Source organism: Methylobacterium sp. B4 (genome assembly GCF_003201865.1).
GTDB lineage: Bacteria > Pseudomonadota > Alphaproteobacteria > Rhizobiales > Beijerinckiaceae > Methylobacterium.
This window is the reverse complement of sequence record NZ_QJJJ01000011.1, coordinates 1-57,671: the sequence shown is the minus strand read 5'-3', so window position 1 is coordinate 57,671 and position 57,671 is coordinate 1. Positions and strand designations below refer to the sequence as shown.

At 69.5% G+C, this 57,671-nt stretch carries 39 protein-coding genes, 2 tRNA genes and 1 pseudogene (1 of these 42 running past the window's edge); 12 read left to right on the top strand and 30 right to left on the bottom strand.

Translation table 11 applies throughout. The annotated features are described in order from the left end of the window. A protein-coding gene (locus BY998_RS14900) for an HlyD family secretion protein (RefSeq protein ID WP_110352397.1) crosses the window boundary here: on the bottom strand, window positions 1-68 show its 5' end (the start). Its footprint begins 1,135 nt before the window's first position; 68 of the gene's 1,203 nt are visible here — the first part of the coding sequence; it begins with the start codon at window positions 66-68; the stop codon falls past the left edge of the window. Between the two features lie 134 nt (window positions 69-202). Here BY998_RS14900 and BY998_RS14895 point away from each other — a divergent pair, with 134 nt between their 5' ends. After that, window positions 203-865, top strand: coding sequence for a TetR/AcrR family transcriptional regulator (locus tag BY998_RS14895; RefSeq protein ID WP_110352396.1), 663 nt, complete (start codon window positions 203-205; stop codon window positions 863-865). A gap of 4 nt (window positions 866-869) precedes the next feature. On the opposite strand, the gene BY998_RS14890 is transcribed toward BY998_RS14895, so the two are convergent. Then, window positions 870-2,633 (bottom strand): acyl-CoA dehydrogenase, encoded by a 1,764-nt coding sequence (locus BY998_RS14890; protein WP_110352395.1) that lies wholly within the window; start codon window positions 2,631-2,633, stop codon window positions 870-872. A 107-nt stretch (window positions 2,634-2,740) separates the two neighbouring features. On the opposite strand from BY998_RS14890, the gene BY998_RS14885 reads away from it, so the two are divergent. Further along, window positions 2,741-3,730, top strand: coding sequence for an L-threonylcarbamoyladenylate synthase (locus BY998_RS14885; RefSeq protein ID WP_110352465.1), 990 nt, complete (start codon window positions 2,741-2,743; stop codon window positions 3,728-3,730). 61 nt (window positions 3,731-3,791) lie between these two features. Here BY998_RS14885 and BY998_RS14880 read toward each other — a convergent pair whose 3' ends face one another. The 5 genes from BY998_RS14880 to kaiC all read right to left on the bottom strand — a co-directional run bounded on the left by BY998_RS14880 (window position 3,792) and on the right by kaiC (window position 8,808). Next, a complete protein-coding gene (locus BY998_RS14880) occupies window positions 3,792-4,388 on the bottom strand; it encodes a hypothetical protein (protein WP_110352464.1) in 597 nt (198 codons plus the stop codon). Between the two features lie 280 nt (window positions 4,389-4,668). After that, the gene (locus tag BY998_RS14875) at window positions 4,669-6,432 is read right to left on the bottom strand and encodes a PAS domain-containing sensor histidine kinase (protein WP_110352394.1); all 1,764 of its coding nucleotides are present in this window, start codon (window positions 6,430-6,432) and stop codon (window positions 4,669-4,671) included. Next, window positions 6,429-6,752, bottom strand: coding sequence for a circadian clock KaiB family protein (locus BY998_RS14870; RefSeq protein WP_110352393.1), 324 nt, complete (start codon window positions 6,750-6,752; stop codon window positions 6,429-6,431). Before BY998_RS14870 ends, BY998_RS14875 begins: the two co-directional genes overlap by 4 nt. Then, window positions 6,749-7,093, bottom strand: a complete 345-nt coding sequence (locus BY998_RS14865) for a circadian clock KaiB family protein (protein ID WP_110352392.1) — start codon at window positions 7,091-7,093, stop codon at window positions 6,749-6,751. The genes BY998_RS14870 and BY998_RS14865 overlap by 4 nt, the downstream gene beginning before the upstream one ends. After that, window positions 7,090-8,808: a circadian clock protein KaiC gene (gene kaiC, locus BY998_RS14860; protein ID WP_110352391.1), complete on the bottom strand. Its 1,719-nt coding sequence runs from the start codon at window positions 8,806-8,808 to the stop codon at window positions 7,090-7,092. Before kaiC ends, BY998_RS14865 begins: the two co-directional genes overlap by 4 nt. 372 nt (window positions 8,809-9,180) lie before the next feature. On the opposite strand from kaiC, the gene BY998_RS14855 reads away from it, so the two are divergent. Beyond that, a complete protein-coding gene (locus BY998_RS14855; RefSeq protein ID WP_110352390.1) occupies window positions 9,181-9,570 on the top strand; it encodes a response regulator in 390 nt (129 codons plus the stop codon). 26 nt (window positions 9,571-9,596) lie between these two features. Here BY998_RS14855 and BY998_RS14850 read toward each other — a convergent pair whose 3' ends face one another. The 3 genes from BY998_RS14850 to BY998_RS14840 all read right to left on the bottom strand — a co-directional run bounded on the left by BY998_RS14850 (window position 9,597) and on the right by BY998_RS14840 (window position 12,010). Continuing rightward, window positions 9,597-10,952 (bottom strand): sensor histidine kinase, encoded by a 1,356-nt coding sequence (locus tag BY998_RS14850; protein WP_110352389.1) that lies wholly within the window; start codon window positions 10,950-10,952, stop codon window positions 9,597-9,599. After that, window positions 10,949-11,623, bottom strand: coding sequence for a response regulator transcription factor (locus tag BY998_RS14845; RefSeq protein WP_110352388.1), 675 nt, complete (start codon window positions 11,621-11,623; stop codon window positions 10,949-10,951). Before BY998_RS14845 ends, BY998_RS14850 begins: the two co-directional genes overlap by 4 nt. Window positions 11,624-11,689: 66 nt before the next feature. Next, window positions 11,690-12,010 (bottom strand): PepSY domain-containing protein, encoded by a 321-nt coding sequence (locus BY998_RS14840; protein ID WP_110352387.1) that lies wholly within the window; start codon window positions 12,008-12,010, stop codon window positions 11,690-11,692. Between the two features lie 151 nt (window positions 12,011-12,161). Here BY998_RS14840 and BY998_RS14835 point away from each other — a divergent pair, with 151 nt between their 5' ends. Beyond that, window positions 12,162-12,800 (top strand): thermonuclease family protein, encoded by a 639-nt coding sequence (locus BY998_RS14835; protein WP_110352386.1) that lies wholly within the window; start codon window positions 12,162-12,164, stop codon window positions 12,798-12,800. Window positions 12,801-13,029: 229 nt separating this feature from the next. On the opposite strand, the gene BY998_RS14830 is transcribed toward BY998_RS14835, so the two are convergent. Genes BY998_RS14830 through BY998_RS14810 form a run of 5 tightly spaced genes read right to left on the bottom strand, consistent with a single transcriptional unit; the run spans window position 13,030 to window position 17,962 of the window. Next, window positions 13,030-13,323: a hypothetical protein gene (locus BY998_RS14830; RefSeq protein ID WP_110352385.1), complete on the bottom strand. Its 294-nt coding sequence runs from the start codon at window positions 13,321-13,323 to the stop codon at window positions 13,030-13,032. Between the two features lie 9 nt (window positions 13,324-13,332). Continuing rightward, on the bottom strand, window positions 13,333-13,683 hold the full coding sequence (locus tag BY998_RS14825) for a DUF3325 domain-containing protein (RefSeq protein WP_110352384.1): 351 nt from the start codon (window positions 13,681-13,683) through the stop codon (window positions 13,333-13,335). Continuing rightward, window positions 13,680-15,293 carry a PepSY-associated TM helix domain-containing protein gene (locus tag BY998_RS14820; RefSeq protein WP_110352383.1) on the bottom strand — a complete coding sequence of 538 codons (1,614 nt, stop codon included), beginning with the start codon at window positions 15,291-15,293 and terminating at the stop codon, window positions 13,680-13,682. Before BY998_RS14820 ends, BY998_RS14825 begins: the two co-directional genes overlap by 4 nt. After that, window positions 15,290-15,595: an iron transporter gene (locus BY998_RS14815; protein ID WP_110352382.1), complete on the bottom strand. Its 306-nt coding sequence runs from the start codon at window positions 15,593-15,595 to the stop codon at window positions 15,290-15,292. The genes BY998_RS14820 and BY998_RS14815 overlap by 4 nt, the downstream gene beginning before the upstream one ends. A gap of 9 nt (window positions 15,596-15,604) precedes the next feature. Continuing rightward, window positions 15,605-17,962, bottom strand: coding sequence for a TonB-dependent siderophore receptor (locus BY998_RS14810; RefSeq protein ID WP_110352381.1), 2,358 nt, complete (start codon window positions 17,960-17,962; stop codon window positions 15,605-15,607). A gap of 717 nt (window positions 17,963-18,679) precedes the next feature. Between BY998_RS14810 and BY998_RS14805 the strand changes: the two genes are divergently transcribed. Further along, window positions 18,680-18,958, top strand: coding sequence for a hypothetical protein (locus tag BY998_RS14805; protein WP_110352380.1), 279 nt, complete (start codon window positions 18,680-18,682; stop codon window positions 18,956-18,958). Between the two features lie 9 nt (window positions 18,959-18,967). Here BY998_RS14805 and BY998_RS25065 read toward each other — a convergent pair whose 3' ends face one another. Beyond that, window positions 18,968-19,093, bottom strand: a complete 126-nt coding sequence (locus tag BY998_RS25065) for a hypothetical protein (protein WP_280952912.1) — start codon at window positions 19,091-19,093, stop codon at window positions 18,968-18,970. A 350-nt stretch (window positions 19,094-19,443) separates the two neighbouring features. Here BY998_RS25065 and BY998_RS14800 point away from each other — a divergent pair, with 350 nt between their 5' ends. Then, a complete protein-coding gene (locus BY998_RS14800; protein WP_110352379.1) occupies window positions 19,444-19,818 on the top strand; it encodes a DUF4440 domain-containing protein in 375 nt (124 codons plus the stop codon). A 343-nt stretch (window positions 19,819-20,161) separates the two neighbouring features. Here the strand turns inward: BY998_RS14800 and BY998_RS14795 are convergent. Together BY998_RS14795 and BY998_RS14790 are read right to left on the bottom strand one after the other, a co-directional pair. Further along, window positions 20,162-21,118, bottom strand: a pseudogene (locus tag BY998_RS14795) (IS630 family transposase). A 404-nt stretch (window positions 21,119-21,522) separates the two neighbouring features. Next, a tRNA-Gln gene (locus BY998_RS14790) sits at window positions 21,523-21,597 on the bottom strand. A gap of 199 nt (window positions 21,598-21,796) precedes the next feature. On the opposite strand from BY998_RS14790, the gene BY998_RS14785 reads away from it, so the two are divergent. After that, window positions 21,797-22,540 (top strand): SDR family oxidoreductase, encoded by a 744-nt coding sequence (locus tag BY998_RS14785; RefSeq protein ID WP_110352378.1) that lies wholly within the window; start codon window positions 21,797-21,799, stop codon window positions 22,538-22,540. A 104-nt stretch (window positions 22,541-22,644) separates the two neighbouring features. After that, on the top strand, window positions 22,645-24,264 hold the full coding sequence (locus tag BY998_RS14780; RefSeq protein ID WP_110352377.1) for a peptide chain release factor 3: 1,620 nt from the start codon (window positions 22,645-22,647) through the stop codon (window positions 24,262-24,264). A 57-nt stretch (window positions 24,265-24,321) separates the two neighbouring features. Here BY998_RS14780 and BY998_RS14775 read toward each other — a convergent pair whose 3' ends face one another. The 5 genes from BY998_RS14775 to BY998_RS14755 form a co-directional block, all read right to left on the bottom strand. Next, window positions 24,322-24,513, bottom strand: coding sequence for a hypothetical protein (locus BY998_RS14775; protein ID WP_110352376.1), 192 nt, complete (start codon window positions 24,511-24,513; stop codon window positions 24,322-24,324). Window positions 24,514-24,581: 68 nt separating this feature from the next. Next, a complete protein-coding gene (locus tag BY998_RS14770) occupies window positions 24,582-25,016 on the bottom strand; it encodes a tellurite resistance TerB family protein (protein WP_110352375.1) in 435 nt (144 codons plus the stop codon). 93 nt (window positions 25,017-25,109) lie between these two features. After that, complete coding sequence (locus BY998_RS14765) at window positions 25,110-25,892, bottom strand: ABC transporter ATP-binding protein (protein ID WP_110352463.1); 783 nt, start codon at window positions 25,890-25,892, stop codon at window positions 25,110-25,112. Next, window positions 25,889-26,641 (bottom strand): ABC transporter permease subunit, encoded by a 753-nt coding sequence (locus BY998_RS14760; RefSeq protein ID WP_110352374.1) that lies wholly within the window; start codon window positions 26,639-26,641, stop codon window positions 25,889-25,891. Before BY998_RS14760 ends, BY998_RS14765 begins: the two co-directional genes overlap by 4 nt. A 25-nt stretch (window positions 26,642-26,666) precedes the next feature. Continuing rightward, complete coding sequence (locus tag BY998_RS14755) at window positions 26,667-27,680, bottom strand: ABC transporter substrate-binding protein (RefSeq protein WP_110352373.1); 1,014 nt, start codon at window positions 27,678-27,680, stop codon at window positions 26,667-26,669. A gap of 201 nt (window positions 27,681-27,881) precedes the next feature. Between BY998_RS14755 and BY998_RS14750 the strand changes: the two genes are divergently transcribed. The 3 genes from BY998_RS14750 to BY998_RS14740 all read left to right on the top strand — a co-directional run bounded on the left by BY998_RS14750 (window position 27,882) and on the right by BY998_RS14740 (window position 29,219). Beyond that, a complete protein-coding gene (locus BY998_RS14750; RefSeq protein WP_110352372.1) occupies window positions 27,882-28,325 on the top strand; it encodes a DUF3597 domain-containing protein in 444 nt (147 codons plus the stop codon). Window positions 28,326-28,562: 237 nt separating this feature from the next. After that, window positions 28,563-29,036, top strand: coding sequence for an NUDIX domain-containing protein (locus BY998_RS14745; RefSeq protein WP_181425535.1), 474 nt, complete (start codon window positions 28,563-28,565; stop codon window positions 29,034-29,036). 108 nt (window positions 29,037-29,144) lie between these two features. Next, window positions 29,145-29,219: transfer RNA gene (locus BY998_RS14740), tRNA-Gly, on the top strand. A 740-nt stretch (window positions 29,220-29,959) separates the two neighbouring features. Here BY998_RS14740 and BY998_RS14735 read toward each other — a convergent pair. From BY998_RS14735 to BY998_RS14710, 5 genes are all read right to left on the bottom strand, one after another. Then, window positions 29,960-30,532: a hypothetical protein gene (locus BY998_RS14735; RefSeq protein WP_146221785.1), complete on the bottom strand. Its 573-nt coding sequence runs from the start codon at window positions 30,530-30,532 to the stop codon at window positions 29,960-29,962. A gap of 29 nt (window positions 30,533-30,561) precedes the next feature. Next, on the bottom strand, window positions 30,562-31,527 hold the full coding sequence (locus BY998_RS14730) for a zincin-like metallopeptidase domain-containing protein (RefSeq protein WP_110352369.1): 966 nt from the start codon (window positions 31,525-31,527) through the stop codon (window positions 30,562-30,564). An 898-nt stretch (window positions 31,528-32,425) separates the two neighbouring features. Continuing rightward, a complete protein-coding gene (locus BY998_RS14725) occupies window positions 32,426-33,031 on the bottom strand; it encodes an invasion associated locus B family protein (RefSeq protein WP_181425533.1) in 606 nt (201 codons plus the stop codon). An 11-nt stretch (window positions 33,032-33,042) separates the two neighbouring features. Then, on the bottom strand, window positions 33,043-48,387 hold the full coding sequence (locus BY998_RS14720) for an autotransporter-associated beta strand repeat-containing protein (protein ID WP_181425532.1): 15,345 nt from the start codon (window positions 48,385-48,387) through the stop codon (window positions 33,043-33,045). Between the two features lie 492 nt (window positions 48,388-48,879). Next, the gene (locus tag BY998_RS14710) at window positions 48,880-54,513 is read right to left on the bottom strand and encodes a DUF3320 domain-containing protein (protein WP_110352366.1); all 5,634 of its coding nucleotides are present in this window, start codon (window positions 54,511-54,513) and stop codon (window positions 48,880-48,882) included. A 540-nt stretch (window positions 54,514-55,053) separates the two neighbouring features. Here BY998_RS14710 and BY998_RS24425 point away from each other — a divergent pair. Then, on the top strand, window positions 55,054-55,332 hold the full coding sequence (locus BY998_RS24425) for a hypothetical protein (protein ID WP_181425531.1): 279 nt from the start codon (window positions 55,054-55,056) through the stop codon (window positions 55,330-55,332). A gap of 268 nt (window positions 55,333-55,600) precedes the next feature. On the opposite strand, the gene BY998_RS14700 is transcribed toward BY998_RS24425, so the two are convergent. Together BY998_RS14700 and BY998_RS14695 are read right to left on the bottom strand one after the other, a co-directional pair. Next, entirely contained in the window at window positions 55,601-55,834 is a 234-nt protein-coding gene (locus BY998_RS14700; RefSeq protein WP_015824439.1) for a hypothetical protein, read from the bottom strand. Between the two features lie 122 nt (window positions 55,835-55,956). Continuing rightward, complete coding sequence (locus BY998_RS14695) at window positions 55,957-57,531, bottom strand: DUF262 domain-containing protein (RefSeq protein WP_245421602.1); 1,575 nt, start codon at window positions 57,529-57,531, stop codon at window positions 55,957-55,959. Between the last annotated feature and the right edge of the window lie 140 nt (window positions 57,532-57,671).

Genomic DNA, 57,671 nt, shown 5'->3' with positions numbered 1-57,671 from the left:
TCGGTCCGCTCCTCCTCGACGCTGTCCAGGGCCGTCTCCGACCGGCCGGAATCCTCACGAAGCGACATGGCTGAAGCCCCAGACATCCATTGACCGAACCGTTCGGTCACTCGGCGGGTCAGGTTGACGCCGTCGGTAGTCGAAGGCTAATTACCACTGACTGAACGGTTCGGTCAACGCGATTGAGCGGCGAGTGGGTGCGATGGCGGGCGCGGCGACACAGGAGCGGGGGCAGACGGCCCCGCAAGCAGCCTCATCGGGCGAGAGCGACAAGCGCCGGCAGATCCTGGAGGGCGCGCGCCAAGTTTTCATGGCCTCCGGCTTCGACGGCGCCAGCATGGGCGAGATCGCCAAGACCGCGAACGTCTCGAAAGGCACGCTCTACGTCTACTTCGACAGCAAGGAGGCGTTGTTCGAGGCGCTGACCACCGAGGCGAAAGCGGGTTTGGCGGAGAACCTGTTCCGGCTCGACGCCGACGACCCCGACGTGCGCACGGTGCTGACGCGGCTCGGCACCAGCTACCTTACGATGATGGCGCGGCCGGAGCACGTCTCGATCATCCGCATGGTGATCGGTGCCTGCGAGAAATTCCCCCGGTTCGGGCAGGCCTTCTACGAGGCCGGCCCGGCCTGCGGGGTCGGGCGGCTCAAGGCCTATCTCGATGCCCAGGTCTCGGCCGGACGCCTGCGCACCGGGGATACGGACCTTGCCGCCAAGCATTTCCTGCAGCTCTGCCAGGCCGGGATGCTGACGCGCCTGCTGTTCAATGCCGGCGCGGCGCCGGACGAGGCCGAGATCCGTCACCGGGTCGCGGAAGCGGTGCGGGTCTTCTACGCGGGTTACGGACCGTCCGCGGTCGCGTGACCCGTCACCCCGCGAGCGCGAAGGCGGGGTCGTCGGCGAAGTCGCCTCCAGACAGAACCGCCTGCTCCAGGCCGCCGGCCGCCGGCAGAAGGTTCTCGGCGAAGAAGCGGGCGAGCGCGATGCGCGCGGCATGGGCCGGATCGGTCTCGCCGGCCTTGAGCGCGGCGCTCGCGGCGAGCCCCGCGGTCGCGAGGCAGGCCGCGCCCTGCACCAGCCCGAACAGGCGCAGGTAGGGCGTCGCGCCGGGTAGCGCCGCCTGCGGGCGGTTGGAGGCCGACGCCTTCAGCAGGAAACTCGTCGCCCGGTCGAGGCTGCCGATGCCCTCGCGCAGGCGCGCCGCCGCGTGGCCGAAGCCGGGGGCGCCGTCCTTGAGCAGCGCTTCCGCCACCCGCCGCAGCGAGGCGATCTGAGCGCCCACCGTCGCCCCGCCATTCAGCGGCAGCTTGCGGGTGACGAGATCGATCGCCTGGATGCCGTTGGTGCCCTCGTAGATGCCGAGAATCCGCGCGTCGCGCATGAGCTGCGCCGCGCCCGTCTCCTCCACGAAGCCCATGCCGCCATGCACCTGCACGCCGAGCGAGGTCACCTCGTTGGCAATGTCGGTCGAGAAGGCCTTCGCCACCGGCGTCAGCAGCGAGGCGCGGTCATGCGCCGGCTTGCCCTCGGGGCCGTGCGCCGCGTCGAGTCCTTGGGCGGTGAGGTAGCAGATGCCGCGGGCCGCCGCCGTATAGGCCTTCATGGTCAGCAGCATGCGCTGCACGTCCGCATGAGCGACGATGGCGCTGACCGGCTCGGTCGCGCCGGGAGCACGGCCCTGGCGGCGCTCGCGGGCATAGTCGAGCGCCTTCTGGAACGCGGCCTCGGCCACGCCCACGCCCTGCAGGCCGACATTGAGCCGGGCCGAGTTCATCATCGTGAACATGCAGGCCAGCCCCCGGTTCTCCTCGCCGATGAGCCAACCGGTGGCTCCGCCGCCATCGCCGAAGGCCATGGAGCAGGTGGGCGAGGCATGAATGCCGAGCTTGTGCTCGATCCCCGAGCAGCGCAGGTCGTTGCGGGTTCCGTCCGGCAGCACCTTCGGCACGAGGAAGAGCGAGATGCCGCGGGTGCCCGCGGGCGCATCCTTGAGTCGGGCGAGCACGAGGTGGCAGATGTTGTCGGCAAGATCGTGCTCGCCGTAGGTGATGTAGATCTTGGCCCCGGTGATCCGGTAGCTGCCGTCGCCCTGGGCTTCCGCGCGCGTGCGCAGGGCGGAGAGGTCCGAGCCTGCCTGCGGCTCGGTCAGGTTCATGGTCGCGGTCCACTCGCCCGAGACGAGCTTTGCGAGGTAGCGCTCCTTCAGTTCGTCGGAGCCGTGGGCGGCCAGCGCCTCGATGCCGCCGGCGGTGAGCAGCGGGCAGAGGCCGAAGGCGAGGTTCGCTCCGTTCCACATTTCGGTGCAGGCGGCCGCGATGAGGTGGGGCAGGCCTTGGCCGCCATGTTCGGGCGCGGCGAGCACGCCGTTCCAGCCACCCTCGACGAAGGCGCGGTAGGCCGAGGCCCAGCCCGGCGCGGTGGTGACGACGCCGTCGGCGAAGGGGGTGCCGTGGCGGTCGCCCGAGCGATTCAGGGGCGCGATCACGTCGCCGGCGAGCCGGCCCGCCTCTTCGAGGATGGCGGCCACGTCCTCGGGTGCGAGTTCCGCGCTGCTTCGCGCCAGCACGGCATCGAGCCCCGCCACGTGGCGCAGCGTGAAGGCCATCTCCTCGACCGGCGCGCGATAGCTCATGGTCTCCTCACCGCTCCTCCCACCGCCCGCGACGGCGGCGATCCCGTTTGACGGCCTGCGGCCCGAGGGTCTACGGCCGGCCCTTCTTTTTCCATCTCCACTCCGACATGGACGCCAGACCGTCAACTACCACGACGCTGCGCCTGAGCCCCGACGCCGACGGGCTCGCGCGGGCGGCCGACCTGCTTCGGGCGGGGCGCCTCGTCGCGCTGCCGACGGAGACCGTCTACGGACTCGGAGCCGACGCCACGGACCCGGAAGCCGTGGCCGCGATCTACGCCGCCAAGGGCCGCCCGCGCTTCAACCCGCTCATCGCCCACGTCGCGTCGCTCGAGGCCGCCCTGACCCAGGGCCTGTTCGACGCCGCCGCCCTTCGGCTGGCCGAAGCTTTCTGGCCCGGCCCGCTGACCCTGGTGGTGCCGGCGGCACCCACCGGAACGGTCTGCGATCTCGCCCGGGCCGGGCTCGACAGCGTGGCCCTGCGCGTCCCCGCCCACGCCGTCGCCCGCGACCTCCTGGCGGCCACCGGCCGGCCGGTCGCGGCGCCCTCGGCGAACCGCTCGGGACGGGTGAGCCCCACCTCCGCCTCCCACGTCCTGGCCGATCTCGATCACTGCATCGACGCGGTGCTCGACGGGGGCGAGTGCCCGGTCGGCGTGGAATCGAGCGTGGTCGCCTGCCTCGGCGGCCGGCCCCGGCTGCTGCGCCCCGGCGGCGTCACGCGAGCGGCCCTCGCGGGGGTGCTCGGCTTCGATCCGGAGGCGGCCGGCGATCCGGGATCACGCCCGGCGGGACCGGGCCTGCTGGCCTCGCACTACGCCCCCCGGGCGGGGGTGCGGCTCGAGGCGCGAACCGTCGAACCCGGCGAGGCTGTGTTGCTGTTCGGCTCCTCTCGTCCGGCCGGTCTGGAGCGGGCGGCGGCGGTCGAGTCCTTGAGCGAGCGCGGCGATCCGGCGGAGGCCGCCGCCCGCCTGTTCGAAGCCCTGCGCCGCCTCGACGCCTCCGGCGCGCCCGTGATCGCCGTGGTGCCGGTGCCGGAAGACGGGCTCGGCGAGGCGATCAACGACCGCCTGCGCCGGGCCGCCGCGCCGCGCTAGAGCCTTCTACCGCTGGCCGCGGCAGGGCTCCTCGACTTTCCGAAAAGCCCTGCCGCGGAAATCATCCCAAGTAGGTCAGAACCAGAAGGCGCAGACGCGGGATGATCACCATCTCGCTCTCACGCCCCGTAGTGAAGTAGGCGCCCGGCTCGCGAACGGCTTTGTAGACCGCATCGGCGTCGAAATGGCGGGCACCTTCCTTCAAACATCCAAATCCCGATGCCCACTTGCCATCACCGATCCATGTGCTCGGTACAGGTGTTTCCTGCCAGGGCTGGTAGGTCCAGTATGGCTCCTCGGGTCCACCCACGTAGCCGCGTCCGGTGCGGGCCGATCCGAGATGCGCTAAGCCGCGAAATTCGAGTTGAGCAGCAGCCTCGTCGGAGAGCTGAAAGGCGGCCCCGCCACAGGCTTCCCGTCTGATCGGAATGAGCGGATCGAACAGCGTCATGTCCGATCCTTGAGCGATCATCGACGTGAGCTCAATCTCTGCGGGAATTGCCCGAAGGTAGTGGGATGCAGCTTGCTCCGCGAACGGATCGGCAAAGGTCATGCTGCGCACGACGACCCACACGCCCAGCGAGATCGCTCCGTTCAGCGTCAGGAGAACGGTGATGTTGGTCAGTGTCCACAGCACCCAGCGGGTTGGCCTGTTCATCCTGCGGGACTCCGAGTCGGCGCAATACGCCTGAGTCACCCGACCATACTTTTCGTACAGCTTCTGCGTGCCGTCGCACCTCGCGGCGGCGCGTATCATTCGCCCACGAATTTTTTGAACTTTTTCGCGGAACCGCTTGGGCGTTCGCGCATTATCCGATCACGAAGGCCAGTTCAGCCCCCAATGGCCTTTTCCCTTCAAGGCTCGGAGCAATCCGAGCCTTTTTTCTTGTCCGCTGGCCAAGCCGTTGCGGGAGAAGGGGAAACGCTCGCAGCGGCCTCTATTTCGCCCGCGTGTGGCGCCGCTGGATCGCCCGGCGCAGGATGCGCGAGAGATCCTCCACCGAGTACGGCTTGTGCAGCAGCGGGAAGCCGTGGCGTCCGTCCTCGGCCAGCACGTGGCTGTAGCCGGAGGAGAGCACGATCGGCATTTCGGGCCGGCTCTCGAGAATCGTCCGGGCGAGGTCCACGCCGTTCATGCCGGGCATCACCACGTCGGTGAACACCACGTCGAAGCGCTCCGGCGTGCGGGCGAGTTCGGCGAGCGCCTGATCCGCATCCATGGCCCAGACGGTGCCGTAGCCGAGTTCGGCCAGAGCCTGGGTGGCGAAGGCGCCGACCTCGCGGTTGTCCTCGACCAAGAGCACGCAGGTGCCGTGACCGGGGGCCAGCGGCTCCGGCTCGTCGGCGCTCTCGGGAACCGTCGGCGCGATCTTGGCTCGGGGCAGGAACAGGGTGAAGCGGGTGCCCTGGCCGAGCACGCTCTCCACGGCGATGTCGCCGCCCGACTGCTTGGCGAAGCCGAACACCTGGGAGAGCCCCAGGCCGGTGCCCTGGCCGACGCCCTTGGTGGTGAAGAACGGCTCGAAGATCCGCGGCAAGTCGGCGGGCGCGATGCCCGAGCCCGTATCGGAGATCGAGACCGCCACGTAGTCGCCGGGCACCGGCGGATGGGTGCGCAGCGCCGGGATCTGGCCGGCATGGCCGACCCGGATCGTCAGCGTGCCCTCGCCGTCCATGGCGTCGCGGGCGTTGACGACCATGTTGACGAGCGCGGTGTCGAACTGGCTCGGATCGGCCTCCACGAGGCAGGCGAAGGGCTCGCCCGCCGCGTCGAAGCAGGGCTCGATCAGGGTTTTGACCTGGATGCGCGCCCCGGTCAGCGTGCCGACCATGTCGGCCACCGAGGCGACGCCGCGGCCGACATCGAACACCTCGGGCTTGAGCGCCTGGCGCCGGGCGAAGGCGAGGAGCTGGCCGGTGAGTTTGGCCGCGCGCCCCACGGTGTCGGAGATCGCCTCGACGTAGCGGCGGCGGCGCTCCTCGGCGAGGTCGGGGCGCTTGAGCAGGTCGGTGGAGGATTTGATGACGGTGAGCAAGTTGTTGAAGTCGTGGGCCACGCCCCCGGTGAGCTGGCCCACCGCCTCCATCTTCTGACTCTGGCGCAGGGCCTCCTCGATCCGCTCCCGTTCGGCCACCTCCGTCCGCAGGCGCTCGTTGGTCTCGGCGAGTTCGCTGAGGCGCCGCCGCTCCGCCGTCAGGTCGGTGAGCACGCCGCAGAGCAGCAGCGTGTCGCCGCTGCCGTCCAGCCGGTTGAGGGACAGGTAGGCCGGGCGCTCGATGCCGGCCTCGTCGCGCAGCGCGATTTCGCCCCGGGCCGGCCCCTGCGCGGCCTGCTCCACCAGGGCAGCCAGCGCCGCGCCCTGGCCCTCGGCGGCGAAGCTTGCCAGCTTCTGGCCGATCAGCCGCTCCTGGCGCAGCCCCAGCGCCTCGGCCAGCCGCCGGTTGCAGTAGAGCAGCGCCCCGTCCGGCCCGAGGGTGAAGGCGCCCTCCTGGATCTGCTCGATCAGCACCCGGTAGGGCCGGTCGGCATTCTCCAGGGTGTAGACCAGCCGCTCGCCGGACGGGCCCTCGACCACGATGGCGTCGAAATCGCCCCGGCGGATCGCCGAGAGGGTTTCCTCGACCTCCTCCAGCCGCGTCTCCAGTTCGCGGATGCGCGCCTCGGCCCCGGCGAGGTCGGTGGAGGCGGATTCGGCGCTCATCGGTGCTCCCGCACGAAATCCTGCAATCCCAGCCCCTCGAGGATGCGGCGCTCGTCGCTGAGGTCGCCCGCGAGGCGCCGGGCGGGCAGGGGGCTCAGCCGCACCAGGGTCGGCGCCGCCACGACGCCGTCGCCGCCCGCGAGCTGCGATTGCTGGTAGATATCGACGACTTCGAGGTCACCCAGCCCGCCGAGCCGCTGCTCGCACAGGCGGCGCACGCTGTCGATGGTGCGCGTCGAGCGCAACGAGGTGCCGGCCACGTAGAGGCGCAGGCGGAGTGGGCCGGCAGGCCCGTTCTCTGAAGCAGCGGCCGCGCTCAAGGCTGATCCGCCCTCGGCCGGATGTCGAGGCCGACGAGCACCTTCTCGGTGTTGGAGAGGTCGCCGATGATGCGCTTGAGCGGGGAGGGCAGGCGGCGCACCAGGGTCGGGATCGCCAGGATCTGATCACCCGCGGCGAGCTGCGGGTTCTTCATCAGGTCGATCACCTCAATGTCGTAGCGGCCGGCGAGGTGCTCCTCGCAGAAGCGCTTCAGGTTCGACATCGCCGCCAGCGACTTGGCGGTCTGCCCGGCCACGTAGAGCCGCAGGCGGTACAGCCCCTCGTCCGCGGTGTCCGCGCCGGCCTCGGATTCGTCGCCCGTCGGTTCGAGCCCGCTCATTTCACGCCTCCCCGGCGGGCGACGAGAGTGTCCCGCTCGCCCGCCCGCATCGTCTCACGCAGCTCGTCCTCGTTCAGGAGCACCGCCTCTTCCTCCTCCGTAGCCTCCAGGGTGGCCCGCAGTTCCTCGATCTGGCGCTCCAGCGCGTGGCGCCGCCGCACCGCCTCGCGCCTGCGGCGGCGGTTCTCCTGTTCCCGGCGCAGGGCGGCAGCGGCCTCCTCGGCCTCCTGCACCACCCGCGCGGTGCCGGTGAGCACGCCCGCCGGACCGATATACGCATCGATGAGCGCGATCCCGTCGCCCGACATCACGAATTCGCGCACTTGGTTCGAATGGCGCATGCCCCGCGCCTTGATGACGTAGAGCGTGCGCGTGCGCTCGCCGTTGGCCTCGACGTTGAGGAGGCGGATCCAGGCATCCATCAGCGAGGAGACGCCGATGCTGCTGCTCGCGTCGAGCTCACCGTCCTCGCGCAGGCTGGTGAACAGGGCGGTGATGCCGCGGCTCTTGAGCATGTCCACCATGCGCAGCATCGTCGCCTGAAGCTCGACCGCGGGCCCCCTCAGCGCGGAGAGCGGATCGATCACCACGAGGGAGGGCGCGAAGCGGTCGATGTCCCGGTGCATGCGCGCGAGGTGCATCTCCAGGCCGTAGAGGCTCGGGCGCGCCGCCTCGAACCGCAGCAGGCCCGAAGCGACGTGGCGGGCAAGGTCGAGGCCGATCGAGCGGGCGTTGCGGCAGATCTGGTCGCCGCTCTCCTCGAACACGAAGGCCATGCAGCGCTCGCCCCGGAGGCAGGCCGCATCGATCACGCTCGCGGTGATCATCGTCTTGCCGGTGCCGGCCTCGCCCGAGACCAGGATGCTGCTGCCGCGGTGGAAGCCGCCGGGGTCGAGCATCGCGTCGAGGCCCGCGATGCCGGTGGGCACCACGCCCTCGGGAATCGCGTAGTCGAGATCCGTCGAGGTGACCGGAAGGACGCTGATGCCGTCGGCATCGATCAGGAACGGGTACTCGTTGGTGCCGTGGGCCGAACCGCGATACTTCACGACCCGCAGGCGCCGGGTGGTGATCTGGTCCTCGACGCGGTTGTCGAGCAGCACCACGCAGTCGGAGACGTATTCCTCCAGCCCCTGGCGCGTGAGCTGGCCGTCGCCGCGCTCGCCGGTGATGATCGCGGTCAGCCCGCGGTCCTTGATCCAGCCGAACAGGCGGCGCAGCTCGGCGCGCAGCACGCTCTCGTCCTTGAAGCCGGTGAACAGCGTCTCGATGGTGTCGAGCACGATGCGCTTGGCGCCGATCGAATCCACCGCGAAGCCGAGGCGGATGAACAGGCCCTCTAGGTCGTACTCGCCGGTCTCCTCGATCTCGCTGCGCTCGACCCGCACGTGGTCGATGGCGAGCTTGCCCTGCGCCAGGAGGCCGTCGAGGTCGTAGCCGAGGGAGGCGACGTTGGCGACGAGATCCTCGGCACGCTCCTCGAAGCTCATGAACACGCCGGGCTCGTCGAAGAGGGTGGCGCCGTTGACGAGGAAGGTGGTGGCGAACAGGGTCTTGCCGCAGCCCGCCGAGCCGCAGACCAGCGAGGGACGCCCCCTCGGCAGGCCGCCGAAGGTGATGGCGTCGAAGCCCGCGATGCCGGTGGGGACCTTCGGCAGGGTCGCCGGGGCCGCCTCGGATGAAGGCCTGCGCGGGCTCTCGAGCTCAGACGCCAAGACGGGACTCCAGGGCGATAATCATCACGGCGCGGACCTACGGGGACGGTCGGGCGCAGCGGCGGGCCTTCGAAGCGGCGATACGGCGGCCGGGCCCTCGCGCCCGGCGCGAGCGGGAAGGCCGGGGCGTGATCGTCTCGAGGCCGCATCGCGGCGGGCCATCTGCGCCCGTTTAGCCGGGCTCCCCTAATGCAAAGCCCCCGGAGTGGCAATGCGAAGCGGGCGACAGGGGCGCGGCACCTGACTCGGCGTATCCGACCATCGACACGGCCGCGTGCATTTTCCTGAAAACTTCTACGGCGCCGCTGAAACCAAATCCGAACCGGCCCCTTAAGAAAGGCAACGACGTTCTCACCCCTTCAAGCCCGACCGATGACCAGCAAGCCCCAGATCTCCGACGCCTCCGACACGCCGCGCATCCTCGTCGTCGAAGACGAATGCTTCGTGCGCATGGTGGCCGTGGACATGCTCGAGGATGCCGGCCTGCCCGTGGCGGAGGCATCCGACGCGGACGCGGCCCTGCGACTCCTCGAGGGGACGGCGCAGGCCTTCGATACCCTTTTTACCGACATCGACATGCCGGGCTCGATGAACGGCCTCGCCTTGGCCCAGCGGGTGCGGGCGCGCTGGCCGCATATCCGGCTCGTCGTCACCTCGGGCCGGGTCCGGCCGGCCGGCCGGGACCTGCCCGATGCCGGCTGCTTCCTGCAGAAGCCCTATTGCCGCTCCGACCTGCTCGGCGCCCTCGCCCGGGCCGCCTGAATCCTCGATCGCACACGGGGATCGCGTCACGGCGGCGGGAGGCGCCAGCGCAATTCCACCCGCAGGCCGCCGAGTTCGGAGCGTCCGAAGCGCATCGACACACCCGCCGCCTCCACGAGGTCGCGGGCGATCGCGATGCCGAAGCCGGTGCCGGGCCGGCTCTCGTCCCAGCGGCGCCCACGGGCGATGCCGGCGATGGCCGCCTCGCTCATGCCCGGCCCGTCATCCTCCAGCACGAGGCACGCCTCTCCCGCCGCCGCCCGCCCCGAGACGCGGACGCGGCGGTGGGCCCATTTGCGGGCATTGTCGAGAAGGTTGCCGAGAATCTCCGTGAGATCCCCCTCGTCGGCGGGAAAGCCGAGGCCGTCCGGAGCCGCGATCTCCCAGCGCAGGGCCTCGCCCTCGGGCAGGCGCTTCAGGGCACCGACGATCCGCTCGATCACCGGCGCGACCGGGCAGGTGCGCCGCCGCAGGCCGCCCGCGGCCGCCCGGGCGCGGGCGAGCGTGCGCTCCACCTGCCGGCCCATGGCGTGGGCCTGCTCGGCGATCTCCGCCGAGAGTGCCGGATCGGCGGCGGCCGTGCGGCGAGCCAGCGCGTCGAGCACCGCGAGCGGCGTCTTGAGGCCGTGGGCCATATCGCCCGCGCCCGTGCGCGCCCGTTCCAGATCCCGCTCCTGGGCGTCGAGCAGGCGGTTGAGATCCGCCACCAGCGGGCGCACCTCCTCGGGGAAGGTTTCGGGCAGCCGCGCCCGCGTCCCGGCATGGACCGCGGCGAGATCCGCCCGCAGGGTCCGGAAGGGGCTGAGCGCCCGGCGGACGAAGAGCGACATGGCCAGCGTCAGCGCCCCGAACAGGGCGACGAGCGAGGGCACCAGCAGCCGCAGGAAGGTGGCGCGGCTCTCGGCGAGATCCCGGCGGTCCTCGGCCACCGTGACGGTCAGCGCCACCGTGCCGCCGTTCGTCGGGATCGAGACCCGGCGGGTCACCGCGATGAGCCGGCCGCCGTCCGGCCCCGGAAGGTCGCCGATGGCGGGCTCCGCGGCTGCGTCGGGAACGGTGCCGAGGCCGCGATCCCAGAGCGAGCGCGAGCGCAGGGCGCCGCCGGTTCCCCTGTCGGCCCGCTCCACCTGCCAGTAGAGGCCGCCATAGGGGGCCGAGAAGCGAGAATCGGGCGGCTCACGCGGCAGGTTCAAGGCCCCGTCCGGGGCGAGGGCGACCTGCCCCGCGATCAGCTTCGCCGTGCGGTCGAGGCCGTCGGCGGTGCGGGCATCGAGCACCCGGTCGAAGATCAGCGTCAGCCCGATACCGGCCAGCGCGAGCGCCAGGGCGATCAGCCCGGCGGCGGCAAGCCCGAGCCGCAGGCGCAGCGAGTCGCGCTTCACGGAGAGCCGGACACGTCGGCCGGTACGAGGTAGCCGTGGCCGCGGCGGGTCTCGACGATGCCGGGCCCGAGCTTGCGCCGCAGCCGGGTCAGCAGCGCCTCCAGCGCGTTGGCCTCCCGGTCGCTGTCGCTGCCATGGAGATGGTCGAGCAGTTCGCCCGCCGGCACGACCTGCCCCTGACGGTGCAGCAGGAAGGCGAGCAGGCGGTATTCCAGCGCCGTGAGGTCGATCTCGCGGCCCGCCACCGAGACGGCGCGGGTGCGGGTGTCGAGTTCGACCGCGCCAGCCCGCAGCAGGGGGGAGGCGTGGCCGGCGGTACGGCGCAGGATGGCCCGCAGCCGCGCCACCAGCTCCTCCATCCGGAACGGCTTCTGGAGATAGTCGTCGGCACCGGCATCGATCCCCTCGACGCGCTCGCGCCAGCCGTCGCGGGCTGTGAGGATCAGCACCGGCAGGGCCACGTCCGCCGCGCGCAGGCGGCGCAGCACGCCGAGGCCGTCGAGTCGCGGCAGACCGAGGTCGAGCACCATGGCATCGTAGGTCTCGGTCTCGGCCCGGAACCACGCCGCCTCGCCGTCGCCGACGACCTCCGCGACGTAGCCGGCCCGCTCCAACCCCTCCCGCACGTCCGCGGCGATGCGCGGCTCGTCCTCTACGACGAGGATGCGCATGGGGCTGCCTCCCGCTCCGCGCCCGGCTCCGCCCGGAAGCCAGCGATCGCCCCCCGGGTCGAGGCCTCAATCATCGTCGTCCACGTCGAGAACCTTCAGCGAGCTGGCATCGATCTTCACGTCCCGGCGCCGGCCGTCGGGGCTCAGGATGCGCAGCTTGTAGAGCCAGCGCCCGTCGTCACGCTTGAGGTCGAGCGCCACCACGTCGCCGGGCACCGCGGCGCGGGCGGCGGCGAGCACGGCGTCGAGGGGCCGGATCTCGCCCCGCTCCAGGGCGCGGCGCGCCCGCTCGCCGTCGTCGTCGGCGCGGACCGGCCCGGCCGCGCCGAGGGCCGGCGGCAGGGCCGAGAGGGCGAGGAGGAGGAGGCGGGGGGCGAGGCGTGACATGCGAGGCGACGGGTCTGCGCGCGTCCCGCTGACAGGACACTGACGGGCGGCGTCAGGCCGGTGCGGGGAGGCCTCGGCGACAAGGCGGCATCGACGACGCAGCGGCCACGGCCGGCGCGCCGCCCGCTCCCCTCCCGCGAGGTTCCCTTCGATGTCGCTCACCGCCACCATCCTCCTGATCTACGCCGCCTGCCTCGTCGGCACCATCGCCAGCTCGCGTTCTTCCCAGGACAACCCCTCGGAAGGGCAGGGCCCCCGGCGCCTCCTCGGGGCGCTCCTCGTCCCCACCCTGGCCCTCGTGGGGGCAGGGATAGCGGCAGGCAGCCCGGCCCACGCGGCCGAACCCGTGTCGCATTCCGTGTCGCAAGGGGTCGACGGCCCCGCCCACGTGATCGACGGGGCCACCCTCGAGATCGGCGGCCGGCGCCTGCGGCTGCACGGCATCGACGCGCCGGAGATCGACCAGACCTGCTACGACGGCCACGAGCGCAGCTATGCCTGCGGACGCGTCGCGGCGGCGGCCCTGGCGGCGCGGATCGGAGCCGCGTCCCTCGCCTGCGAGCCGCGCGGCGGCGCGGACGGCACCGCCACCGTCCTGTGCCGGCTCGGGGAGGAGGATCTCGCCGCCTGGATGGTCGCCAACGGATACGCCGTGGCCGACCGCAGCGTCTCGGCCGACTACACCGACCAGGACCGCCGCGCCTGGGGCCGCCGCCTCGGCCTGTGGTCGGGCGTGTTCGAGCTGCCCTCGGAGCGTCGGCGACTGCGCGGGGCGAGTGCGGGTCTGTGATCGAGAACCTGTGCAACTCGACCGAGTGCGCGTCTCTCACAAGACGCGGCCGCGCGCTCAGCACGAGAGCGCAGGCAGTCCGCCCCCAGGCGCTGTGTCAGACGCCGTGACGCGATCCCACTCGCGCCCTCATCCTGAGGTGCCGGAGCAAAACGGAAGCCTCGAAGGAGGTCGCGGACGAGGGTGGACAAAACCTCGTGCGGTTCTGCCATCGCACATCGAACGGGTCCTAAGCCCGCCGGGCCAGCCCGGCCGCGAAGTCGCGCAGGGCCGCCTCGACCATCGCGGCGACCTGCGCTTCGGTCTTCGGCGTGCGGATCACCAGACTCGCCATCACTTCCGGATGGATCCGCCGCTGCTTCGGGGTGCGGGCGTGGTTGGAGAGCCGCAGCCGCTCCGGCCCCTCGCCTCGGGCGAGATAGAGGCTGTCGCCGCGCTCGTTGCGGGCGACCTCGCAGAACCCTTTCTCCACGAGAAGACGGCTCGCGAGGGTCAGCGCCCGAGCCGGCGCGAGCGCAACCATCGGGGGCGATCAGGACGCGGCGGCGAGGACGGCCAGGGGCACGGCCGCGACGAGGAGCGCGGTCAGCGCCGCGGGCGCGACGTAGCGCGGCCGGTAGGACAGGAGCAGCACCAGCCCGACCGCCGCCCCGGTCAGCGCGCCGAACCACTGCACGGGTCCGAAGGCCCAGCCCTCCCAGGCGCCGGCCACGAACAGGGAGACGGCGAGGGCGGCCCAGCCGAAGGCGCGCAGCCGGAGCACCGCCCTGCGCTCCGCCCGCCGGTCGAAGATCTCGGAATGGTGCCGGTTCAGGCTGAGGCAGAGCGCGGTCAGGCCCGCGAAGCTGAGGCCCAGATTCACGGCGAGGACGAGGGGCGTCATGCGTGCGTCGGCTCCGTGTGCCGCGCGGGCGAGCGGGCAGGGGAGGGGACCGAGGAGGGGGCCGGCGCCCGCTCCGACCGCGCGCTTCGCTCGCGCCGGGGCGCCTCGTAGCGCCGGACTTTTCGCGACGCGACCGCGAACAGGGCCGCCAGCACCAGCATAGACCCGTCGAACCACAGGAACAGCGGGTCGCCGCCGGAGGCGCGCAGCGGATGTCCGGGGATCGTCAGGATGTCGGCCGCGACCACCGCGAGGCACAGAACCGCCACCGCCGCCAAGCCCTCGCACCAGGCCCGGCGCTGCGGGCGGGCGAGCGGCACCAGGGCGGCGAGGATCCAGGCGCCGAAGAAGGCGCGGATCTCCCAATCCTCGCGGCCCGCGAGATCCACCGGCAGGAGCCGGTTGGCGAGGAAGTAGACCGCTACCGCCGCGGGCAGGCCGGCGATGCTGCCGACGTTGAGCGCCTGGACGAGGCGCAGGCCGGGGAAGGAGCGCTCGCCGGGTTTCGGCAGGCGCGCGAGCGACCACAGCACGATGCCCGTCGCGACCATGGCGCAGCCCATCAACCCGCACAGGAAGAACAGGATGCGCAGGGCCGGGCCGGCGAAGTGGGCCTCGTGCAGGCCGGTCATGGTGGTGAAGGTCTTGGCCGCGGGCTTCAAGCCGCCGTTGCGCGTCTCCAGGATCTCGCCGCTGACCCCGTCGAAGGCGATCTGGGGATGCTCGTGCGAGAGGCCGTGCGGTTCCTCGAACACCGCGACCACGGTCGCGTTGGCGTCCCCGTGGTTCGAGATGGTCAGCCGCTCCAGCGGCTCGGACCAAGTCGCGACCGCGCGCTCGACGATGGGCCCGATCGGCGCCATCTCGGCCGTCCGCCCCGCGGGCTTGCGCGGCGTGGTGATCCAGTTCGCCTCGACGAAGAAGGCTTGGGAGTCGCCCTTGTAGGCGGTCGTCACGCCCCACGGCATGTAGAGCGTCGCGAGCGTGATGATGCCCGTGTAGGTGATCATCAGGTGGAACGGCAGCGCCAGCACGCCGGTCACGTTGTGCGCGTCGAGGAAGCTGCGCCGGGGCGCCTTGTCCCGCCGGAAGGTGAAGAAGTCGGCGAAGATCCGCTTGTGGATGACGATGCCGGAGATCAACGCCACCAGCATGATCATCGCGCAGATGCCGACGACCCAGCGCCCCCAGAGCGGGGGCATGTGCAGCTCGAAATGGAAGCGGTAGAGGAAGTCGCCGCCCTTGGTGTCCCGCACCGCGGCCTCGGCGCCGGTCTTCGGATCGAGGGTGACGTGGCCCGGCGGCTCGCCCGGCCGGGTGCGCCAGAACAGGTCGAGCACCGGATGATCGGGCTGGGGCAGGCCTATGAACCAGGTCCGGGCCTTGGGCGCGTGCTCCTTGAGGTAGGTCACGGCGCGCTCGGCGGAGGCCGCGAGGCCCGCGCCGTCCGTCGGCTCGACGCGGACGAGTTCGGGCCGCATCCAGCGGGAGATGTCGGCCCGATAGTAGCTCGCGGTGCCGGTGACGAAGATGGCGAACAGCACCCAGCCGACGATGAGGCCGGACCACATGTGCAGCCACGCCATGGACTGGCGGAAACTTCCCTTCATGGTGCGATTCCCCGCATCACGAGCCAGAGACCGCCGGCAAGGGCCAGAGCCGTGGCGGCAAGCGTCACGGTCGCCCGCAGCAGCGTGCGCATCGCGAAGACGAGCACCACGATCCCGGCCATCAGCGCGAAGCTGACGAGCGTCGCCGCCGCGACCGCCTCCGAGCGCGGCAGCGGCAGCGTCAGCGACAGGAGCGCGGTGGCGAGCGCGGCGATCCCGTAGCCGCCCCCGGCCGCCAGAACGACCCGGGCGGCCACGGCGGCCCGTTCCTTCAGCGGCGTCGTCCCGACATGCGAAGCCATGCCGGCCTCCTACCAGCGGTAGCGCAGGGTTGCATAGACGGTCTGAGGCAGGCCGTAATAGCAGCTGGTGTAGCCGTTGCAGCCGCTGACGTATTTTTCGTCGAGGAGGTTGGTGGCGTTCAGCTGCATCGAGAAGCCCTGAAGCGTCGCATCGAGGTACTTCAGGTCGTAGTTCAGCGTGGCATCGACGAGCACGCTCGCCGGCACCTTGAAGGTGTTGGCCGCATCACCCCAGGACGGTCCGAGGTAGCGAACACCGCCGCCGATTTCGAGACCCAGAAGCGGTCCCTCGTTGAAGCGATAGGTCGCGAGCAGCGAAGCGGTGGAGTCCGGCACCAGAACCGGGCTGCGGCCCTGGAGCGGCACCGTCTGACCGGGGGTCAGGTCGTTGGCGGTTCGGCCGTCGTCCCGGACGTTGCGGATGTCGAGGAGCGAGAAGCCGCCGATCAGGGTGACCCCCTCGGTGAGGTTCGCCCGCGCCTCGAACTCGACGCCCTGCACGCCGACCTGACCGGTCTGCACGACGAAGCCCTGGCGCGCCGGGTCCGCGGTCGTGCGGTTCGACTGTCGGATGTCGAAGAAGGCGGCGGTGAGCAGGATATCGGTACCGGGCGGCTGGTACTTGATGCCGGCCTCGTACTGGTCGCTCGATTGCGGATCGGGCACGCGGCCGACGGTGCCGAAGGCCGTGTCGAATACGCGGCCCGCCACGATCGGCTCGAAGGCCTGACTGTAGGACACGTACGGCGCCACGCCCGAATCGAACAGGTAGAGCAGGCTCGCCCGGCCGGTGAAGGCATCGGCCGGCGCGTTCTGGAGCGTCAGGGTGCTGGTGCCGTTGGTGGCGAAGGAGCGGGTCGGCCCGGTCTGGCGTGCGACGTCGTAGCGCCCGCCCAGCGTCAGCACGAGGCGGTCGAACTTCATCTGGTCCTGGAAGTAGACGCCCGTCTGCTGCGCATCGACCCGCGAGACGGTGTTGAAGGCCGGGAACGCGATGTTCATGTCGTAGTTCGGCGCCAGCACGTTCAGGTCCGGCGCGTCCGGGAACGGGGAGCCGGTCGTCCCGGTGCTGAAGGTGCGGTGATCGACGCCGAGCAGGGCGGTGTGGGCGATGAAGCCGGTATCGAAGTTGGCGACGAAGTTGCTGTCCATCGTGTAGGCTTCCGCCGCCACGTTGGTGCCGATGACCGCACGCGGGATCAGCGGGCCGGTGGCGAAGGGGCCATTGCGGGGATTGAAGGCACTGTAGACGCTGCGGTAGTCGCCCTGCGTGCGCAGGTAGCGTCCGGCCGAGTGGAAGCGCAGATTCTCGCTGAAGCGGTGATCGAACAGGTACTCGATCGAGGCCTGGGTCCGATCCGAGCGCTCGATGCCGCGGTCGCCATCGTAGAAGTTCACCGGCAGGCGGCCGATGATGCCGTTGCCGAAGTTGCGCGGGAACACCGTGCCTACCGCCGGGAAGCCGCCGTAGAAGCCCGAGAACGGGTCGCGCTGGTAATTGCCGATGATGGTGAGCTGCGTGTCGGCGGAGGGCCGCCAGGTCAGGCTCGGGTTGATCAGCGCACGCTCGACCCGCGTCGTGTCGACGGGACCGTCGCCGTTCCAGCCGAAGCCGACGATGCGGTAGGCGAACTGGTCGGCAAGCCAGGGCACGTCGGAATGGATCGGACCGCCGACATCGACGCCGCCGCGCACCTCGCTGAAACCGCCGCCCTGAACAAAAACCTCACCGTGCTGGACGAATTGCGGCACCTTCGACACGAGGTTGACGATGCCGCCCGGACCCGACTGCCCGTAGAGCACCGAGGCCGGGCCCTTGATGACGTCGATGCGCTCCAGCCGATAGGGATCGACCGTGGCGTTGGCGTCGCGCCCGCCGAGTAGCGCCATGCCGTCGAGGAAGACCGGCGCGGAGAAGCCGCGGATCAGGAACTGCTCCAGCCGGGTCGATCCCGCACCGCCTCGCTGCTCGGTGGTGACGCTCGGGGTGTAGCGCAGGGCCTGGTTGATGCTGAGCGCGTTCTGATCCTCGATCTGCTTGCGGCCGATGACGGAGATCGACTGGGCCGTCTCCAGGATCGGTGTGTCGGTCTTGGTCGCGACGATGCTGCGGCTGGCGACGTAGCCCGGAACCGCGCCCTGGGCGCCGCCGGGACCGTAGAGCGCGCCGCCGAGCGTCAAGCCGCGGCCTTCGCCGGTCACGCTCAGTTCGGACAGCTCGACGGCGGTGTCGGCGACAGGCTGCGCCGAGACCGGCAGGGCGGCGCCGCACAGGACCGTGCCGGACAGGATCGTCGAAGTCAGCAGACGGGAGAACCGAGCCGCAGACGGAGCCGGCTGAGTGGAGACGGCACGATCTTCAAACATAGCACCCAAGACTTTATCTTGTTTTATGATGTAAAAGCAGGCGTATCACGACGATACTCCGCCAGCCGTATGGCAAAAATCGAATGATGCATGCAAGAACTATGTTTTATAACGATTATAATTCAAACTAAGATAGATCTATCAAAAGATAGATTACGCAAGACCCAAGCGCTGGCTGAACTTTCGAACAGAATTTCTTGATGCGATCGCTTGGCGGCGGGAAGATGCACCGCGAGGCGGCGTCGGTCCCCAGTCCGCTCGATCTCTCGAAGCGTCTTGGAAGGCGGGGTGATGAGCCCATTCATCGGCCCACCCTCCGCCTTACCGCCGTGCTTGCGGTCGAGCCCGAGGTGGCCGAATTTTCCTTGGTTTGCAGGACGTTCGAGCTTATGCGCCGACGAAGCCGCTATGGGCTTCGTCTTGCCGATCCGTGCGGAAGGCGGATGCCGGAGGGGCAAAGAGCGAAGCGCGCTCGCCCGCCTCCGGCGCTTAAGAAACACCCTGAATCCAAGCCGCCAATATCGGCGTTGATCGTTAGAATTGGCGATGCGAGGACGCTGATCGGACAGCCTTCAACAGATCATCATCGGCTGTGGATAGATTTTCCCGAAATCCGGCGAGGTGTTTTCGCGCGAGGACGCTTTCCTCAGCAGCCGTGCGATCTAAGTTCTATGCTGGAGCAACCTGTCATTGCGCTGACGGCCAAGGAGATCCGCAGTGCTCGACGACGAAGGAAGGGGGGCTGCCCGCCTCGTCAAGGACCGTATCATGCTGACACTCTGCGTTCTGATCTTGGCGGGCTTCGCCGTCGGATGCTTCCTCCGGCTCGCCGCCGTGACGGCCGCCAGCTTCCTCGTCTCGCTGATCTGGCTGGCGACGAAGATCACCCATCAGGAGATCACCGCGGTCGATCTCCTCATGCTGTTCGCCTATCTCTCGGCCCTGCAGGGCGGTTTCCTCATCGGTGCCTACGCCGCCGCCCGACGCAGTGGATAGAGGCCGTCTTCACCACCAGAGAACCCGCTCGGCCCGCAGACAGGCCGCGGCCCAAAGCCCGTACGACAGAACGACGAAGCCGATGCCGGCAAAGAGGCGCGCGTGCTTGGTGAGCATGGAGATCGGGACGTCCATAGAATGATTGCGCGCCACCGACTTGTGCGCAATTGCGGCAACAACATGGCACCTGGACCAAGAAGTTTGCCTCTGCCCTCACAGTCCTAGACGGGCATGGCTGCCCTGCGGCCGGCGCGGAGAACGCAGGCGGAACGGCCGCGTTACCGTTGCCCGGCGCAGTAGCCGACAGGGCTGAGAGTCCCTGTCGATTCGCGGCCTTTCCTTTCGATCCCGCCGCGCTTCCGTTGCGGTGCCGGCAAGCCTGTCCGCCCGGCGGCAATGGCGCACGGTCGATCCCGCCGCAGGTCAGGAACGATCCCGCCTGTGCAATCTTCTCTCGACACGACGAAAAATGGAGGAGAAGCGCCGTGGACGATGATCGCGTTTGGTCGTTCGAGAAAAGCCTTTGGGTTGGTGATGCGGACCACTACCGCACCCTGGTCGACGACGAGTGCCTGATGGCCCTGCCGCAGCCGCCCTACGTCTACGGCGGACGGCAGGCGATCGAGGCGGTGGCGAATACGCCGCGCTGGACGGAGGCCAGCCTGGAAGACGGACGGATCGCGCGGCCGCAGGAGGGCCTGATCGTCATTGCCTACACGGTGAAGGCCAGCCGCAACGACGAGACCTACGAGGCCCACTGCACCTCGACCTATCGCCGGCTGGCGCATGAGGAGTGGCGCGTCGTGCAGCATCAGCAGACCCCACGCATCCTGGCGCCCGCCGTCGACGGAAAGGCGTGACGCGTCTCGCCGGTAATCGTCCGCAAGCCGTGGGGTTGCCGAACGGGGAGGGAGCCGTCGCGCCCAGCGATCTGCAAGGTGGGGGCAGGGCGACTCGGGCGTCCGCCCCTTACAATGGCGATCTAAAATGCGCCACGCGAACCCAATTATTTCGGCCCGATGGATCTTCGGCCGTCGTTCAGCGTTACAGCTACAGGTTTTAACGCCGATCTGACAGAGAGAGATCAGAGGCTGGCATGCCAACTGCCTCTCTTGAAGCAATACCGGAGCTCTGGTCGACTAGTCCGCGTGAGGCCGAAGATCAAGTCTGACCGCTCCTTGCCGTCCTTAAAGCGATTGTCGATCATGTCGGATCACAGGTATCGTATTCAGTGGCTGCGGAGCAGTTGCGGCAGGCCTGTGGGGTGATCTTAGCAAAGGTGGATCGGATCGCCGCCTTCAGATCCGACAGAGCGCGGGTGGCGGCTCTACGCGGGTCGGCCTTCAGTTTGACGAAGACCTGTTCGATCGGGTTGAAGTCGGGCGAGGAGGGTGGAAGGTAGAGCACCTTGGCGTCCACTGCCTGGATCGCCTCGCGCGCACTCGGCCACCTTGTGAGCGCCGAGGTTGTCTATTACCACCGTATCGCCTCGCTTCAGCACCGGGACCAGAGTGTCGGTGACACAGGCGCGGACGCGCTCACCGTTGGCGGCTCCGTCGAACAGGGCCGTGGCGGCCGCGCCGCTCAAGCGCAAGGCCGCCGTGACGGTGATCGTCTTCCAGTGGCCGTGCGGGACGGCGACCCGGCAGCGCTCGCCGCGCGGCGCCCAGCCATAGCATCGCACCATGTGCTGGTCGCGGGCGCCGTCTCGTCGAGGAAGACGAGCCTGTCGGGATCGCGTTCGTCCTGGGCCTCGAACCAGTCCTCGCGCTCGGCTCTTACGTCCGGCCGCTATTGCTGGCGGCGTGCAGCATGTTTTTTGTGCGTGATGCGGTGGCGCTTGAAGAAGCGCGACAAGCCGCTCCGGCTGATGGCGATGCCGCGCTCGGCCAGCCGGGCGCGCAGTTCTGAGAGGATCAGCGTTGGCTGCTCCTCGCGCAGGTTCAGAATCAGATCCGCATGGGCTTCGACGTGCTGCGAACGCCGGTCGTCGCCCTGCGACTTGGCCGCCACTCGGCCTTCCCGCTCGAAACTTTCCTGCCAACGGATGGCGCTGGCGGGCCTCACCCCAAACCGCTCGGCCGCCTGACGGCGCGAGGCGCCCTCGGACACGACCTTCACGACACGCTCGCGTAGATCCGATGACAACGGTGAGACCATTCATCCTGTTGGTGGCCGACAGGGAATCAGATCAGGCCGCGAGAGAAAACCCTAACCAACTCACAGCGGTCGGCGGCAGCTCTCGATCGGTCATCTCCCCCTGGATACTGGTTTAGCGGCGGTTGTCGGCCACAGCTCGAACCCGCGCGAACTCGACGCCAATTCGCGGCTGGCGCGGCGCCTCGTGGAGGATCGGAATGCCGACCCGCATTTCCCCTGGTGGAGGAGATCTGCGACGAGGCGATCCACATCATCATTGCTCCCGAGCGGGAGTTCCACACGCTGCGCCAAGAAGGGATAGGCAATCTATCCAGCCGCAGTACTCGGCAGACTATTACGTCTGCGCGCATCGCGACCGGCTCGATTCTCGGCTAAGTCATTGCCTGGAAATGGCCTTGGGGGATTGGCTGGGGCGCCAGGATTCGAACCTGGGAATGGCGGTACCAAAAACCGCTGCCTTACCACTTGGCGACGCCCCATCGGCTTCGAGCCGCCGGTTCTCTAGACGGGCCGCGCGGGGCTGGCAACCGGGTCGGAGGCGTCCGCTCCCGTGTCCGGCGGTGTTTTTGCCACGAGGGCTCGGGCTCCTGCCGCAGGCCTCGCTCTCAAAAGCCCCTGCACGGGGTGCGCGCGAGGCCCTATGCTCGGGCGGATCGGGGACGCGGGAGCGTGAGGGCGATGGCGGATCGGGTGGCGGTGGTGACGGGGGCGGGGTCCGGCATCGGGCGCGCGGTCGCGCTCGGACTCGGGCAGGCCGGATGGCGGCTGGTGCTGGCGGGGCGGCGGGGGGAGGCGCTGGCGCGGGTCGCCGCCGAACTGCCGGACGGCGCGGCTTGCGTGCCCACCGACGTGGCCGACCCGAAGGCCGTCGAGGCTCTGTTCGCGACGGTCGCGGAGCGGTTCGGACGGCTCGACCTGCTGTTCAACAATGCCGGAATCTTCACTCCGGCCGCGACCGTCGACGAGGTCGCGGTCGAGGATTGGCTGGCCAGCGTCAACGTCAACCTCACCGGCGCCTTCCTCTGCACCCGCGCCGCCTTCGGCTTGATGCGCCGACAGGAGCCCCAGGGCGGGCGCATCATCAACAACGGCTCCATCGCGGCCTACGCGCCGCGGCCGATGTCGGCGCCCTACAGCGCCACCAAACACGCCATCACCGGGTTGACCCGCGCCACGGCGCTGGACGGACGCCCCTTCGCGATCGCCTGCGGCCAGATCGATGTCGGCAACGCCGAGACCGAGATGACGCAGAGTTTCGGGCAGGGTGCGCGGCAGGCCGACGGCTCGATCCGGCCCGAGCCGTACATGGAGGCGGCCCACGTCGCGGAAGCGGTCGTCTACATGGCCGGGCTGCCGCTCTCGGCCAACGTGTTGTTCATGACCGTGATGGCCACCGGCATGCCCTTCGTCGGGCGAGGCTAGGGGAGCGGCTTTGCGTCGGAGGCGCGGAGCGCGTAGAGAGCAGGCCACCGCCCGACCCCCTTCGAGACGAGCGGCCGCCCGCATTGCGGCGGCCGGTGCCCGCCATGCTGATGCAGACCGATCCCAAGCCCGCAGACCCGAAAGCCGACCCGGTCGCGCGGCGGCGCACCTTCGCGATCATCTCGCACCCGGATGCGGGCAAGACCACGCTGACCGAGAAGCTGCTGCTGTTCGGCGGCGCGATCCAGCTCGCGGGCGAGGTGAAGGCCAAGCGCAACCGGGTCTCGACCCGCTCCGACTGGATGGGAATCGAGAAGGAGCGCGGCATCTCGGTCGTCACCTCGGTGATGACGTTCGAGTATGGCGATTGTGTCTTCAACCTGCTCGACACGCCGGGCCACGAGGACTTCTCCGAGGACACCTACCGCACGCTGACGGCGGTCGACTCGGCCGTGATGGTGATCGACGCCGCCAAGGGCATCGAGGCCAGAACGCGCAAGCTGTTCGAGGTGTGCCGGCTGCGGGATATTCCGATCGTCACCTTCGTGAACAAGCTCGACCGCGAGGCGCGCGACCCCTTCGAGACGCTCGACGAGATCGAGAAGACGCTGGCCCTCGACGTGGCGCCCGTGACCTGGCCGATCGGCCTCGGGCGCAACTTCGCGGGCACCTACGAGCTCGGCGGCAACCGGGTCCGCCGGCTCGATGCCGCGGACGATGCCGGCACGATCGCCGTCTCGGGCTTTGGCGATCCGCTCTTCGACACGCTGCTGACGGAGAACGGCGCGGCCGATGCGTGGCGCGAGGAGGTGGAGCTGGCCGAGGGCGGTCTCAAGAGCTTCGATCTCGCCGCCTTCCGCGAGGGCCACCTCACGCCGGTCTTCTTCGGCTCCGCCCTGCGGAATTTCGGGGTGCGCGACCTGATCGACGGGCTCACCCGCTTCGCCCCGCCGCCGCGCGGCCAGGAGGCCGACAAGCGCGCCGTGGAGCCGACCGAGCCGAAGATGACGGGCTTCGTGTTCAAGATCCAGGCGAACATGGACCCGAACCACCGCGACCGCATCGCCTTCATGCGGGTCTGTTCGGGCCAGTTGCGGCGCGGCATGAAGGCCAAGCTCGTGCGCACGGGCAAGCCGATGTCGCTCTCGGCGCCGCAATTCTTCTTCGCGCAGGACCGGGCGATCGCCGACGAAGCCTATGCCGGCGACGTGGTCGGCATCCCCAACCACGGCACGCTGCGCATCGGCGACACGCTCACCGAGGGCGAGGAACTCGTCTTCCGCGGCGTGCCGAGCTTCGCCCCCGAGATCATGCGGCGGATCAAGCTCACCGACGCGATGAAGGCCAAGAAGCTGCGGGAAGCCCTCCAGCAGATGGGCGAGGAGGGCGTGGTGCAGGTGTTCATCCCGCAGGACGGCTCGCCGGCCATCGTCGGCGTTGTCGGCGCGCTCCAGCTCGACGTGCTGAAGGAGCGGCTGCAGGCGGAATACGGCCTGCCGATCGACTACGAGACCACGCGTTTCTCCGTCTGCCGCTGGATCGAGGCGGAATCGGAGGCCGAGATCGACAAGTTCGTGAACGCCCACGGCTCGGCCATGGCGAGCGACCTCGACGGTGCCCCGGTCTTCATGGCCTCGACCGCCTTCTCGCTGCGCTACGAAGAAGAACGCTGGGAGAAGATCCGCTTCACGGACGTGAAGGATTATCAGAAGCGAGCGGCCTGAGCGGCGGGCGCCCGCCGCGACGCGGGCTCGACGGGGCCGCCCCGACCGGAGGCGGCCTCAATCGTATTCGAGGTCGAGGGAGCGCTCGAACGCCATCGCGCTCATCTGCCGGCCGCTCGGATCGGCAACGGAGACGTCGCGAAAACCGCGCCGCGCCAGCTCCCAGGTCTTCTCCAGGGCCTGCTCGTCGGTCCCGCAGGCGAACGCCATGGTCCGCCCGGACGGATCGGTCCCAGTCACCTTGTACATCGGTCGCACTCCCGGCCTGCGCGGGTGATCCTACGCCCGCCGCCGCGGGATCGCGAGGGGGCCGGTCCTCAGCCGAGCAGAGCGGCCTTGTCGACGTCGAGCGCCGCGGCCAGTTCGTCGAGCACCCGGTGCTCGCTCTGCGTGATGCCGCCCTTGTCGGCGGCGTCCGCCGCGATGAGGAAGACGTGCTGGCGCTGCTCCAGGGATCGGTCGGCGATGGCTGCGACCTGCTGCAGGTTCTCCAGCCGCCCGGCGCGCAGCTCGGCCCGGGCCAGCGCCTCGAACAGCGCCGCCTCCAGGGCGAGCGTGTCGTAGGATTTCTCCAGGATCGGGTTCGCCCGCATGCTGACGAGGGCCGCCTCGATCTCCTCGTCGTCGGTGTCGCCGTCGGCGACGATGACGTTGGCCGCCGCCGAAACCGCCGCCTGCATGAAGACGGTATCGCCCGCGTAGGACATCACCACCCGGTTGAAACGGACCAGGGCGTCCTGGAAAAACCCCATCTTGCACTCCCCCAGCGGCGCCCCGTCCCGCGGGACGCCCGATGGTTCCAACGCGGCCGGCGAACCGTCAAGACAGCAAGGCCGGCGGGCCCGTCAGAGTTCCGCCGAGCGCCGCGACAGCTCCGCCCGCAGGTGGCGGGCCGCCTCGATCAGGGTCGCGTCCCGGCGCTGGCGCGGCCGGGGCAGGTCGATGGCGACGTCGGCCGCGATCCGGCCGGGACTGCCGGCCAGCACCACGACCCGGTCGGCGAGGTAGACCGCCTCGTCGATGTCGTGGGTCACGAACAGCACGGTCTTGCCGGTCTGCGCCTTGATGCGCTGAACCTCGTCCTGAAGGCCCTCGCGGGTGAAGCTGTCGAGCGCCGAGAAGGGCTCGTCCATCAGCAGCACCTCGGGCTCCACCGCGAGCGCCCGGGCGATGGCGACGCGCTGGCGCTGCCCCCCGGAGAGCTGGTGCGGCCAGCGCCCGGCAAGGTCGGCGAGCCCCACGAGCTTGAGCATCGCCGCGGCCCGGGCGCGGCGCTCGGACTTCGGAAGACCGTGACGCTCCAGGCCGAAGGCCACGTTGTCGAGCACCCGCCGCCAGGGCAGCAGCCGGGCATCCTGGAAGACCAGCGCCATCGGCGTGCGCGTGGCCGCCTTCGTGTCGAGGGTGACGGTGCCGCCGCTGGGCTTGGCCAGATCGATCAGCACCCGCAGCAGCGTCGACTTGCCGACGCCGGACTCGCCCACGATGACGAGGAACTGCCCGCGCGGCACGGCGAGGTCGAGGCTCGACAGGATCTCGGTGCGCCGTCCGTCCCGCTCGTAGGCGAGGCTCAGGCCCCGGATGTCGATGATCGGGCGCGCGCCGGCCGGGAGGTCGGTCGCACTCATGCGCGCCACCGCAGCAGCCAGCCCTGGAGGGCGACGAAGCCGGTGTCGAACAGGCCGTACAGCCCGGCCATGGTGAGCATGTAGACCACGACGATGTCGGTGGAGAGAAGCGAGGAGGCCTGCATCATCCGCGCGCCGATGCCGGGCACGCCGAAGATCTCGGCGGCGACCACCGCCATCCAGGCCTGTCCCAGCGCCGTGCGCAGGCCCACGAGGATGCCGGGGGTCGCAGCCGGCAGGAGGATCTTCGTCAGGCGTGCGAAGGGCCCACGGAAGCCGAAGGCCTGGGCCACCTCGACGAGGTCGCGGTCGACCCCGCGCACGGCGCCCTGCGTCGCGAAGAACACGATCCAGAACACGCCGATGGCGATGATGAACACGGCCGCCGAGGGCTGGACCCCGAACCAGATGATCGCGAAGGGCACCCAGGCGAGGCCGGGAATGGGGCGCAGAAGCCGTACGACCCAGGCGGTCAGGCTCTCGAACCAGCGGAACATGCCGGAGAGGAGCCCGAGCGCGATGCCGGCCCCCGCGCCCGCGCCGAGACCGACCACGTAGTGGCTCAGGCTCTCGGCGACCGCGCGCGGCCAAGCCCCGCCCGAGATCTCCCGGGCGAAGGCCGCGGGGAGGGAGGAGGGCGGCGGCAGGAAGGCCGGGTTCACGAGGTCGAGCCGGGGCGCCGCCTCCCACAGGGCGAGGAAGGCGGCGAGCCCCGCGGCCGCGAGGGCGACCGAGCGAAACGAGGTCATGAGGCGTCGATCAAGGCTGCTCGGATCAGGGCTTCTTGACCTTGTCGAAGGGCTTGGCGTCGAACAGGCCGTCGGTCGGCGCCTCCTTGTCGAGGGTGCCGATCGAGACCTGATAGGCCTGCATCTTCTTCGTCGCCTCGATGATCGTGCGCGGATCGGCGACGAACTTCGCGGCCGGCGAGGAGAGGGCCTTCTGGATCGTGGCGACGTCGGTGATGCCCTTGCCGAGCGCCGCCTCGACCGGCGGGGCGGCGCGGGCCGGGTCGGTCTTGAGGAGTTCGGTCGCCCTCACCAGCGCCGAGACCAGCCCCTCGACCGCCGCCGGGTTGGCGTCGGCGAACTTGCCATAGACCGCCACCACCGTGCCGGGCTGTTCGGGGAACATCTCCCCGCCCGTGGCGATCAGCTTGATCTTGGGGTTGCGGCCCTGGACGATGGTGAGCGCCGGCTCGCGGATCGAGGCGCCGTCCACGGCGCCGGCGAGCAGCGCCTGCTGGGTCGCGTCGATACCCATGGCGACGACCTCGACATCGGCCTTGTCGGCCTTGGCCACCTGCCAGAGCCAGTGCTGGAGCGTGGTGTTGGGGACCGAGCCGGGCGGCTGGGTGGCCAGCCGCGCGGGGCGGCCTTCCTTGGCCTTGAACTGCTTGAAGGCCTCGGCCTTGCTCGGCGCCGACTCGAAGTAGGTGGCGAGCTTGGGGGCGGCCACGAACACCATCTCCTCGATGGCGGTGGCGGCCACGACCCGCACGTCGATGCCCTTGGTGCGGGCCACCGCCAGCGGAGCGATACCGGCGACGTAGACGTCGATGGTGCCCGATGCCAGCGCCTGGATCATGTTCGGGCCCGACTCGAAGGTGGTGAAAGTGGGCGCCAGCCCCGCCTCCTTGAGCCAGCCCTCGCCGTTGGCGACGAAGACCGGCGCCGCGCCGATCACCGGGATCACGCCGATGCGCACCGGCGCAGTCTGCGCGGCGAGCGGGGCGGGGAGGGCGGCGAGCCCCGCGAACAGGGCGAGGGCCTTGAGCAATCTGCGCATCGGGACGAGTTCCAGGGGGCCGGGCGGTGCTCCCCATGGCACAGCGGGCGCGATCTTCCAATCCGGGTCCGGCACGAGGGACGAGCCGGGCTGAGGCGGAAGCTTTGCCGGCCTGCTACGGAACGGGCCATCCGCCCTGCCGTTTACCCAGCCGGAAGCGGCGGGATCTCCGCCGGGACAGACGACGGGATATTCTCCACCATGAGCCTCATCGGAAGCATCGTCAGCAAGATCCTCCACCCCTTCGGATCGTCGGAGGCTCAGGCCGCGGAATCCAGCGCCAAGCCCTCCGAAACCCAGGCCCAGCCTTCCTCCGGCGGCGGCAGCGCGCCCGCCTCCACGCCGACCAGCGGCGGCGCCTCCTCGGGTGCCGCATCGTCGGGCGGCTCGGTCGACGTCGAGGCCGTGCTCAACGATCTCGCCGCGAAAAACTCGCAGAAGCTGAACTGGCGCACCTCGATCGTCGACCTGATGAAGCTTCTCGACCTCGATTCGAGCCTGCACGCCCGCCAGCAGCTGGCCGACGAGCTGCACTACAGCGGCGACAAGAACGACTCGGCCTCCATGAACGTCTGGCTGCACAAGCAGGTCATCAAGAAGCTCGAGGAGAACGGCGGCAAGGTCCCCGCCGACCTCAAGGACTGAGTGCGTCGAAGGGCGCGTCGGCCCGTACGGCGCGGTCCCGGGAAGTCGGGCGGCGGGGAGATCTCCCCGCCGCCCTCTTTTTTGCGCGAAGGGCGATCGAGACCCGCGGCGGCGCTGCGGATATCGGCCCCGGGACGATGGGCCGGCCTGCCGGCGGACTGTCATAGAGGCCGGCCGTGCGACAGGCTCGCGGCCGTCGCGCATCGACAATGACCCTGGACAGGCAAGATGGGACTGATGGTGAATCTCGACCGGCCCTGGCTTCAGCGCCTGGCCCTGCGCGCCGCGCTCCTCACCCGGGGCATGACGCTCGGCGTGCGCGGGGTGGCCATCGACGGGCAGGGCCGGGTCTGCCTCGTGCGCCACACCTATATCGGCGGCTGGCACCTACCGGGCGGCGGCATCGAGCCCGGCGAGAGCGCCCCCGCGGCGATGATCCGCGAGTTCCGCGAGGAGGCCGAGATCGTGGTGGCGCCCGAAGAGGGGCTGCGGTTACACGGCTTCTTCCTGAACCCGGGCGCCCTGCGCCGCGACCACATCGCCGTCTACGTCGCACCGGCCTTCACGCTGAATGGGCCGAAGCGACCCGACCGCGAGATTGCGCAGAGCGACTTCTTCCCCCTCGACGCCCTGCCTCCGGACACGACTCGCGCCACCCGCACCCGCCTCGCCGAGATTACCGCTGCTGCACCGCCGGCCGAGCTGTGGTGAGGGAGCCGGCAAAAAGTGCGAACTTGGCGCTTGCATCGCCCGGCGGAATGGTGTTTAGACAGCGCCACCGACGGAGGCGCCCACGGCGCCGGACGGACGGACAAGAGAGCGGGTGTAGCTCAGGGGTAGAGCACAACCTTGCCAAGGTTGGGGTCGAGGGTTCGAATCCCTTCGCCCGCTCCAGTTTTACGACAAACTGACCGACCTACGAGAAGCCGCCGCAAGGCGGCTTTCGTCGTTCTGGGGCAGATCGCGGGGCTTCATGGCAGGCACCCTGTCGCTCGTGCGCGAGCGGTCGCTGCCGAGGCCGTCTCGGGTCCGCACAGGGCTGCCCGCCGCGATTGAGGAGACGGCACCGATCCGTGGCCGTTCCCTCTGCTCCCCGATCACCTCCGAAGTTTTGCGAACCGCTGGACGCATTCGGCTCCAGCGTGAACGCTGCGTCTTCGTGTGCGGGCCTGACACGCCGCGAAAGCGCAACTCGTCCGCCATCTGTACGAGATCGATCCGCTCTCGCTCGCAAATGCGCTCAAGCGATCAAAGCCGTCCGGGCCGAAGCAGGTCGCGCTGCCAAGGCGCGTTCAAGCCAGCCACCGCGACCGTCACGGCACGCCCCCCCCGCTGCAAGCAGGGCGGCGAGGCGCGCTCGCTGAGACAGCGAGATTGAATCAAGTACTGCTGTGATGTGGAATTTCGCCGTAAGTGGCTGGGGGACCTGGATACGGACCCGCGAAACAGCCACGAGAAAACCTGAACTCGTAGAGACACTTGGCTTTGCTACCGCCACAGGATGTGTAGCAGTCCGGTGGACCGGCGACAAGAAGCATCGGTGGTGGCGCCTCCACGCTGCAGCGTGCTGAGATGCCTTCCCCAGCGCGCCCGCCTTCCGCTCGCCGTCGATGTCCTCGCACAGCCTCTCGCGCTCACGCTCGCGGTTCCAGCCAGCTCGACGCAGGGCTGATATCGACGGCCAGTACGCGCAGACACCACCACGGGAACGCGGTCGCGTCGTCCGGTCCAGCCTCGCCCGCCGCGATCACCACGGTAAGCTTGAGCCGGAGATCCTGCACGGTCTGGCACGGCGCGATGAGCAGCGCGGTGCCCGCGGCCCCGAGAGCGCGGGCCGTAACAGCTTCGCGGGCGCGCGCCGCTGGGAGGCCGGCCGCGGCTGCGGCCTCCCGCACGACAGCTTGGCGTCGCCGTAGCTCGGCCTTCAGGCGGCGTCCGAGCGAACCATGACCGAGGTGGCGCTCGATTGTCGTGGGATCGGCCGCGTAGGCGAGCCCAGGCCTGGCAGGGTCCCCCGGCAAAGGTACGCGGGGGTAGCCGTGCGCGGCCACGACTGCTTCCTCGAGGCGGTCGAGTCCAGCGAGCGCGGCTTCGTGAGCGGCGAGCGCGTCGAGAAGATCACGCAGGGCGCGTTCGACCGGGGTGGTGCCGTTGCCCGGTTCGATGTCGGTGCTCCGGCCGATTTCGTCGAGCAGTGTGGTCAGCACACGGCACGAGGGGGGCGGGACGGCCGCGCTCACGTGGTGACCTGTTGCTGATCGATGTTTGCCCCAGCGCTGGCCGGTGTGGCGTCCACTGTCGCCGCAGCAGGGACGGACGCCTCGAATGAAGGGAGATTGAGAGCCGCAGGCTGCAGCGCGGTGAGGTAGTCCGCCGCCCGTGAGCTTTGCGAGGCAGCGTGGCTCAGGGCGTGCGGGTTGGCACGCAGCAGCGGCATCCAGGATGCGCAGTAGGCGGCATGGTAGGGGTGGGGCGCGCGTGCGAGCCCGAGGTCGGCCAGGACGAAGGCGGCACCGAGCTCGGCTACCAGTTCCTCGGCAGCGTAGGTGCGGGCGCCGAACCGGCCGGTGAGGTCACGGGCGAGGCGATGCGGGGCACCCGTCCAGTGCACGAGCTCGTGAGCGAGCGTGCCGGCATAGCCCGTGGGCGTGCGGAAGGCGGTGCGCGGCGGCAAGTGGATCGTGTCGGTGGCCGGAACGTAGCAGGCGCGGGTGCCACCCTCGCGGATCACGGCGCCAGTGTTCGCGACGAAGGTGTCGAAAACTGGCAACGGCGCAGGCGGTGATGTGTCCGGGGGTTCGCTGGTTGTGGGTGGGGCGGCGTCGACCTGGGCGGCGTTGAACACGTGGGCGGCGCGGGCAACGAAGGGAGCGCCTTCGGGCGCTTCGCCGTCGCCGGCCGCGGCGCTACGGGGCAGGTCCTTGTAGAACAGCACCAGCGTGCCGCGCTCGGCCTTCCGCACCTGCGCACCGAGCGTGGTCCACTGCCGATAGGTCGCCCAGCGCGCGTCGGCGAAGCCCTGTGCCTGCGCGGCGCACCACAGGGCCAGCACGTTGATACCGCGGTAGCGTCGGCCGGTGCGGGCGTTGCGGGGCATGGGGTCGGCGCCGTGCCAGGGCGGGGTCCACGAAGCGGGGGCCGCGGTCTCAAGCTGTGCGAGGATGGCGGCGGCGACGCGAGCGTGCAGGTCGTGCGCGGGCATGAAGGGCGTGGCTCCGGGTGGCCATTGCGTTGGCGGCTCGGTCGGTGTTTCCCGGAGCGGCAAGCGATGTTCACCGCAGCGATCGGTGCTCAAACGCAGCGTCGCAGGTCAGTGACGGGGCGGCAGGGTGTACCACTGCGGCCCCACCCGCTGCTGGGTGAGGGGCGGTGCTCTCCTCTCTGCCTGTTCTGGATCTTGGTGAACGTTAGAGGGAGACCGGCTTGGCTTTAGGCAAGGCTTTGCCGGGCCCTGGCAAAGCCTCGTACCGAACCAGGCAGGTGGATCTTGGAGCCACGCCATCGGTCGACCGGCGGATCGAAGTGCAACCTTGTAACAGGCAGGCCGGGGCTGTGCTGTCGGCCTTTACGCACCGCTTCCCGTCAGCTTGGACGGCCAGCGCCGACGGACCCGCTAGCTCGATCCGCGGTGCGTTTAGGTCGTCGTGGAGGTCTGGGGCGACCCGTTCCCTCCATCCTACGGTCCCGCGTACGCGGAGCCGCTTGCGGCCGATGCCCTTCGGCGTGCGACCCGGCGGTCCCCATCCCGCATGGCTGGCGGTGGAGGCTCGGGGCTCATAGGGAGCATGGCTCTTTCCCTAAGTTGAGAAATAGCTCTGCTCTATCTTCTGTAGTTGGAGGAGCGTCTCGTCCTTGGTGATTTCTGCGACATCAATCGCAGCCGCTCATGTTGAGCGCGGACACCTGACCCAATGCAGCCTCCCAGAATATCCGCGTTGTGGCAGATGGACCGATCGAGGTGAGCAACCGGCGTTGGCTGGTCGCTATCTGTCTACGTCATAGATGCGCCGGACCAAGGAGAAGCTAGGATCAGGGATTTAGTGGCTGCCCCCGACTGAATCGCGGGAGCCGGCTACCACGCACCTAGTCGATCGATGCCCCTATCCCGGCTCCTTGGCCAGGGCATCGAGGGCCTGAGCGAGGCCGCGGAACGACAGCGGGATTGCCACGTCCTGCCCGGCCGCGTTCCTGAACGCGATCCGGCCCGGCTCCGCCGCCCCGCGCCATCGCCGGAGGTTCTCCTCCTTGACGGCCGCCTCGGCCACGCAGGCCCCCGGCAGGCAGCGGCGCCAGGGCAGTTCGGTCCCCGTCGCATCCTTCTCGTCCATCAGCACCCGCACGCTGCTCGGGAAGGCGACGTTGGGCGGCAGCAGGGCCGTCACCTGCAGCGGCTGACCCGCGCCGACCCGCCCGACCGCGATCTGCGCGATTGGCTGGGCCTGCCCCTGCACCTGCATCGATTGCGCCGCCTCGCAGACCCGCACCGGTTTCTCGGCCGTGCCCCCGCGCTGGCACCGCAACACCCAGTCGCCATAGCTCGCCGAGGTCGTGCCGGGCTCCGCCGGCACGGCCGAGGCCGCAGGAGTCGCCGCCGACGGCGAGGGGGCCGCCTGCGCCAGAACCGGACCGTAGGCGAGGGGGCAGGCCACCGGCGCGGCCATCGCGGCGATGGCGGCCAGGATCGGAACTGTTTTCGTCGAACGCATCGTCATCCGTCCTACCAGCGATAGAGGAAGCCGCCCTTGAGGCCATGGATCTGGGTGCGATCCGCTCCGACCTGGCCGGTATAGGCGAGCGATAGCGTCGTCTCCGACGTCACCTGCCAGTCGAGGCCCGCCTGCGCCACCAGGGCGTCGCGCGCCACCGGCACGCCCGCCGTCAGGAAGCTCTGACCGGCCGTGCCGAAGCTGAACAGGGTCGAGGGCACCACGTCGCCGTAAGCGCGGCGGTAGCCAGCGAGACCGCGCACGAAGATCGGCGAGGTCGAGCCGAAGAACGCACCGATCTGCCCCTGGGCCTGCACGCCCACCGTCGATGTAGCAATGTCGTAGTCCTGCCCCCGGGCGGTCAGCGCCGCCGCACCGCCGCGCTCGGTAAAGCCGTCACGGCCGATCCGGATCGCGGCACCACCCACAAAGGGCTCGACGTAGCCCGTGCCGGAGCCGACGCGGTAGCCGACTTCGCCGAAGGCTTGGCCAAGCGAACCGCCGTAGCGGGCGCTGGCACTGTCCGAGAAGCCGGGGAAGATCACCGCGCGGTTGGTCGCGAGGCTTGAGCCGGCATAGGCGCCGCCGAGCCGCAGCTGCACCGGGCCGAAGCTGCCGCCAGCATAGAGTGCGCCATAGCCGCTCTCGACCGTGCCGGTGGACTGGCGGGTGGTGATGTCGAAGGTAGTGAAGGTGTAGCCGCCTGCCACGCCCACGCGCCAGCTTTCGTCGAGGCGGGTGTCCGCCCCGAGCACGAAGCCGGAGGTCTGCTGATCGAGCCGTGCGGCATTGCCGTCGCCGCCGACCGCGCCGAACGAGCCGAAGCCCTGGCCCCAGACCGCGACCGGGTTCGGCGCGACGAGCTGGGTCGGGACCGAGACCGGTGCGGGGGTCTGGCTCGGCAGGTCGGCGGTGTACATCGCCGGCAGGGTGGTGCCGGGCGCGAAGCGCTGGCCGATGCCCCCCACGCCGGGACCGCTGAAGCTCGGAGCATCTCCGAAGCGCAGCCGGTCGAGGATCGCCTCGCGCACGAGGTAGCCGGTCGCGAACTGGCTGGTCACCGCACCCGCATGGATCTCGCCCGAGAGCGCATCGAAGGCTTGCCGCGCCTGGGGGGCCGACAGCACGGCGATGCCGTCGTAGAGACGCGTCCCGGCGCCCTGGGCCTGGACCGTCGCGGCGACGCTGCCCTGGTTGCGCGTGATCGCCACCGCGCCGAACTGCACGCCGTTGCTCGCCAGCGTCAGATAGGCGTCGTTGGCGTCGTAGCTGAGGGACGGCGTCAGGAAGGCGAAGTTCGTGCTGACGCCGGCGAACTGCCCGGTCACGCCCCCCGCGGCCGAGAGGATGGTGTAGCGCGTGCGCGGTGCATACTGGTCCGTGCCCGCCGTGACCTGCACCGTTCCGCCCTGCAGCGTTGCCGTGCCGGTCGCGGCGATGCGGTCGGACTGGCCGGCCGCCGTAGCGTCCACTTGGTAGATCGACTGGCTTGCGAACAGCACGTTGCCGTCGACGCTGAGCGTGCCGAGGTTGCCCGGGGCGGTGCCGGCGCCCGGGGCGACGCTCGCCCCGGACTGGACGGTCAGCCCACCGATCCGGCCGGTGCCGCCGAGGCTGGCGCCGTTCGCCACGGTGATGGGTGAGGCGGCGAGGCTTCCCTGGACGACAAGCCTGCCCGTCGCGACCGTGGTCGGTCCCGACAGCGTCCCCGTGCCGGTATAGGTCAGCGTGCCCTCCCCCTGCTTGGTGAAGCGGCCGGTGCCGTTGAGAGCGCTGCCCAGCGTGGCGTCGCCGGCTTGGTCGACGATCAGGTCGCTGTTGCTGCTCACCGGTCCGCTGCCGAGAGCCGCCGCCGAGGCGACGAGCGTCCCGCCGTTGAGGGTGGTGCCCCCGGTATAGGTGTTGGGGCCGGTCAGCGTCAGGCGGCCGCTGCCGGTCTTCACCAGCGCCGTCGCGACAGCGCCATCGACGATGCGGCCGGCATAGGTCGTCGAACGGTTGTCGCCGCCCGTGGTCAATGCGCCGTTGCGCAAGGTCGCCGTCGTGTCGGTGCCCGAGAGCGAGCCGACGGTGAAGGCGGTGCCGCCAAGGTCGAGCGTGCCGTCGTTGGCGAAGGTAGCCACGCCGGTCAGCGGCCCGGTGAGGGTGAAGCTGGCCCCCGCGCCGTTCGAGACCGCGCCGACGATCTGTCCGGCGGCCTGGACGGTGCCGGTGTTGGCGATGCTGCCGTTGAGCACGCCGGTGGTGATGAGCGTCCCGGCATTGGCGAACGGCGCGGTGGCCGTCGTCCAGGTGCCGGTGTTGGTGAGGCTGCCGCCGGTCGCGTTGCGGCCGTCGCCGCGCCACTGGCCGGCATTCGTGACCGTGCCGGTGTTGGCGGTGAGGCTGCCGGCCCAGACGCCAGTGGCGCTGTTGGCGATGCTGCCGGACGCGGTATTGCTCACATCGGCGTTGTAGGCGCCGTCGTTGAGCACGCTGCCGCTGTTGGCGAGCGCATCGCTGACGGTGCCGCCCTGCGCCACCGCGATCGAACCGGCATTGACGATCCCCGCCGGGGCCGTGAGGCTGCCGCCCGAGGCCACGGTGAGGTTGCCGGCGTTGGTGAGCAGGCCGGCGAGGGCGTAGGCCCCGGTACCGGTGACGGCGAGGGTCGCGCCGCCCGCGTTAGCGAAGGGACCGCGGCTCGCTACGCTCCCCGAGACGGTGAAGGACCCGGCATTGTTGACGATGGCGCCGTCGATGCGGCCGGCCGAGGCCGTCACCGTACCAGTGTTGGTCAGACCGCCGGCCACGCTCCCAGCGCTGGCGAAGGTCGCCGCGTTGTTCACCGAGCCTGTCAGGCTGCCGCCGGTGGCAAGCGTCAGCGTCCCCGCCTGCACCGAAGTCAGACCAGTATAGCTAGTCACTCCTGAGAGGGTGAAGCCGCCGCTGCCGGCTTTCACCAGTCCGCCTGAGCCAGAGATTGTGCCGACATAGGTCGTCGTGGCGTTGCTGCCGCCGGTGGTGAGCGTGGCCGAACTCAGCGTCACGCTGCCGCCGCCGGCGAGCGAGCCGATCGTCTCGGAGGTCGTTACCAGCAGCCGCGCACCCGCCGTGTCGGCGAGTGTCACCGGAGCGGTGTCGAGGATCGCGGCACCGCCGCGCAGCTCGACCGTCCCCTCGGTGATATTGAGCGCCTGGAAGGTGTTGGCGCCAGTCAGAACCAGCGTGCCCGCGCCCACGCTCTTGTTCAGCCCGACGCCGGTGATCGGAGCGCCAATCGTCGCGCTGACCCCGCTATCGACGCGGATCGTGCTGAAGCCGGCCGGCCCGTTCGGGTCACCCGTCAGATTTAGCGCGCCGTCGGCACCTGCGAGAAGGGTGTAGCCGGTGCCGGCGAACTGCAGGCCTTGCAGATTCTGCTGGCCGGCCACCGTGACAGTGCTCGCCCCGCCGCCAGCCGGCGCGGTGAACACGCCGAACTGCGACTGCCAGTTCTGGTTCACTCCGCCCGCGGCCGGAGCGTCCGTCCAGTTGGCGTTGCCCGCGTTCCAGGTGCCGGGCCCGCCTTGCGCTCCGGCCACTGCACCGGTCAAGTCCGCGCCGTCCCAGTACTGCACGACCTGCCCGCCGAGGGCGAAGCGTACGTTGACCTGGCTCGGTCCCGGCGTGCCGGCGACGGGCACGCTGTAGACCGCGGCCGTGCCGTTCGTGGCGGTAACGCTCGTGAAGCCGGCATTGGCTGATGCCGCTGACGTCACGCTGCCGCCGACGTCGTAGAGCCGGTACAGGCCGCTCGCCGGCGCATTGCTCAGCGCCAGCGTGCCACCGTTGACGGTGAGGTCGCCGCCGACCCGGATCAGGTCGTTGCTCGTTCCGGCAACGCTGTTAGGCGCGCCGAGGTCGAAGGCGTTGGTCGATCCGGCCTGGATCGTGTAGCCGCCGCCGATGGTCAGCGTGCCGATCGTGCCGATGCCCGGGACGGCGCCGGCGGCGACGGTGCCCGCATTGGTCACGCTGCCGGCGAACGTGCCAGTGCCGACCAGCGTGCCGCCCGAGCCGACGCTCAGGCGTGCCGTGTCGCCCACAGTGTCGCCGAGGACGCCCGTGAGCTGTAGGGTGCCGCCGTCGAGGGTGGCCGCGCCGGTATACTGCACGCCGGGACCGTTGGATCCGGATAGCATCTGCACGCCGCTGCCCGACTTGATCAGCGTGCCCGAACCGGTGAGGCGCCCGGCATAGGCCGTGTCGCCGACGCCGCCGACCAGGACGAGCGCGCCTTCGTTGGCGAGGGTCGCACCGGCTGTCGTCCCCACAAGGCCGCCGACCGATAGGCGCGTGCCGGTCGCCGTGCTGGCCGTCGCGTCGTTGGCGAGCACCGTGATGCCGGTGAGGCTGCCGGCGTTGACGGCGAGCACTCCGGCACCGGCATTGATGAAGGGGCTGTCGGCCGTCACCGCGCCGCCGACGGAGAAGCGGTCGCTGTTGACGATGGCCCCGCCGAAGCGGCCGCCGTCGGCGTTGATCACCGCGGCGTTGGTCGTGCCGCCGTCGAGGGCGCCCGCCGTCTGTGCATAGGTACCGGCGCTGTTGCTGAGGCCTCCGTTCAGCGTGCCTGCGTTGGTGAAGGTGGCGGTGTTCGTCACCGGCCCCGCGATGATCCCCATCGCCGTGTTGCCGAAAACGCCCGTGTTGGTGAGGCTGGCACCGATCGTCCCAGCATTGGTGAAGTTGCCGCCATTCGTGACGGTGCCGGTGATTGCCCCGCTGTTTGTACTGGTGCCGCCGGCAGCGTTGGTGAGGCTGCCAGAGACGGTGCCCGCGTTGGTGAAGGTGGCGTTGTTGGCCACGTCCGAGGCGACGCTGCCGCCGGCCAGGATCGCCAGGGTGCCGGCGTTGACCTGCGTGCCGCCGGTATAGGTGTTGGTCCCCGAGAGCGTGAAGGTCCCCGTCCCGACCTTGGTCACGCCGCCGGTGCCGGAGATTGTGCCGGCGTAGGTGGTCGGGGCGTTGCTGCCGCCGGTGGTCAGGGTGGCCGAGCCCAGCGTCACGCGGCCGGCGCCGGCCAGCGAGGCGATGGTCTGGTTGAAGGTCGCCAGATCCATCCGCGCGCCCGACGCGATCGTCACGGCCGAGGCGCCCGAGAACGCGTTATCCGCGCCCGCCTGGAGCGTGCCGGCGTTGATCGCGGTGGCGCCGGTGTAGTCATTTGTGCCCGACAGGGTCAGCGTGCCCGCGCCGACCTTGGACAGCGCGGTGGCACCGGTGATCCGCCCGGCATAGGCCGACGCCGTGCCGTCCGAGCCCACGGCCAGCGTGCCGCCGTTGGTCAGGGTCGCCGCCGCGGTCGAGCCGGCGAGCGAGCCGACGCCGAGGTCGTTGCCGCCGAGGTCGACCGTGCCGTCGTTGGTCAGGCGGCCGATGCCGGCGAGCGGACCGGTGACGTTGACGGTGCCCACCACATTGTTGGTGACGAAGCCGTTGGCCTGTCCCCGAGCGTTCACGGTGCCGGAATTGGTGATGCCGCCGTTGACGATGCCGGTGCTGGTCAGGGCGCTATTGGCGGCGATCGTGGCACCGTTGTTAATCGTCCCGGTACTCGTCGTCGTGCCGGCCGTGTTGGTGAGGCCGTCGTTGACGATTCCCGTTCCGGTGTTGGTAAAGACCGCCGCGTTGATCACGCCACCGTTGACCGTTCCGGCGTTCGTGGCCGTGCCGGCATTGTTGGCTAGACCAGTGTTGACGACCGCGCCGGCGTTGTTCGTGAACGTGCCCGTATTGGTGATGCCAGCGCCGATCGTGCCGTTGTTCGTCGCCGTACCCGAATTGGTCAGACGTCCGCCCACGCCGCCATTGTTGACGAAGGCGCCGGTGTTTCCGACGGCTCCGCTGATGCTGCCGTTGTTGGTCGAGGTGCCGGCGTTCGCGAGATCGGCTGCCAGCGTGCCGTTGTTGACGAAGATCGCTGGCGTGTTCACGCCAACGCTCGAGGCGACGCCGCCGTTGTTGACGAGGGTGCCGGTCGCGACTGTCGTGCCGCCGCCGAAGGTGTTGGCGCCGGTCAGCGTGAAAGTGCCGCCGCCCGTCTTGATCAGCCCACCGGCCCCGCCGATGACGCCGCCGAAGGTCGTATTAGTGCCATCGACGCCCGTCGTCAGCGTCTGACCGCCCAGGATCTCGACGATCCCGCCGGTCGTGCCACCACCGGTCAGCGATCCGATCGTCTCGGAGTTCGTGACCAGAAGGCGCGCGCCCGCCACGTTGGCAATGGTCGCCGGCGCGGTATCCGCGATCGCGGCGCCGCCGCGGACATCGACGGTGCCGTCGGCGATGTTCAGGGCGCTGAAGCTGTTGGCGCCGGTCAGGATCAGCGTGCCGGAACCGACCGCCTTGTTCAGGCCGAGCCCAGTGACCGGAGTGCCGATCGTCGCGCTGACCCCGGCATCGACGCGCAGAGTGCTGAACCCGGCCAGCCCGTTGGGATCGCCGGTCAGGTTGAGGCTGCCGGCGGCGCCGGGGGTGAGGGTGTAGCCGTCGCCGGCGAACTGCAGACCCTGGACGTTCTGCTGCCCCACCACGGTGACGGTGCTGGTCCCGCCTACGCTCGGGGCGGTGAACACGCCGAACTGGCCCTGCCAGTTCTGGTTCACCTGTCCGGCGGCCGGATCGTCGGTCCAGTTGGCGTTGGTGGCATTCCAGGTGCCCGAGCCGCCCTGGGCGCCGGGCGTGCCGCCGGCGAGGCCGGAAACGTCGGTGCCGTCCCAGTACTGCACAACCTGACCGCCGAGGGAGACGCGGGCATTGACCTGGTTCGGCCCGCCGACGACCGGCTGCACCGTGTAGATCGCGGCGGTGCCGTTGCTGGCGGTGACCGTGGTGAAGCCGGCATTGGGCTGGGCTGCGCTCGCGACCGGGCCTGTCACATTGTAGAGGCGGTAAAGGCCGCTGGCATTGGCGTTCTGCAGGCTGGCGGTGCCGCCGTTGATGGTCAGGGTGCCGCCGACATTGATCAGGTCGTTGGTGGCGCCGCCGACGACGTTGGGCGTGCCGAGCTGGAACAGGTTGTTGGACCCGGAAGCGACCGTGTAGTTGCCGCCGACCGTGAGCATTCCGGGCAGCGTGCCGGGAGCGTTGCCGGCGGACACCGTGCCGCCGCCGTTGACGAGGACGGAGCCGGCGAAGGTGCCGGTGCCCTGCAGCGTGCCGCCGGCGTTGACGTTGAGGGTGGCGCTGTTGCCGGCGGTGTCGCCGACCGAGCCGCTCACGATCAGCGTGCCGGCATTGACATTGGCCGTGCCGGTGAAGGCCGTCGAGGTCCCCGTGAGCGTCAGGGAGCCGCTGCCGTTCTGATTGACGGTGCCGGCGCCCGAGAGGGCGGGCGCGAAGGCGACCGCGTCCGAGCGGTTGAAGCTCAGCGTGCCGTTGACGGTCACGCCCGACGTGCCGCCGATTGATCCGACAGTGCCGCCGTTGCCAATTTGCAAGCCGGTGCCGGCTGCGATCGTGGTCGTACCGGAGTAGGTGTTGGCGCCCGTCAGCGTCAGCGTGCCGTCGCCGGTCTTGGTCAGGCCGAGCGTGCCGCCCCCCGCGCCATCTTGCAGGATGCCAGCGTAGGTGCTGTCCCCCCCTACACCGGTGCCGACGGTCAGCGTCGCCGCCGTCGCGCTCGCGCTCTGGATGGTGCCGCTGCCGCTGAGCGTGCCGACGCCGAGAGGGTTGCCGGCGAGCGTCAGGGCGCCGTTGTTGGTGAGCTGCGTGATGCCGGTCAGCGCCCCACTGACAGTGAAGATGCCGCTGGCATTGTTGATCACGGCACCGTTGATCTGGCCCTGTGCCGACACGGTCGCGCTGTTGCTGACAGCCCCGTTGACGATGCTGCCCGCATCGAGAGAGAGGGTGCCGCCGGTGACGGTGGCTCCGGCATTGAGCGTACCGGTGTTGATGCTGGTACCCGCGATATTGGTGAGCAGGCCGCCGACGCCGCCGGTGTTGGTGAAGGTGCCGGAATTTGTGACGGTGCTCAGGATGGCGGCAGCGTTGGAGGCAGTGCCGGCATTGCTCAGATTGCCGTTGAGCGTTCCGATATTGGTGAAGGTGGCGCCGGTCGTGTTGGTGACGGTGCCGTTGATCTGGCCCCGAGCCGTCACGGTTGCGCTGTTGCTGACAGCACCGTTGACGATACTGCCGACGTTGAGCGTGAGGGTGCCGCCGGTGACGGTGGCGCCGCCGTTGAACGTGCCGGTGCTGTCGGTGGTGCCGGCCGCGTTCGTGACGAGCCCGGCGATGGTGCCGGTGTTGGTGAAGCTGCCGCTGTTGGTGACCACGCCCGCGATGGCGCCAGTGTTCGCGGCCGTGCCGGCATTGCCGAGGTTGCCGTTGAGCGTTCCGCCGTTGGTGAAGGTGGACCCGGCATTGTTCGCGACCGATGAGATCAGACTGGCGCCAGCAGCCAGAGCCAACGTGCCGGCCTCCACCGTGGTGTCGCCCGTATAAGTGCTGGCACCCGCCAGGGTGAGGGTGCCATTGCCGAGCTTGCGCAAGCCGATCGTGCCGCCGGTGCTGGTCAGAGCGTTCGCGACGGTGGCGCTGACATTCGTGTCGACGTTCACGAAGCTCTGACCCGGCGTGGTGAAGGAATCGCCGGTCAGGTTGAGCGTGCCGGTGCCGCCGAGTTGATAGCCGGTCACCGTGAACTGCAGGCCTTGGACGTTCTGCGCACCCGCCACCGTGACGGTGCCGGCGGTGCCGCCGAAGATGCCGACCCCCGAGCGCCAGACATCGTTGACCTGACCGCCCGGCAGAAGGGTCCAGTTGGTGTTAGTAGCGCTCCACGTGCCGGCTCCACCCTGAGCGCCGGCGGTGGCGCCGGTGGCATCGGCGCCGTCCCAGTACTGCACCGACTGGTTGCCGTTCGCGAGCAGCACGTTCACTTGGTTGGGGACGTCGGTGTAGACGAGCGCGTTTGTGCCGGCGCTCGGCGTGGTGACGGCTCCGAAGCTGCCCGCGAGCGTGCCGCCGGCGCCGTTCTGGTTGTAGTTATAAAGGCGATAGGCCCCCGAGACCGGACTGTTCGTCGCGTCGGTGGCCGAGACGAGCCGCAGCGTGCCGCCGAGCGCCAGGTTGCCGCCGACATTGATCAGGTCGTTGCTCGCACCGCCGACCACGCCCGGCGCGCCAAGCTCGAACAGCGAGGTTGCCCCGGCGTTCAGCGTGTAGTTTCCAGCGACCGACAGCGTGCCAGGCGAGCTGCCGGCCGAGACGGTCCCGCCGTTCGCCACGACCACGGATCCGGCGATCGTGCCGGTGCCCTGGAGCGTGCCGCCATTGTTGACGTTGACGGTGGCAGTGTTGCCGGCGGTGTCGCCGAAGATCCCGTTGACCGCGAGGATGCCGGCGTTGACGTTGGCGGTACCTGTAAACTGACCGTTCGACGGGCTGTTTGTGCTGCTCAAGCTCAGCACCGAGGTACCGTTTTGGTTCAGCGTGCCCGCGCCGGTGATCGTATTGGCGAGGCTCAGATCGGCCGTCCGATTGACCGAGAGCACGCTGGCACCGTTGGCACCGTTCGCGGCCGCGTTCAGAACCGCGAGGTTGCCGTTGAGCGTGCCGGCCGTGTCGCCGAGGACGAGTGTGCCGCCGTCGATCTGCAGGGCGTTTCCACCCGCGACTGTCGTGGCGAGGGTGCCGTTGTTGGCCAGCGTCGTCGTGCCGGTGCCGGCCACTCGCAAGCCGATCGCGCCCTGCACGGTGGTGCCGGAGGCCACGGCCGCGGTGTTATTCGCGTTGTTGCCGGTGAGGAAGAGGCCGGCATTGCCCGCGCCGCCGGCGGCGATTGCACCGTTGGCAGTGATCGCCACCGCGCCCGACGTGCCGGTGGCGACGAGGCCCGAACCGTTCGTCGTGGTGATCGGCCCGGCCGACACCGTCACCGCGCCGGCTCCCGCCGTGACCGCGTTGATGCCGGTCGTGGCGGCCGTGACCAGACCCGAACGGTTGACCAGGATGTTGCCGGCGTTGACGGCGTTCTCGATCACCGCGTCGATGCCGACGCCGGCAGTGCCGGTCGTCGCGCCCGCCCCCTGCACGGTCACGCCGGAGTTCGGGCCCGCGCCGGTGCCGCGCTGGCGCGCCGAGATTCCGACATTGCCAGCCACCGTGGCTGCACCGCCGACGATCACCGCGCCCGTGCCGGAGTTCGTGCCCCCAGTGTTGTCCACGAGCGCGCGCACGCCATAGTTCGTGCCGGTCACCGCCGCGTCGGTCGTGACCCTTACTGTGCCTGAACCAAAACTACGGGCGAACAAGCCATTGTCGGTCGGCGCGGACCCGGCGCCGATCGTGCCTAGGCCGGACGTCGTGACGGTGACGTCGCCCGAGACCGCCGTCGACTGGGCGAAGACACCGTTGCCGAACGCGCCGCCAACCGCGCCGATCGTGCCGCCGTTGGTGACAAGAATGCCGCTGGTACCCGAAGTGAGCGCATTGATCGCGGTGGAGCCGTTTGCCCCCGGTCCATGCTGGATCGCGGCGGCGTTGTTGACGGTGATCAACCCACCGGAACCTGTCGCGTTGATCGCGTTGGCGTTCCCGCTCTGGATCGTGCCGGAGCCGGTGTTGACCGTGACGGCGCCTGCATTGGCGGTGGCGTTGATCGCGACACCGCCCGCAATGATGTTGCCGACCGCAACCGGCACCCCTGTCGTGCCGACCGTCACGCTTCCGCTTCCGGTCGTGATGGCATTGACGCCGGTCGTTCCGGCGGTGACCGCTCCCGAGCGCGTGACGAGCACGTTGCCGGCATTGCCCGCGTTGCTGATCTGCGCATTGATGCCGACACCGGCACTGCCCGTGGTCGGGCCGCTGCCTGATACCGTCACTGCGGTGATGCCGGCACCCGGACCGGTGCCCGTCTGTGTCGCCGTGATGCCGGTCGTGCCGCCGGCCACGCCGCCACTGCCGCCGACTGTGACGGCGCCGTTCCCTCCGCTGCTGGCTAGAATACCGGTGGTGCCGACGGTGATGCTGCCGGAATTGTTGACGGTCACGACACCAGCGTCGCTGGCGATGGCCGAGATGCCGGTGACGAAGTTGTTGGTGATCGTGCCGGAGTTGTCGATCGAGACAGCGGTCAGCGTGCCGGCGAGCGATCCGGCTGTCACGTTCGAGGCGATGATCGCGCCGTCGCCGGTGCCGGACGGACGGGTGAGGGTCGCGGCATTGGTGACCTGGACGTAGCCCGTCCCGCCGGCGGCGCGCGCCACGCCGATGACGCCGGCGCCCGCGTTGGTGGCCGAGAGCGTCGTACCCTGCGCGGTCGTGAGCGTGAGGTTGCCGGTGCTGGTGCCGCCCTGGAACGACGCGTTGACCGCTCCGAATCCGCCGGTGATGTTTCCCTGCGTGGCGACCGTGATGTCGCCGGAGGCGAGATTGATCGCCCGCACGGCCTCGGCGGTCGAGGTGATCGCCCCCGCGGTGATGGTGATGGTGCCAGCGGTCGAGCGCTGCGTGTTGATGCCGGCCACGCCCGCCGCCGTCGCGCTCGTGTTGATCTGCCCGCCGGTCTGGTTGACGACGATCGCGCCCGAGCCGGACGCCGTGGCGACGATGCCGTTGCCCGTCGCCTGGATCGTTCCGGCGGTGTGGTTGACGGTGACCGCGCCCGCGCCACTGGTGCTGGCATTGATGCCGGTGGCCGCAACGATCGCGGCGGCGTTGCCGACCGTGACGGTGCCCGCCCCGCCATTCTGATTGAAGGCGAGGATGCCGGTGCCCGTGACGGGCGTTCCCACCTGGCCGATCGCGCCGCCGGCTTGGTTGTCGACGCTGACATTGCCCGCGCCTGTCGTGCTGTAGGCCACGACGCCGTTGTCGAAGGCGCCGCCGGCCGCGCCGATCGCGCCGGAGTTGGTGACGCTGACGCCGCTCGTGCCGGTGTTGCCCGTATTGATGGCATTGAGTCCCGAGCCACCGGTCACCCCCGCCGCGTGCTGGAGCCCGTCCGCGTTGGTCACAGTGAGCAGGCCGCCGGCGTTGCGCGCGTCGACGGCGTTACGGTCCTGCGCGGCCTGGATCGTCCCGCCGCTCGTGTTGACCGTCAGCGTGCCGGTACCCGCGTTCACCGCCAACACGCCGAGGCCCGTCGGGGTGCTGCCGAGCGAGCCGCCCGGCGCGTTCGTGAACGCCGTTTGGTAGGCAACCGGCACCGCCGAGGCGCCGCCTAAACCAGTGATGTTGCCGCCGGTGGTAACTGAGACCGCAGCAGCATTGGCCGCGTTGGTCTGTGCCAGCACGATGCCGTTGGCGTTGCCGGTGATCGAGCCGGTGCCGGTGGTGATGCTCGTCGCGCCTGTGCCCTGGTTGCTCGCGAAGAGACCCTGGCCGTTATAGGCGTCGGTCGGGTCGGAGGCGTTGAAGGCGACGGTGGTGGCGTTGGCCAACGAGATCGTCGAGGAGAACGCGCCCGTCCCCTGCTGGTCGGTGATCAGGCCCGACGAACCCGTGAAGGTGTTGCCGGTGCCGGTCACGTTGATCGTGGCGTTGGCGTTCGTTGACTGGACGAGCATCGCCGGCTGGTCGCCGGTGATTGTGTTTCCCGAGCCGGAGACGTTGATCGTCCCAGCGCCGGTGTTGGTCACCACGCGCACGCCCGCGCCATGGTTGCCGTTGCCCGATGCAGCACCGGTGACCGCCGCGCCGCTGCCTGAAAGCGTGACGCTAGCCGTGCCGCTGCCCGTCGTCTGAACGCTGATCGCGTCGGCGGTGCCGCCGGTGACATTGCCGCCGGTCACGATCCCGATCGTGCCACCGGTTGCCGCGAGGATGCCGCTCGTGGTGCCGGACACGGCACCGAGTGCTGTCGTCGTCCCGAGTGCGATCGAGCCGGTGCCGCTCACGGCACGGATGCCGAAACCACCGGTTCCGGTGAAGATGCCGCCGCCGTTGATGCTGAGCGACGCCGCCGTCGCAACGTTGAAGTCGAGGCCGTTGGCACCCGAGATCGTCCCAGCGGTGTTGTTGATCGCTCCGCCCAGCAATGAGAAGACACCGCTCTGGTTCGGCGCCGAGACGCTGCCCGTATTGTTGAATGTCCCGCCTTGGAGGGCAATGCCCTGATTGCCCGCCGTGATCGTGCCGGCGTTGACGAAGCTTCCGCCGGCGTTGACGAGCACGGCCGCCTGCGCCTGCCCCCCGGCCGCACCGGTGACGAGGCCGGCGCCGCCGGCGGTGGTGAGGCTGCCGCCGACGCCGATCGCCAGGGAGCCACCGTTCGCGATTAACGCGCCGACGGTCTGGTTCCCCGTCAGGGTGAGTGTCCCGGTCCCGGCCTTGGTCACCGCGCCGGCCCCTGTGATCGCGGGGGCGAAGGTCAGATCGTTGGATCGATTGAAGGCGAGCGTAGCGCCGCTCGCTACGGTGACGCCCGACGTGCTGGCGATTGAGCCGGTGATGCCGCCGTTGCCGATCTGCAGGGTACCGGCGCTGATCGTGGTGGCGCCGGTGTAACCGCTCGCGCCGGTGAGCGTGAGCGTGCCGGTGCCGACCTTCGTCAGCGCTCCGTTGCCGTCCGTGCCGATATTACCGCCGTAGGCGTCGTTCGTGTTGTTGCCGCCGACCGACAGCGTGGTGCCTGCCCCAAACAGGACCCCTGAGCCGCCGCTACCCCGGAGTGAGCCGATGGTGTAGGCCGCACCCGCGTCACCGACGGAGAACAAACCACCCGTCTGGGTAACGATCGCACTGGCCGGCACCGTGCCTGATGCGAGGGTGAGCTGACCTCCCACGATGTCGAAATCGGTCGACGCGACCGAACCACCGCCGCCGATCCGCAGGACTCCGTTCTGGACGGTCGTCGGGCCGGTGTAGGTGTTGACGCCGCGTAAATCGAAGAGACCTGTCCCCGTCTTTGTCAGCCCCCCGCTGCCAGAAATCACGCCGAAGTAACCTGTGGTGGCGTTGTTGCTTCCGGTCGTCAGCGTCGCGGAGCCTAGAGTAATGGTTCCGGCGCTGCCGCTGAGAGAGCCGATCGACTGGTTGTTGTTGTTGAGATCGAACGTGCCGTTGCTGACGGTCACGGCGCTCGCCGAAGAGATTATGTTGGCGGCGCCGGCCCGCAGGGTGCCGGCGTTGATCGTGGTCGTTCCGGTATAGGTGTTGGCTCCCGACAGCGTGAGCGTACCGGCTCCTGCCTTTGCGACCGCCCCGGTGCCGGTGATCGTGTTGGACAGGGTCAGGTCGGTCGCCTGCTGGAACGTTAGGCTCGTCCCACTATTCGCGAGATTCCCCGTCAGACCGGATGTCGCGCCCAGGAAGGTGAGCGTGTTGGCGCCACCCGTGAAGGCGATCGCGTTCCCGCTTCCGCCCGAGACCGCGGCGCCGCTTGCCAGCGTGATCGTCAGGTTCTGGCCGGATATGCCGGCGCCAACGAGACCCGCAGAGCCGGTGGGCCGACTTCCACCGGCCCCTCCGGCTCCTGCGGCACCGCCCAGGACCGTGATGCCTGAGCCGATCGTGACGGTCGCACCCGCCGTATTGCTGAAGAATAATCCGATCCCGCCGTCGCCACCACTTCCGGGTCCCCCGGCGTCTCCTGTCGTCCGGCCGCCAGCACCGCCAGCTCCGCCCGTCACGTTGAAACCTAACGTGCCGAGGGCACCGTTTCCCGTGATAACAGCGCCGTAGCCGCCCGCGCCGCCGCCGCCGCCGCCGCCGATGCCGCCGTCGCCTCCCTGACCTCCGGCGCCGCCCGAGAGGGCTCCGGTCGGCAGGGCTGCGCCCACGAAACCATGCGCCCCGCCACCGCCGCCGCCGGCGCCGACGCCGAACGTTCCCGCCCCACTTCCTGGACTGCCGGCTGCACCGGCGCTGCCGCCGCCGGCGCCGCCTAATGCGGCTCCGTTGTTGCCGTAGCCGCCGCTCCCACCCGTTGTACCAGCGCCGCCGCCGCCGCCGCCGCTGCCCTGACTGGTGTTGTGGTTTCCGCCAGCGCCACCGGCCGTCGTCGCATTGCTAACGCCGCCCCCACCCGCGCCGGCGCCACCGCCCATGCCGCCGTTGGCCCAGGCCACACCCGTGGGCGGGACGGCCACGACCGCTGCGCCCGCCACCGCCAGGACGCGTTTGCGCCACCGCTGCCCGACCCGGGCCGCCGGGCGAACCTTGCGTGTGCGCCGCCCGACGCGGAGCCGGGCCATCAGCGCGGCGGCTGGCTCGATCGCCAGCGCGAGCGCTTGCACCATGCGCGAACGCAGCCACGCGTAGCCGGCCAGTCTCGGCGCGCCCGGCTCCATGTCGACTCGCAAGCTGATCCCCACCAGCGCCGTCGAGGCGTCCAGTGCCGCGCGCAGCATACGGCCGCCAGCGTCGGATCTGCTCGTCATACTCTTCCCCCCCTCGGCGGCGCACGCGGCACAGAGCTGCCCGATCCGACCTGCGCTTTGCGCCGGGGCACACTGCCGATTGTCACGGCATCACGACAGGGGTCGGCAAGCCTCCTCGTTGACTAAGCGTCTTCAGAGAATGAAATCCTGGCACATCGTCGGCCCATGTGTGTTTCCGAACACAGATGCCGGGCCTGTGCGTGCTCGGTGCTGGCGGTGCTTCGCCGGGAGGCGACCGTCGGGCTCGTCGATGGTGTCGGACGAATGCAACGCCGAGGACACGAGGGCGGCATCCGGCAGGGTTGCACCCCTTTGAGCCGTGTTCCCTGCGTCGAGGTACGGACGCGACCCGCCACAGCTACGGCGTCAGATCCTCGACTGCCTCGACTGTGGCGTGCACCACCTGTCTGCGGGCCACGGAAGATCCAGGGACCGGGGCGTCAGCGGCGGGCGCCGCACCAGCCTCGTCAATATCCTCATCGCTATCGGCGCTCACACCGCCTGTGGCGCTGGCGACGGGCTCGCCACCGTCAGCAGCGCCCCCTGCGTGGTCAGCTTGCCGTCCCGCGTGAGCTCCTCGATCTGTGCTCCAACGACGTCGCGCAGCTGAGCGCTCGTCGCTTTAAACCCCAGCATCCGTGCGACCGCTGGGACGATCTCCTCGGCGCTCGCCCCGAAACTCCCTGTCACGACCTCTTGGATCGCTGCACGCAGCTCGGTCGGTGGCAGCATCTCCGGCCGCCGCAGCGTACCCGACCCGGCCAAGCTTCGGTCGCGCACGGTCACGGTCTGGCCCGGCAGTGCGAGGAACGAGCCGTCCCGCTCGATCCCCCCACGCGCGCGAGCCGCCTCTGCACCGCGCTCGACCGCTGCCTGGATGCGCGGACCGCTGCGCTGCAGGCCCCAGGCCTGGCGCACGCGAGCGGTCACCTCGTCGATGTGCACCGGCCCCTCGACCGCCACAACCTGCTCGACGAGGCCGGCTAGCAGTCCTGTCGGCGTCTCATGCAGTTCGGGCTGGCCGCGCGGGGCGTTGGGCACCAGCTCGACGTAGAGGCGGCTCGGCTGGTCGTCCGAGCGCTCGCTCAGGCCGACCTCGACGACGTCAGCCCGCTCGATCGTCACGACCTCGACCGGAACGGCTCGCGCACGGGCCCCGCCGAACTCCAAGCGCGCGTCGAGTTCGACCTTGGCCGCCTCGATCGCCGCGATCGTCCGCTCGAGCTGTTCCTCGGGGCGCTGGAACCAGTCGGTGCTCCAGATCCGGTGAATGATCCAGCCGTGGTCTTCGAGCACGGCCTGGCGCAGCCGGTCGCGGTCGCGCGCCGATCGGGATGCGTGGTAGGCTGCCCCATCGCACTCGATGCCGATGAGGTAGCGGCCGGGCCGCTCGGGATCGGCGATAGCGAGGTCGATGAAGAAGCCCGCCAGACCGACCTGCGGGTGGACATGATAGCCGCGGGCCTGCAGAGCGCGCGCGACCTGTGCCTCAAACACGCTGTCGTGGTCGCGCCCTGTCGTCTGCGCGATGCCGAGCCGCCCTGTGCGGGCGAAGTGCAGGAACAGCTTGAAGGCCAGCACGCCCTTGCCCTTGGCGCGCTCGAGGTCGATGTCCTCATCGGTGATCGAGGCGTAGACCTCGCAGCGGCGCTTGGCCCGGCTGATCAGAACGTTGAGGCGCCGCTCGCCCCCCTCCGCGCTCAAGGGCCCGAAGCGCATCGCCATGTACCCTTGCGCGTTGCGCCCGTAGCCGACTGAAATCATTACGACGTCGCGCTCATCGCCCTGCACGTTCTCGAGGTTTTTGACGAAGAACGGCTCGCTCGGATGGTCCTGGAAGAAGGGCTCCGTCTCGGGGTTGAGCCGGCGCAGACGCTCGACCTCGTCTTGGATGGCGCGACGCTGCTTAACCGAGAACGCCACGACGCCCAGACTGAGGTTCGGGTGGGTCAGCGCGTGCCGAAGCACGGCCTCGGCCACAGCCTTCGCCTCGACCGGGTTGGTGCCGGTGTTGCCGCTGTCGAACACCCCGCCGGCCACCGCGTGGAAGCGCAGGCCCATCCCGGCCTCGCCGGTATAGGGGCTCGGCACGATGAACAGCTTGTTCTCGTAGAACTGGCTGTTCGAGACGGCGATCAGGGACTGGTGCCGGCTGCGATAGTGCCAGCGCAGCATGCGCTGCGGCAGGCCGCGAGCGGTGAATAGGCCGAGCACGCTCTCGACGTCAGCGACCTGCGCGGTGCCGTCGTCGTCCTCGTCGCTCGTCCCGCCAGTCATTTTGGCGAAGAAGCGGGTGGGCGGCAGCTGCTTCTCGTCACCGACCACAACGACCTGGCGCGCGCGCGCGATGGCGCCCAGCGCGTCGACCGGCTGGATCTGACTCGCCTCGTCCATCACGAGGAGGTCGAACTCGATCACCCCTGGCGGCAGGAACTGCGCCACCGAGAGTGGGCTCATCATCAGGACGGGCTTGAGCGCCTGGATCGCCGGGGCGGCGCGCTGCATGAGTTGGCGGATCGGCATGTGGCCGCGCTTGCGCGCCATCTCGGCCCTGAGCACGCCGAGTGGCCCGAGGCCGCCCGCGACCTTCGGGATACGCCGGTGGTGGGCGCGGGCGACCTCGACGCTCGCCAGGGCGATGCGCTGCCGGTCGAGGTCGGCAAACTGCGTGGCCAGCCGTCCATGCAGTTCACCGTCGAAGCGGGCGAGCGCGGGGTCGGCTTTGGTGAGTGCACGAAACAGCGCCTCGAAGTACGCCATCTCGAAAGCCGGCCGGGCGGTGTTCGGTGCGAGACGCCCATCCGCCAGCCGGTCGACCAACTCTCCGAGTCCAAGATCCCGGGCCCGGTTGGCACGTTCGCGGTAGGCTACCCACTTCGAGAGCCCCTCGATCTTAGTGCCCCAGCGCGCAACAGCGGAGCGTAAAGTCTCTGTTGGGATCGTGCCTGCACCCGGGTGGGTGAACCGAGCAACGACCTCGAGCCTCAGATCCGCGAAGAGCGCGTCGAGGTCAGTGGTCAAGCGTCTGGCCTCAGCCGCGGCTGCCTCCGCTCGCTTGGCCAGCGCCACCCGGTCTGAGACGCGTGCGGACTGCACGCGAATATCGGCGTTGTCCGTGACCCATTCTGCAGCGGACCTGAGGGCTGGCCAGTCGGAGGCAGAGCCGCGCCAAGCCAGACCGAATGCGGTGCGGCCGAGTGCGTCCGCTGCTTCGAGCGCGTCGCCGGCCTCCTGTGCGGCGGTCAGGTGCGCCAGCACGGCGAGGCGCTGGGGTACGGGCGTGTCCGTCTCGATCATCACGGCGCGACAGCCCGCGTCGAGGGAGGCGATGGCCCCCGCACGATCGGCCAGGCGCGCGAGCGGCACTTGATTGACGTTCACTACGCTGGGGAAAGCTGCTTCATTCGCGTCGCCGAGATCCGCCCAGTGGACGGACGCGATCGGACCGAGCACCTCGCACAGCCGCGCGAGGGCAGAGGCCCGCGCCTCGAGATCGGCGCGATCGGGTAGACGGCTCGCGATCAGGCGCGGTTCAGCGCCCAGGCCGCGCAGGCTACGCATCCAGGCAACGAGGGCCTGGAGTGGCTCAGGCCGGGAGCGCTCAGCCCGCCAGTCGGTGCCGAAGGCCGCCCGCCCGAAGGCATCCTCGGCTTGCAGGAGGGCGATCGCCGCTTTGCCAGCCTGAAGTGCGTCGAGGGCGGCGAGTACCGCGGGCAGCGGGGTGGCAGGCGCCGCCAACACCGTCCTTACGAGGCGGTTGGCCGCGCGCCACTCACCTGACAAGAACCGGGTGAAACTCGTCCCCTTGGCTGCCAGGACTTGACGCGCCGACGCGAGCTCCGTCGTCCAGGCAGCCTCCGTCAGGACGCCCGCGGTCGCTGCTCTGGCCTGGGCCAGCCGGGCCGCCGCTTCAGCGAGGTCTCCCGCCTGATCGACACCGCGCTCCCACACAGTTGCGGCGAAGGCCTCGGGGCTCGCGTCTGGGGCGTCCGCGACACGCCGCGCGGTGGTCACGAGGCGCTCGACGTCACTCAGGGTTTCGACCGAAGCCGCCGACCCGAGACGCCCCCTCAGATCGCGTGCAGCGGCCAGCACACGCGGGACCTGCGTCTCGAGCGCGGCCGCGCGAGCGAATCCCTCGGCCGGGAAGGTTCTCGGCAGTGTCTCGAGCCCGGTGCGCAGGCCCGCGACGTCGATCGCATAGGCCTCCGCCCGCACCGCCCCGGACAGTTCGGCGACGAGCGCGGCGTAGGCGCTGCCACGCTCGAGCAGCGCGGCGATCTCAGGCCGGTGCGAGGCCCACGCCTCGCAGCCGAGGGCTGCGTCGCCAAGAAGCGTCGGCGCTCCGGCGAAGCGCTCGGCCAGCGCGGCGGCGAGTTCGAGGTCGCCGAGGGACGCGAGCCCCGGTCGGCCAAGTGAATCCCCGACGGCTTCGGCCTCGGCCTGCACCGCCCCCAGGGCCACCTGTAGGTCGGCAAGGCGGAGCTTCAGCCGCTCGACATCGGTCGGCAGGATCGTCTCAAGCCCCACACCGCGCCAGGGGTGATCGTCTGGCCGGCCGATGTCGGCGACGCGCTGGGCAAGCTCGGTCAGCAGATCGTCGCGCTGCCGCACCCCGTCCGCGTTCCAGGATGGCGCTGCGGGCAGCTCGAGGTTCGTCGGGCGCTCGCCATCCTGGCGCAGCCGCGTGAGGTGTCCGATAACTTGGTACGGCGTGAGGCCTGAGGGGGCGTGCTGCTGATGGAGCCGCGCTGGATGGGCGTTCAGCGCGTCGCGCGCCTCGGTTAGCCGGGCGATGAGACTCGTCTCGGTGCCGGATCGGGGCGCGCCGAGCTCCCAGGTGCGGCGCAGCTCGTCGAGCAGCGCGCGTTTGTTAGCCTTGTTGGAGTGCAGCTCGAGGCAGGCATCGCCCACCCCCGCACGGTCGAGGCGCCGCTTGACCACCTCAAGCGCGGCCATCTTCTCGGCCACGAACAGCACGCTGCGCCCGTCGGCGATCGCGGCCGCGATGATGTTGGCGATCGTCTGCGACTTGCCGGTGCCGGGCGGCCCCTGGATGACGAGGTCGCGGCCGCGCCGCACCTCGTGCACCGCCACGGACTGCGAACTGTCGCAGTCCACGATGTGGAGTTGCTCGGCCGGTCCGATGTGCGGGTCGATCGCGGCGTCCTCACCGATGAGGTCGTGGGCCGGCGGGAATCCGTCAGACAGGAGCGCGCGGATCGTCGCTCGGTCCGTGAAGCGGGCGCCCGCCGGCCAGTTAGCCGGGTCGAGATCGCGGTACATCAGGAACTTCGCGAACGAGAAGAACCCGAGCACGATGTCGTCGGGCAGGACTTCCCAGCCCGGCTTCAGAGCGACGGCCTGCGCTACGTCGGCGGCGTAGACCGTTGGGTCGAACTCCTCGCCGAGCTCCATCCCGGGCAGGCGGATCGTATGAACGCGCTCGAGATAGGCTTCGAGCGAGAGGTTCGGGGCTTGCTCTTCGCCGCGCCAGCGCAAGCGGAAGCGCTCGGCGGCCGACCCGCGCTCGAGCCTGACCGGCAGCAGGGTTAGCGGCGCGTACCGGACGTTGGCTGCGTTGTTGGGGTCGATCCACTTCAGCGTGCCGAGCGCGAGGTAGAGGACATTAACGCCCTGCTCCTCCTCGAGCGTACGCGCATCGACGTAGAGGTCGAGTAGGCGCTTCTGCAGCCCTTCTGAGGTCAGGCGGGTCTGGAGTTTGGTGTCGGCATGGCGGATGTAAACGCCACGATCGTTGAGCGAGTCGGCCTCAGGCTGGGGGAGCGCATCGATCTCCTCCGGCTCGGCTTCTGCATCTGCGGCTTCTGGCTCTACGGTTTCAGGAGATTCCTGCTCAGCCTTCACCCGGCTGACGCGGCCGGGCAGAAAGGTGAAGGTCTTGCCCTCGCGCAAGAGCATCCTGAACACCTCGGACGCCTTCTCGTCGACAATCTCGAGAGATTTCACGCTCTTGGCTGAGCGCGGAATATTGAGCAGGCGGTTGCGCGCAGAGAGGTCGAGGAGTTCGGCGCGCGCGCGCTCGACCTTGGCGTCTACAGGCAGATCCGACTGGAAGACTGACCCGGAGCTATCATCCTGCACAGCCGATGCCGTTCCCGCCATTTTTTCCTCCGTTGGGGAACTTGAACGATATTTCGGCCTAGCTTGTCTATGGCCGTTTGGACACGGGTCGACGAACGGATTGGGCCGTCGCTGTGGTGTCGATAAACCGGCGGGGGCGAGCTGTAGCTCGCAGGATGCATTCGAGGCGGTATGTCGGCAGAATTGTCGCGGTCAGACCTGCCAAGTTTCAGACACTTGGCAGGTCGCAGAAGGGCGCGACTTCGGCGATGTGTCCACTCTGGCCCCGCACCCGTCTGCCGTGCGCTTTTCAGTATCTGGCTGTCGCCAGTTCCTTCAGGCGCCGGAGCCAGATGTCCGCAAGGCTGCCCAGTGCGCCCGCTATGTCCTGGGGCCACCAAGGTTCGCGCACGAAGGGGAAGGAGAGAATCACGCGGGTGGCAATCGCCGGTCCCGGCTGGAGGAGGGGGATCAAGTCGACAGTCAGCGCGAAGGTGTGCGCTCTGCGAACATCGCGGACGGCCTCGTCATCCCAGTCTCGGCCGTGAGGCGCCAGGTCGATAGGTGTCGCGTCCGGAGGAAGTGGCGCTCGCTGATGCCGCTCTTCGGGCAATGAAGCGTTACCGCGCCGCGACCTTCTGGGACTGGATCGAGGTCGATCGTGATTGGGTGTGGTTGTTGCCGATCTGCCGGCGACGGGGTGAACAAGCTTGGGTGACGCAGGAGCCGCGCGAGATCGTGCGGGGCGGCATCGATGCGGCGGCTTGTCGTGAGCGCGGCGATGAAGCAGCGGTAATCGTCGTAGTCGAAATGCATGAAGGGGCGCCCCGTGGGAGGGACGCCGCACCGGAACTGCGGTGAAATTCAGGGGTAAGGGCGCAGGGGGAGCAGCGCCTGTCGTGTGCAGGCGCGGAAGTGTAGATCAGGTAAATCGTGTTCGCGGTAGTGTTCGGTGCGGCGCTGTCGATCGACGAGGGGTGTTCTAAACTACAGTGATCGGTTTCGATAGATTTCACCTCCGCAGGGCCCTGATGATGCCATTTAGGTTTCGAGCTGGGTTGCCGCCTCACGACAATCGGGGGGCTTGGCGCGACCTAGAAGCGGGACCGCTCTCCTAACTTAGGGTATGTTAGTCCTCCCGCTTAATCTCGGCTGCCGCGATCAGGTTGACTTGCCCCTTCCGCTCCCCGCGCATGCGCAGGAGGAACCCGCGTTCGAGGTACCCGCCGACCTCGTCGTCTCGTACGGCGATCTGGTTGGCAGCATGATGCTTAACCTTGCCGTACGCCGGGTCGGCCATGCGGAAGAAGCCGTCGCTGAAGCGGTGGGGTACGAAACGCTCACCGTCCACTGTGATGCGCACGAAGCGGGTCCCCGCCCGCCACGAAGCTGCGTGTACGGCAGACGACGGCTGCTTCGCCTGAGGCTGCTCGGTATCGTTGGACGAGGCGGTGATGCCGGCCGGTTGCGTGACATCACCGCCGATCAGTTTCCCGCCGCACTCTCCGACAGAGGAGATGGCTCCGATAGTGCGGTGCTCGCAGGCTCCAAGTCGAGCCTCCGCAGCCGCCGCCGGATCAGCTCTTCCCGCTCCGCGACGAAGTCCGGCAGCGCGCTCACCTGCCAGAGGGCCGGCTTGTTCGGTATCAGGTGCCGCTCCAAGAAGGTGCTGTCGCGCGTCTGGAGCCACTGACCGAACGGCAGATTGCTCTTCTCGAGGTTCTCGCGTGCGAGCAGCAGCTGCAGGTTGCCGAGCCGGTTCACGCTGTCGAGGATGCGTTCGATCAGCGACTCTGACAGGTTCTGCGCCATCAGGGCCTTCCGGTCGGCGAGCGAGCGCGGGATGATGTGGTCAATGTGGTGCGGGGCCGAGCCCCAAGCATTCGCATCGTAGAGGGTTGAGAGCGCCAAGAAGCAGTTGCGCTTGTTGTACCCTGTTTCGAGCACCCCCTCGATGTTGTTCGCGTCGAAGCCAGCGACACGGCCGCGTGAAGCGAGGCCCTGTGCGAGCGTGCGGTGCGGGAAGTCCCGTTCCGTCTGCAGTGTCTCCTGTAAGATCGAACGCGCCGTGCCTATCGTCCGGTCGGAGCTGCCGCCGAACACCCCGTTCAGGAGACTCCCAAGCAGCCACTGCTGGATGCGCTTGGCGTTCGTAGCCTCGAACGGCGTCGAGCCGTCCAGGCTGCCGCTGCCGATCCGGTGCAGGTAGTAGGCGATCGGTAGGAGCGCGTTGAGCGAGGTCAACGTCTCCCCGTCGATGCCGAAACGATTCACGAGGCGCAGCGTCGCCTCGAGGCTCGCCTTGATGCGTGTCCAGTTCGCTTCGATGCGGGCGAGGTTGGCGGTCGTAAAGTTGCCGACCTTATAACGCGGGTCGAGGTCGCACAGCACGAGACAGGACTTCATAACGAAGTCCTTGTCGAGCCGATTCCGGGCGACGAGACCGTCGTTCAGGTGGTCAACGAAGCCGTAGATTTCTTGGCGAGCACTCACCCCAGCCCACTTCGAGGTGATCATCGACAGCAGGAGGTCGGACTTGCTCAGCTTCGTTCCGCCGTCGTTGGCGCGGATGAAGATGTCGAGCACGCGGTCGTACGATTGGTCCTTCTCGGTGTAGTAGGCGATCACGCCGTCCTTCCAAACCGTGCGGTAAAGCCGGTCGAGCGTACGCTCGGCGGTCCGCGTCTGCGCCCGCGTGGTCGCGTCAGGCAAAGCGTCGAGGACCTCGTCCTTGAGCCGGTCGAACGCGTCGTCGCTGGTGCAGTCGAGGATGCGTCCGACCTTCAGCCAGAGGTGCTGCGCGCTGCTCTTCGGCTCCCCCTCGAAGAAGCGTAGTCCGTAGGTGACGCCGAGGTCCTCGTCGTCGCTGACCTCGTCGTCGGTCGCTGGGTCCTTCAAGAGGTCAAGATAGAGGCGCTGTCGGCTCCAGGCGTCGGGGTTGTGGCGCCGTGCGTACTTCGCTCGCACCGCATAGGTGCCGCGCAGGCCGATGAGCAGCGAGGTCAGGCGCTGCTGTCCGTCGAGCACCAGCATGACGTCGCGTCCGTCGGGCTCGGTCATCTCGTTGTGTGTGTCGCCGTGCCGGAAGTTCTTGTTTGATCCCGCGGTGTGGTGGTACGGTTGACCACCATGCTGCGAGGGATGCGCTATGGGCCAGGTTCTCCATGGAAGCGCCACCACGACGGAGGCAGTCCGTCGCG

Coding starts and splice junctions, on each gene's coding strand:
- BY998_RS14835 (WP_110352386.1), top strand. CDS start 12,162: ATGTCGCTCACCGCCACCATCCTCCTGATCTACGCCGCCTGCCTCGTC.
- BY998_RS25065 (WP_280952912.1), bottom strand. CDS start 19,093: ATGGACGTCCCGATCTCCATGCTCACCAAGCACGCGCGCCTCTTTGCC.
- BY998_RS14815 (WP_110352382.1), bottom strand. CDS start 15,595: ATGGCTTCGCATGTCGGGACGACGCCGCTGAAGGAACGGGCCGCCGTG.
- BY998_RS14820 (WP_110352383.1), bottom strand. CDS start 15,293: ATGAAGGGAAGTTTCCGCCAGTCCATGGCGTGGCTGCACATGTGGTCC.
- BY998_RS14885 (WP_110352465.1), top strand. CDS start 2,741: ATGGACGCCAGACCGTCAACTACCACGACGCTGCGCCTGAGCCCCGAC.
- BY998_RS14765 (WP_110352463.1), bottom strand. CDS start 25,892: ATGAGTGCGACCGACCTCCCGGCCGGCGCGCGCCCGATCATCGACATC.
- BY998_RS14760 (WP_110352374.1), bottom strand. CDS start 26,641: ATGACCTCGTTTCGCTCGGTCGCCCTCGCGGCCGCGGGGCTCGCCGCC.
- BY998_RS14840 (WP_110352387.1), bottom strand. CDS start 12,010: ATGTCACGCCTCGCCCCCCGCCTCCTCCTCCTCGCCCTCTCGGCCCTG.
- BY998_RS14880 (WP_110352464.1), bottom strand. CDS start 4,388: ATGAACAGGCCAACCCGCTGGGTGCTGTGGACACTGACCAACATCACC.
- BY998_RS14875 (WP_110352394.1), bottom strand. CDS start 6,432: ATGAGCGCCGAATCCGCCTCCACCGACCTCGCCGGGGCCGAGGCGCGC.
- BY998_RS14725 (WP_181425533.1), bottom strand. CDS start 33,031: ATGCGTTCGACGAAAACAGTTCCGATCCTGGCCGCCATCGCCGCGATG.
- BY998_RS14745 (WP_181425535.1), top strand. CDS start 28,563: ATGGTGAATCTCGACCGGCCCTGGCTTCAGCGCCTGGCCCTGCGCGCC.
- BY998_RS14770 (WP_110352375.1), bottom strand. CDS start 25,016: ATGGGGTTTTTCCAGGACGCCCTGGTCCGTTTCAACCGGGTGGTGATG.
- BY998_RS14810 (WP_110352381.1), bottom strand. CDS start 17,962: ATGTTTGAAGATCGTGCCGTCTCCACTCAGCCGGCTCCGTCTGCGGCT.
- BY998_RS14855 (WP_110352390.1), top strand. CDS start 9,181: ATGACCAGCAAGCCCCAGATCTCCGACGCCTCCGACACGCCGCGCATC.
- BY998_RS14895 (WP_110352396.1), top strand. CDS start 203: ATGGCGGGCGCGGCGACACAGGAGCGGGGGCAGACGGCCCCGCAAGCA.
- BY998_RS14780 (WP_110352377.1), top strand. CDS start 22,645: ATGCTGATGCAGACCGATCCCAAGCCCGCAGACCCGAAAGCCGACCCG.
- BY998_RS14695 (WP_245421602.1), bottom strand. CDS start 57,531: ATGACCGAGCCCGACGGACGCGACGTCATGCTGGTGCTCGACGGACAG.
- BY998_RS14775 (WP_110352376.1), bottom strand. CDS start 24,513: ATGTACAAGGTGACTGGGACCGATCCGTCCGGGCGGACCATGGCGTTC.
- BY998_RS14785 (WP_110352378.1), top strand. CDS start 21,797: ATGGCGGATCGGGTGGCGGTGGTGACGGGGGCGGGGTCCGGCATCGGG.
- BY998_RS14825 (WP_110352384.1), bottom strand. CDS start 13,683: ATGACGCCCCTCGTCCTCGCCGTGAATCTGGGCCTCAGCTTCGCGGGC.
- BY998_RS14730 (WP_110352369.1), bottom strand. CDS start 31,527: ATGCCCGCGCACGACCTGCACGCTCGCGTCGCCGCCGCCATCCTCGCA.
- BY998_RS14720 (WP_181425532.1), bottom strand. CDS start 48,387: ATGACGAGCAGATCCGACGCTGGCGGCCGTATGCTGCGCGCGGCACTG.
- BY998_RS14865 (WP_110352392.1), bottom strand. CDS start 7,093: ATGAGCGGGCTCGAACCGACGGGCGACGAATCCGAGGCCGGCGCGGAC.
- BY998_RS14845 (WP_110352388.1), bottom strand. CDS start 11,623: ATGCGCATCCTCGTCGTAGAGGACGAGCCGCGCATCGCCGCGGACGTG.
- BY998_RS14830 (WP_110352385.1), bottom strand. CDS start 13,323: ATGGTTGCGCTCGCGCCGGCTCGGGCGCTGACCCTCGCGAGCCGTCTT.
- BY998_RS14890 (WP_110352395.1), bottom strand. CDS start 2,633: ATGAGCTATCGCGCGCCGGTCGAGGAGATGGCCTTCACGCTGCGCCAC.
- BY998_RS14710 (WP_110352366.1), bottom strand. CDS start 54,513: ATGGCGGGAACGGCATCGGCTGTGCAGGATGATAGCTCCGGGTCAGTC.
- BY998_RS14755 (WP_110352373.1), bottom strand. CDS start 27,680: ATGCGCAGATTGCTCAAGGCCCTCGCCCTGTTCGCGGGGCTCGCCGCC.
- BY998_RS14750 (WP_110352372.1), top strand. CDS start 27,882: ATGAGCCTCATCGGAAGCATCGTCAGCAAGATCCTCCACCCCTTCGGA.